The 57,671-nt window shown below is 34.7% G+C and carries 59 protein-coding genes, 1 pseudogene and 1 other annotated feature (1 of these 61 running past the window's edge); of the genes and pseudogenes, 48 read left to right on the top strand and 12 right to left on the bottom strand.

Translation table 11 applies throughout. The features are described 5' to 3' along the window. Both dnaN and dnaA read right to left on the bottom strand, forming a co-directional pair. A protein-coding gene (dnaN, locus tag DFR57_RS14425; RefSeq protein ID WP_114353922.1) for a DNA polymerase III subunit beta crosses the window boundary here: on the bottom strand, positions 1-863 show its 5' portion. The gene continues 280 nt to the left of window position 1, outside the view; only the first 863 of its 1,143 coding nucleotides appear in the window; its start codon is at positions 861-863; its stop codon lies beyond the left edge, outside the window. A gap of 298 nt (positions 864-1,161) precedes the next feature. Next, positions 1,162-2,511 (bottom strand): chromosomal replication initiator protein DnaA, encoded by a 1,350-nt coding sequence (gene dnaA / locus DFR57_RS14420; RefSeq protein ID WP_114353921.1) that lies wholly within the window; start codon positions 2,509-2,511, stop codon positions 1,162-1,164. A 532-nt stretch (positions 2,512-3,043) separates the two neighbouring features. Here dnaA and rpmH point away from each other — a divergent pair. From rpmH to DFR57_RS14325, 19 genes are all read left to right on the top strand, one after another. Then, positions 3,044-3,178, top strand: coding sequence for a 50S ribosomal protein L34 (gene rpmH, locus DFR57_RS14415; RefSeq protein WP_114353920.1), 135 nt, complete (start codon positions 3,044-3,046; stop codon positions 3,176-3,178). Positions 3,179-3,270: 92 nt separating this feature from the next. Further along, on the top strand, positions 3,271-3,609 hold the full coding sequence (rnpA, locus tag DFR57_RS14410) for a ribonuclease P protein component (RefSeq protein WP_114353919.1): 339 nt from the start codon (positions 3,271-3,273) through the stop codon (positions 3,607-3,609). 165 nt (positions 3,610-3,774) lie between these two features. Next, positions 3,775-4,563 (top strand): YidC family membrane integrase SpoIIIJ, encoded by a 789-nt coding sequence (gene spoIIIJ, locus DFR57_RS14405; RefSeq protein WP_114353918.1) that lies wholly within the window; start codon positions 3,775-3,777, stop codon positions 4,561-4,563. Beyond that, positions 4,563-5,180, top strand: a complete 618-nt coding sequence (gene jag / locus DFR57_RS14400; protein WP_114353917.1) for an RNA-binding cell elongation regulator Jag/EloR — start codon at positions 4,563-4,565, stop codon at positions 5,178-5,180. Before spoIIIJ ends, jag begins: the two co-directional genes overlap by 1 nt. A gap of 296 nt (positions 5,181-5,476) precedes the next feature. Beyond that, on the top strand, positions 5,477-6,853 hold the full coding sequence (mnmE, locus tag DFR57_RS14395) for a tRNA uridine-5-carboxymethylaminomethyl(34) synthesis GTPase MnmE (RefSeq protein ID WP_114353916.1): 1,377 nt from the start codon (positions 5,477-5,479) through the stop codon (positions 6,851-6,853). A gap of 45 nt (positions 6,854-6,898) precedes the next feature. Next, positions 6,899-8,791, top strand: coding sequence for a tRNA uridine-5-carboxymethylaminomethyl(34) synthesis enzyme MnmG (gene mnmG, locus DFR57_RS14390; protein WP_114353915.1), 1,893 nt, complete (start codon positions 6,899-6,901; stop codon positions 8,789-8,791). A gap of 23 nt (positions 8,792-8,814) precedes the next feature. Beyond that, on the top strand, positions 8,815-9,531 hold the full coding sequence (rsmG, locus tag DFR57_RS14385) for a 16S rRNA (guanine(527)-N(7))-methyltransferase RsmG (RefSeq protein WP_114353914.1): 717 nt from the start codon (positions 8,815-8,817) through the stop codon (positions 9,529-9,531). A gap of 290 nt (positions 9,532-9,821) precedes the next feature. After that, positions 9,822-10,688 carry a nucleoid occlusion protein gene (gene noc / locus DFR57_RS14380; protein ID WP_114353913.1) on the top strand — a complete coding sequence of 289 codons (867 nt, stop codon included), beginning with the start codon at positions 9,822-9,824 and terminating at the stop codon, positions 10,686-10,688. Positions 10,689-10,957: 269 nt separating this feature from the next. After that, complete coding sequence (locus DFR57_RS14375) at positions 10,958-11,740, top strand: ParA family protein (RefSeq protein WP_114353912.1); 783 nt, start codon at positions 10,958-10,960, stop codon at positions 11,738-11,740. After that, complete coding sequence (locus DFR57_RS14370) at positions 11,712-12,548, top strand: ParB/RepB/Spo0J family partition protein (RefSeq protein WP_114353911.1); 837 nt, start codon at positions 11,712-11,714, stop codon at positions 12,546-12,548. Before DFR57_RS14375 ends, DFR57_RS14370 begins: the two co-directional genes overlap by 29 nt. Positions 12,549-12,625: 77 nt before the next feature. Next, the gene (locus DFR57_RS14365; protein WP_114353910.1) at positions 12,626-13,330 is read left to right on the top strand and encodes a DUF554 domain-containing protein; all 705 of its coding nucleotides are present in this window, start codon (positions 12,626-12,628) and stop codon (positions 13,328-13,330) included. 150 nt (positions 13,331-13,480) lie between these two features. Continuing rightward, the gene (locus DFR57_RS14360; RefSeq protein WP_114353909.1) at positions 13,481-14,134 is read left to right on the top strand and encodes a hypothetical protein; all 654 of its coding nucleotides are present in this window, start codon (positions 13,481-13,483) and stop codon (positions 14,132-14,134) included. Positions 14,135-14,450: 316 nt separating this feature from the next. Next, positions 14,451-15,473, top strand: coding sequence for a YkvI family membrane protein (locus DFR57_RS14355; protein ID WP_114353908.1), 1,023 nt, complete (start codon positions 14,451-14,453; stop codon positions 15,471-15,473). Between the two features lie 96 nt (positions 15,474-15,569). Continuing rightward, positions 15,570-15,767 (top strand): DUF951 domain-containing protein, encoded by a 198-nt coding sequence (locus DFR57_RS14350; RefSeq protein ID WP_114353907.1) that lies wholly within the window; start codon positions 15,570-15,572, stop codon positions 15,765-15,767. Between the two features lie 239 nt (positions 15,768-16,006). After that, a complete protein-coding gene (ychF, locus tag DFR57_RS14345) occupies positions 16,007-17,107 on the top strand; it encodes a redox-regulated ATPase YchF (RefSeq protein ID WP_114353906.1) in 1,101 nt (366 codons plus the stop codon). 137 nt (positions 17,108-17,244) lie between these two features. Next, complete coding sequence (gene rpsF, locus DFR57_RS14340; protein ID WP_114353905.1) at positions 17,245-17,535, top strand: 30S ribosomal protein S6; 291 nt, start codon at positions 17,245-17,247, stop codon at positions 17,533-17,535. A 12-nt stretch (positions 17,536-17,547) separates the two neighbouring features. Then, entirely contained in the window at positions 17,548-18,048 is a 501-nt protein-coding gene (gene ssb / locus DFR57_RS14335; protein ID WP_114353904.1) for a single-stranded DNA-binding protein, read from the top strand. Positions 18,049-18,085: 37 nt separating this feature from the next. After that, positions 18,086-18,316, top strand: coding sequence for a 30S ribosomal protein S18 (rpsR, locus tag DFR57_RS14330; protein WP_114353903.1), 231 nt, complete (start codon positions 18,086-18,088; stop codon positions 18,314-18,316). 273 nt (positions 18,317-18,589) lie between these two features. Then, positions 18,590-18,769 (top strand): hypothetical protein, encoded by a 180-nt coding sequence (locus DFR57_RS14325; protein ID WP_114353902.1) that lies wholly within the window; start codon positions 18,590-18,592, stop codon positions 18,767-18,769. A gap of 160 nt (positions 18,770-18,929) precedes the next feature. Here DFR57_RS14325 and DFR57_RS14320 read toward each other — a convergent pair whose 3' ends face one another. After that, entirely contained in the window at positions 18,930-19,259 is a 330-nt protein-coding gene (locus DFR57_RS14320; protein WP_114353901.1) for a hypothetical protein, read from the bottom strand. A gap of 305 nt (positions 19,260-19,564) precedes the next feature. After that, positions 19,565-19,785 (top strand) — a binding site (T-box leader). A 132-nt stretch (positions 19,786-19,917) separates the two neighbouring features. Between DFR57_RS14320 and serA the strand changes: the two genes are divergently transcribed. After that, positions 19,918-21,504, top strand: coding sequence for a phosphoglycerate dehydrogenase (gene serA, locus DFR57_RS14315; protein WP_114353900.1), 1,587 nt, complete (start codon positions 19,918-19,920; stop codon positions 21,502-21,504). 48 nt (positions 21,505-21,552) lie between these two features. Here serA and DFR57_RS14310 read toward each other — a convergent pair whose 3' ends face one another. Next, positions 21,553-22,344, bottom strand: a complete 792-nt coding sequence (locus DFR57_RS14310) for an HAD family hydrolase (protein ID WP_114353899.1) — start codon at positions 22,342-22,344, stop codon at positions 21,553-21,555. A 376-nt stretch (positions 22,345-22,720) separates the two neighbouring features. Between DFR57_RS14310 and DFR57_RS14305 the strand changes: the two genes are divergently transcribed. From DFR57_RS14305 to dnaB, 4 genes are read left to right on the top strand one after another with little or no spacing between them, the layout of a single operon-like run. Beyond that, entirely contained in the window at positions 22,721-23,662 is a 942-nt protein-coding gene (locus tag DFR57_RS14305) for a YybS family protein (protein ID WP_114353898.1), read from the top strand. A 32-nt stretch (positions 23,663-23,694) separates the two neighbouring features. Continuing rightward, complete coding sequence (locus DFR57_RS14300) at positions 23,695-25,668, top strand: DHH family phosphoesterase (RefSeq protein ID WP_114353897.1); 1,974 nt, start codon at positions 23,695-23,697, stop codon at positions 25,666-25,668. Then, a complete protein-coding gene (gene rplI, locus DFR57_RS14295; RefSeq protein WP_114353896.1) occupies positions 25,665-26,111 on the top strand; it encodes a 50S ribosomal protein L9 in 447 nt (148 codons plus the stop codon). The genes DFR57_RS14300 and rplI overlap by 4 nt, the downstream gene beginning before the upstream one ends. A gap of 34 nt (positions 26,112-26,145) precedes the next feature. Then, positions 26,146-27,507 (top strand): replicative DNA helicase, encoded by a 1,362-nt coding sequence (dnaB, locus tag DFR57_RS14290; protein WP_114353895.1) that lies wholly within the window; start codon positions 26,146-26,148, stop codon positions 27,505-27,507. 181 nt (positions 27,508-27,688) lie between these two features. Here the strand turns inward: dnaB and DFR57_RS14285 are convergent, their stop codons facing one another. Next, positions 27,689-28,531 carry a LysR family transcriptional regulator gene (locus DFR57_RS14285; RefSeq protein ID WP_114353947.1) on the bottom strand — a complete coding sequence of 281 codons (843 nt, stop codon included), beginning with the start codon at positions 28,529-28,531 and terminating at the stop codon, positions 27,689-27,691. A 125-nt stretch (positions 28,532-28,656) separates the two neighbouring features. Between DFR57_RS14285 and DFR57_RS14280 the strand changes: the two genes are divergently transcribed. The 11 genes from DFR57_RS14280 to DFR57_RS14230 all read left to right on the top strand — a co-directional run bounded on the left by DFR57_RS14280 (position 28,657) and on the right by DFR57_RS14230 (position 36,860). Then, positions 28,657-29,397, top strand: coding sequence for an SDR family NAD(P)-dependent oxidoreductase (locus DFR57_RS14280; RefSeq protein ID WP_114353894.1), 741 nt, complete (start codon positions 28,657-28,659; stop codon positions 29,395-29,397). 541 nt (positions 29,398-29,938) lie between these two features. Then, entirely contained in the window at positions 29,939-31,225 is a 1,287-nt protein-coding gene (locus tag DFR57_RS14275; RefSeq protein WP_114353893.1) for an adenylosuccinate synthase, read from the top strand. A gap of 284 nt (positions 31,226-31,509) precedes the next feature. After that, on the top strand, positions 31,510-32,298 hold the full coding sequence (locus DFR57_RS14270; RefSeq protein ID WP_114353892.1) for a methyltransferase domain-containing protein: 789 nt from the start codon (positions 31,510-31,512) through the stop codon (positions 32,296-32,298). A gap of 356 nt (positions 32,299-32,654) precedes the next feature. Beyond that, complete coding sequence (locus tag DFR57_RS18305) at positions 32,655-32,828, top strand: hypothetical protein (RefSeq protein ID WP_170132994.1); 174 nt, start codon at positions 32,655-32,657, stop codon at positions 32,826-32,828. Between the two features lie 211 nt (positions 32,829-33,039). Beyond that, positions 33,040-33,498 carry a GNAT family N-acetyltransferase gene (locus DFR57_RS14260; protein ID WP_114353890.1) on the top strand — a complete coding sequence of 153 codons (459 nt, stop codon included), beginning with the start codon at positions 33,040-33,042 and terminating at the stop codon, positions 33,496-33,498. A 440-nt stretch (positions 33,499-33,938) separates the two neighbouring features. After that, positions 33,939-34,370 carry a GNAT family N-acetyltransferase gene (locus DFR57_RS14250; RefSeq protein ID WP_114353888.1) on the top strand — a complete coding sequence of 144 codons (432 nt, stop codon included), beginning with the start codon at positions 33,939-33,941 and terminating at the stop codon, positions 34,368-34,370. 72 nt (positions 34,371-34,442) lie between these two features. Continuing rightward, a complete protein-coding gene (locus tag DFR57_RS14245) occupies positions 34,443-34,955 on the top strand; it encodes a D-glycero-alpha-D-manno-heptose-1,7-bisphosphate 7-phosphatase (protein WP_114353887.1) in 513 nt (170 codons plus the stop codon). Positions 34,956-35,072: 117 nt separating this feature from the next. Next, on the top strand, positions 35,073-35,237 hold the full coding sequence (locus DFR57_RS18300; protein WP_170132993.1) for a hypothetical protein: 165 nt from the start codon (positions 35,073-35,075) through the stop codon (positions 35,235-35,237). Between the two features lie 229 nt (positions 35,238-35,466). After that, positions 35,467-35,739 (top strand): YesK family protein, encoded by a 273-nt coding sequence (locus DFR57_RS14240; RefSeq protein WP_170132992.1) that lies wholly within the window; start codon positions 35,467-35,469, stop codon positions 35,737-35,739. 96 nt (positions 35,740-35,835) lie between these two features. Continuing rightward, a complete protein-coding gene (locus DFR57_RS14235; protein WP_114353885.1) occupies positions 35,836-36,177 on the top strand; it encodes a hypothetical protein in 342 nt (113 codons plus the stop codon). Between the two features lie 74 nt (positions 36,178-36,251). Then, a complete protein-coding gene (locus DFR57_RS14230) occupies positions 36,252-36,860 on the top strand; it encodes a transglutaminase-like domain-containing protein (protein ID WP_114353884.1) in 609 nt (202 codons plus the stop codon). A 448-nt stretch (positions 36,861-37,308) separates the two neighbouring features. On the opposite strand, the gene DFR57_RS14225 is transcribed toward DFR57_RS14230, so the two are convergent. The 3 genes and pseudogenes from DFR57_RS14225 to DFR57_RS14215 form a co-directional block, all read right to left on the bottom strand. Beyond that, positions 37,309-37,764 (bottom strand): DUF3278 domain-containing protein, encoded by a 456-nt coding sequence (locus tag DFR57_RS14225; RefSeq protein ID WP_114353883.1) that lies wholly within the window; start codon positions 37,762-37,764, stop codon positions 37,309-37,311. Then, on the bottom strand, positions 37,764-37,961 hold the full coding sequence (locus DFR57_RS14220; RefSeq protein ID WP_114353882.1) for a helix-turn-helix transcriptional regulator: 198 nt from the start codon (positions 37,959-37,961) through the stop codon (positions 37,764-37,766). The genes DFR57_RS14225 and DFR57_RS14220 overlap by 1 nt, the downstream gene beginning before the upstream one ends. Before the next feature lie 407 nt (positions 37,962-38,368). Next, a pseudogene (locus DFR57_RS14215) lies at positions 38,369-38,556 on the bottom strand (IS5/IS1182 family transposase); the annotation flags it as partial. 165 nt (positions 38,557-38,721) lie between these two features. On the opposite strand from DFR57_RS14215, the gene DFR57_RS14210 reads away from it, so the two are divergent. From DFR57_RS14210 to DFR57_RS14200, 3 genes are all read left to right on the top strand, one after another. After that, on the top strand, positions 38,722-39,924 hold the full coding sequence (locus DFR57_RS14210) for an MFS transporter (protein ID WP_114353881.1): 1,203 nt from the start codon (positions 38,722-38,724) through the stop codon (positions 39,922-39,924). Between the two features lie 105 nt (positions 39,925-40,029). Further along, positions 40,030-40,599, top strand: a complete 570-nt coding sequence (locus DFR57_RS14205; RefSeq protein WP_114353880.1) for a GNAT family N-acetyltransferase — start codon at positions 40,030-40,032, stop codon at positions 40,597-40,599. Positions 40,600-40,893: 294 nt separating this feature from the next. Next, positions 40,894-42,585 (top strand): DUF2207 domain-containing protein, encoded by a 1,692-nt coding sequence (locus DFR57_RS14200; protein WP_114353879.1) that lies wholly within the window; start codon positions 40,894-40,896, stop codon positions 42,583-42,585. Positions 42,586-42,720: 135 nt separating this feature from the next. Here the strand turns inward: DFR57_RS14200 and DFR57_RS14195 are convergent, their stop codons facing one another. Next, positions 42,721-43,293 (bottom strand): LOG family protein, encoded by a 573-nt coding sequence (locus tag DFR57_RS14195; protein WP_114353878.1) that lies wholly within the window; start codon positions 43,291-43,293, stop codon positions 42,721-42,723. A 30-nt stretch (positions 43,294-43,323) separates the two neighbouring features. Continuing rightward, positions 43,324-43,638 carry a MazG nucleotide pyrophosphohydrolase domain-containing protein gene (locus tag DFR57_RS14190; RefSeq protein ID WP_114353877.1) on the bottom strand — a complete coding sequence of 105 codons (315 nt, stop codon included), beginning with the start codon at positions 43,636-43,638 and terminating at the stop codon, positions 43,324-43,326. A gap of 453 nt (positions 43,639-44,091) precedes the next feature. Here DFR57_RS14190 and DFR57_RS14185 point away from each other — a divergent pair, with 453 nt between their 5' ends. From DFR57_RS14185 to manA, 8 genes are all read left to right on the top strand, one after another. Continuing rightward, positions 44,092-45,519, top strand: a complete 1,428-nt coding sequence (locus DFR57_RS14185; protein WP_114353876.1) for a M23 family metallopeptidase — start codon at positions 44,092-44,094, stop codon at positions 45,517-45,519. A gap of 245 nt (positions 45,520-45,764) precedes the next feature. Continuing rightward, positions 45,765-46,466 (top strand): response regulator YycF, encoded by a 702-nt coding sequence (gene yycF / locus DFR57_RS14180; RefSeq protein ID WP_114353875.1) that lies wholly within the window; start codon positions 45,765-45,767, stop codon positions 46,464-46,466. A 6-nt stretch (positions 46,467-46,472) separates the two neighbouring features. Continuing rightward, positions 46,473-48,299 (top strand): cell wall metabolism sensor histidine kinase WalK, encoded by a 1,827-nt coding sequence (gene walK / locus DFR57_RS14175; protein WP_114353874.1) that lies wholly within the window; start codon positions 46,473-46,475, stop codon positions 48,297-48,299. Beyond that, positions 48,296-49,672, top strand: a complete 1,377-nt coding sequence (locus tag DFR57_RS14170) for a YycH family regulatory protein (protein WP_114353873.1) — start codon at positions 48,296-48,298, stop codon at positions 49,670-49,672. Before walK ends, DFR57_RS14170 begins: the two co-directional genes overlap by 4 nt. After that, complete coding sequence (locus tag DFR57_RS14165; protein ID WP_170132991.1) at positions 49,653-50,606, top strand: two-component system regulatory protein YycI; 954 nt, start codon at positions 49,653-49,655, stop codon at positions 50,604-50,606. Before DFR57_RS14170 ends, DFR57_RS14165 begins: the two co-directional genes overlap by 20 nt. Further along, positions 50,590-51,387 carry an MBL fold metallo-hydrolase gene (locus tag DFR57_RS14160; protein ID WP_114353871.1) on the top strand — a complete coding sequence of 266 codons (798 nt, stop codon included), beginning with the start codon at positions 50,590-50,592 and terminating at the stop codon, positions 51,385-51,387. The genes DFR57_RS14165 and DFR57_RS14160 overlap by 17 nt, the downstream gene beginning before the upstream one ends. Before the next feature lie 36 nt (positions 51,388-51,423). Continuing rightward, positions 51,424-52,659 (top strand): S1C family serine protease, encoded by a 1,236-nt coding sequence (locus tag DFR57_RS14155; protein WP_114353870.1) that lies wholly within the window; start codon positions 51,424-51,426, stop codon positions 52,657-52,659. 385 nt (positions 52,660-53,044) lie between these two features. Continuing rightward, the gene (gene manA / locus DFR57_RS14150; RefSeq protein ID WP_114353869.1) at positions 53,045-54,001 is read left to right on the top strand and encodes a mannose-6-phosphate isomerase, class I; all 957 of its coding nucleotides are present in this window, start codon (positions 53,045-53,047) and stop codon (positions 53,999-54,001) included. Positions 54,002-54,399: 398 nt separating this feature from the next. Here manA and DFR57_RS14145 read toward each other — a convergent pair whose 3' ends face one another. Then, entirely contained in the window at positions 54,400-56,088 is a 1,689-nt protein-coding gene (locus DFR57_RS14145; protein ID WP_114353868.1) for a methyl-accepting chemotaxis protein, read from the bottom strand. A gap of 316 nt (positions 56,089-56,404) precedes the next feature. Between DFR57_RS14145 and DFR57_RS18490 the strand changes: the two genes are divergently transcribed. Further along, on the top strand, positions 56,405-56,836 hold the full coding sequence (locus tag DFR57_RS18490; protein ID WP_245937482.1) for a YfhE family protein: 432 nt from the start codon (positions 56,405-56,407) through the stop codon (positions 56,834-56,836). Positions 56,837-56,866: 30 nt separating this feature from the next. On the opposite strand, the gene DFR57_RS18295 is transcribed toward DFR57_RS18490, so the two are convergent. Further along, positions 56,867-57,010, bottom strand: coding sequence for a hypothetical protein (locus DFR57_RS18295; RefSeq protein WP_170132990.1), 144 nt, complete (start codon positions 57,008-57,010; stop codon positions 56,867-56,869). 164 nt (positions 57,011-57,174) lie between these two features. On the opposite strand from DFR57_RS18295, the gene DFR57_RS14135 reads away from it, so the two are divergent. Continuing rightward, positions 57,175-57,671: YkvA family protein (locus DFR57_RS14135; protein ID WP_147269787.1), on the top strand; the 497-nt coding region annotated here is incomplete at its 3' end.

The raw sequence follows: 57,671 nt of genomic DNA, 5'->3' as shown, positions 1-57,671 counted from the left end.
TGACTTTCACGAGCTAATAGTGAAGCCCTGTCGACTGATTGTAATAATGTTTTAGTGTCTGCATGAATAATCGTTTTACTTTGATCTGGAATCAAACGGGATGTCTCAGGATACTTACCTTCTAGTAATCTCGTGACAAAATATAAATGCTCTGCTTGAAATGCAATTTGATTTTCTCCTACTTGGATCTCTATCTTTTCATCTGTATCTTCTAATATTTTGTTTAATTCATTCAAGCTTTTTCCTGGAATAACCACTTGACTAAAGCTCAAATTTGCTTGATCAACCTCTAAAGGGATCTTTCTTGCAGCTAAGCGGTGGCTATCTGTAGCAATAAAATGTAAGTGATCATCTTCTACTTTAATATTTACCCCAGTTAAAATTGGTCTTGTCTCTGAAGTAGACACCGCAAATACGGTTTGTCTAATCATATTTTTCAATAAATCATTCGGTAATGAAAAACTGGAATCAGATTGAAGTAATGGTAAATGTGGATACTCCTCTGCATCTTGACCATTTAAATGGAATTCAGCATGTCCTGAGCGAATACTTAGTTGTAATTTATCATCACTTTCTATTTCTACCATTTCATTTGGTAATTTTCGAATAATCTCTGGGAAATATTTTGCATGTAATACGATACTTCCAGGAACGATTTCATCAATTAGAATAATTCCTTCTTCTTCCTTAGGAATAACTGCTTCGATCGTAATATCAGAATCGCTTCCTGTTAATTTTACTTGCGTTTCTGTAGCTTCAATTTTTATCCCCGTTAAGATAGGGATGGTTGTTTTTTGAGAGATTGCTTTCATTACGTGTTGGACACTTTCAATTAAGCGATCACGATTCATAATAATTTTCATTCTTTAATTCCTCCTGAGGGAAGTATATTTATTATTATTATTAATAAAATATAGTAGTAATAGTAATAGGGCCTGTGAATATGTGGATAAGTGGATAATTATAATGGGAAATCAAGTTATCCACCTGTTAATAAGTTGTTGCTAAGTGTGAACAAGTTATCCACCGTATCCACAGAGCTTTTTTGTTAATAGAATTTAATTTTAAAAAAAGTGCATTAATAAAGAAAGAGTATACGATACAACATTAAAAAAACTAATCAACATTTATGAAAGGATAAATAAGTTTTGATCTTTAAAATTAGTGTTTTAATTGTTCTTTAATATCTTCTATTTCTCTATTTAATTGAGTATCAGTTGCGATTAACTTAGATATCTTCTCATGCGCATGAATGACGGTCGTATGGTCTCTTCCACCAAATTCCTCTCCAATTTTAGGCAAGGAATAATCGGTTAGTTCTCTGGATAGGTACATCGCAATTTGTCTAGGAAAAGCGATGGACTTCGTTCTTTTTTTTGCTACAAATTCTTCTAATTTAATTTGAAATTTATTCCCGACAACTTCTTGGATCGCATGGATCGTAATGGTTTTAGGTCTAGAAGTAGGAATAATATCCTTTAAAGCTTCTGCTGCTAGAGAAGCATCAATATCTTTATTTATAAGAGAGGAATAAGCGACTACTCGAATAAGTGCACCTTCTAATTCTCTAATATTCGTATCAATTTGGTTGGCAATGTATAGCATGACTTCATTGGTAATATCAAGTCCTTCTGCTTTTGCCTTTTTTCTTAAAATGGCAATTCTTGTTTCTAAATCAGGAGGAGTAATATCTGTAATTAAGCCCCATTCAAAACGTGATCGTAAACGGTCTTCGAGTGTTGGTATTTCTTTTGGAGGACGATCACTAGAAATAATAATTTGTTTATTTTCTTCATGTAATGTATTAAACGTATGAAAAAATTCTTCCTGTGTTTGTTCTTTTCCAGCTAGAAATTGAATATCATCTATTAATAACACATCTACATTTCGATATTTATTTCTGAAATTCACTGCTTTGTTATCTCTAATAGAATTAATAAATTCATTGGTGAATTTTTCAGATGATAAATAAACTACTTTTGCAGATGGATTATGATCTAATACATAATGGCCTATGGCGTGCATTAAGTGCGTTTTTCCTAATCCAACACCACCATATATAAATAAAGGATTATAAGCTTTTGCTGGTGCTTCTGCAACCGCAAGTGAAGCAGCATGCGCAAAACGGTTACCAGAACCAATAACAAATGTATCAAATGTATATTTATTATTTAGCATTGATTTTGGTGAATCCTGAGAATCATTCGATGGATGTACAGGTTTTTGTTTTTTTACAGGTATTTCTTCATCCAATTCTTTCGACGATTCAGGAATAACAAATTTTGTTTTAAGTGTTGCTCCGGTAAGATCATAAAGTGCTTCCGATATAAGGTCAGTGTAACGGGATTCTAACCAATCTCTCGTAAATTCATTTGGAGCAGATATGATTAAGGTATCATCTTGTAATTGATCCACCGATGTATTTTTCAACCAGGTGTCATAGCTTGGTTTACTTACTTTTTCTTTGATAGCCTCTAATGTATTACTCCAAAGTTCTTCTAAATTTTCCAAACACAATTCACCCCTTTCTGTTCGATTCTCTTTTTATCTCCTGTGGATAATTATAACCCGATAAAAAAGAGGAAAACTAGTTAATTAAGTTTTCCACATGATTGTGTATAAGTTTAAACACACCTTGTTGACGATTGTCCACACTTTATCCACAGGCTGTGGATAAGAAGAAGTGGATGATAAATTATTTACAAGTCAAAGCACAAATATGATACCAAAGAAATGCAGATATTGCAATGGGTTTTCGACAGTTATCCACAACTTCTACAGGTTGTGCTTAATTTCTATCCACACTACTATATTTTGTGATTAAATTGTCGATAACTGGGTGGGAAAGTCGAAATTAGTAGCATGAAATTATCCACAGGCTTTGTTAATCGAAATCTGTACTATTACAGGTTATTAAAAATTAATAGGTAAAATAATATTATTTCTGAGATGACATTGACAGATGACAATGTTGTTCCGTATAATAAATAAGACTGTCTAATTGATTTTTGAGACTCAAATTCCTCAGGGAGGTGTATATAGAATGAAACGCACATTTCAACCAAATAATCGTAAACGTAAAAAGGTTCATGGATTCCGTGCACGTATGAGTACGAAAAACGGCCGTAACGTATTAGCTCGTCGCCGTAAAAAAGGAAGAAAAGTATTATCAGCTTAGGCCACTGAAATGTCAGTGGTCTTTTTCCATTATTTTATTGATTAAATAGTGGATGAGGAAAGTGTCGATCGGTAATTGGAGGCGAATATGCGATGAAAAAAGCATATAGAATAAAGAAAGATAGAGAGTTTCAATATGTATTCAAGCAAGGATCTTCCTTTGCCAATCGTCAATTAGTTCTCTATTATATAAAAAAAAATGACCAAAAACATTTTCGTGTAGGCTTGTCTGTAAGTAAAAAGATTGGTAATGCTGTGATGCGGAACCAAATCAAACGTTACTTAAGACAGGCTTTTCACGAATTAGATAATGAAATGCATCAAGAATATGATTTAATTATCATAGCCAGGCAGCCAACGAAAGATATGGATTTTCATCAAATTAAAAAGAGCTTGAAGCACCTTTTATATAAAACTGGGCTTCTTTTATAACTATAGATTTTTATAACTAATTAGATAAAATATATCTATTAATATGTACAAAGATTGAATTTTAATAAAAATATAGAACATAGCTAGTAATCATAAGGCTATTAGTGATAAAATAAAAAATTATGAATAGCTTACATAATGGACGAAGTATGAAGGAGGATCACGATGCGAAAAAAGGTCTTATTATTGATGGCCTTGGTAGGAATATTGGCATTACTTTCTGGATGTACAGAGATTGATCAAGATATTACTCCTGATAGTGAAGGGATATGGAATCAATATTTTGTTTATCCACTATCTTGGTTAATTGTTAAAGTTGCTGAGTTTTTCCAAGCAGAATATGGATACGGTTTATCGATTGTAATTGTTACAATTTTAATTCGATTCTTGTTATTACCTTTAAACATTAAACAATTAAAAAGTTCAAAAGCGATGCAAGAAATTCAACCCGAATTACAAAAGGTTAGAGAAAAGTATAGCTCTAAAGATCAGGAAACACAGCAAAAATTGCAAAAAGAAACAATGGAGCTTTTCCAAAAGAACGGGGTAAATCCATTAGCAGGTTGCTTACCTATACTTGTGCAAATGCCAATTCTAATTGCGTTCTATCATGCAATTATGCGTACAGGTGCATTAGATAATCACGATTTCTTATGGTTCCAACTAGACTCACCAGATCCTTATTATATTTTACCGGTATTAACCGCCGGATTTACGTACTTACAACAAAAATTGATGATGGCTGGAACAACGATGCAACAAAATTCCATGTTGCCACAAATGACAATGATGTTGTACTTAATGCCAGTGATGATTGGTATTTTTGCAATTTTCTTCCCTTCCGCATTGGCGCTTTATTGGGTAGTAGGTAATATATTCATGGTTCTACAAACATTGCTTATAAAAAATCCAATGATGAAGAAAAATGAAGTGACTACAGGAGGAAATAAATAGTGAGACAAGTGACTGCTACCGGACTATCAGTTGAAGAAGCGGTTCAATCAGCATTAAAGCAGTTAAACATCACAGAGAACCAGGCGACTATTGATGTAATTGAAGAAGGTAAAAAAGGTTTCTTAGGATTATTTGGTTCAAAGAGAGCGATTGTAAAGGTTTCGATGAATGAAGATCCTGTCAAAAAAGCTGAAAAGTATTTAGCAGGAATTGTGAATCAATTTGATATTGATATTTCGATTGAATCTTCCATAAAAGATAATGTAGTTACTTATCATTTATCAGGGGAAAAAATAGCTATTCTTATTGGTAAAAGAGCGCAAACCTTAAATGCACTTCAATATTTGGTACAATTAGTGATTAATAGAGAATCTAACAAGTACTATACAGTTATTGTAGATGCTGAAGGTTATCGTAAACGCCGTGAGGATACCTTGGTGCAGCTCGCTAATCGAAAAGCAAGCCAAGTCGTCGAGAGAAAAAGAGATGTAAAGCTAGAACCCATGCCATCTTTTGAAAGAAAAATTATTCACACCGCATTACAGAATAATAGAGCAGTGAAAACTTTTTCAGATGGTGTCGAACCAAATCGTTACGTCGTAATACGATCTGTATAAATAGACAAGCATTACACTTCGGTGTAGTGCTTTTTTTATGGAAACTATTAAAAGGTAAAAAGATTTAATATCTTTTATTTATCCACAGGTCTTTATTCGGTTGATTTATAGGATGTAAAAGGAAAAATAATATAGATTATCCACATGTGGATAAAACTACTTGTAGTTTTTTTTGAAAAAGTCATGTGGATATCTTTCCAATTGACTGTAGTTTGTGGTAATCTAATAAGTTAGTGACACTAAAAATTACAGATTTAAAAATAGATATTAATTATAATGTAAGGAGGTGTAAGGATATGGACCAGGATACAATCGCAGCAATATCAACTCCAATCGGAGAAGGTGCCATTGCAATTGTTCGATTAAGTGGTGAGGAAGCAATAAAAATTGCAAATGAGTTATTTAAAGGACAAGATCTTAGGGAGGTAAAATCCCATACGATTCATTATGGTAAAATTGTCGATCCTTCAACAAAAGAACAAGTAGAAGAGGTTATGGTAAGTGTCATGCGTGCGCCAAAAACATTTACCACAGAGGATGTTGTGGAGATAAATTGTCATGGTGGATTAGCTTCTGTTAATCGATTATTGGAATTAGCACTTTTACAAGGAGCAAGACTTGCAGAGCCTGGTGAGTTTACAAAACGAGCTTTCTTGAATGGTCGTATTGATTTATCTCAAGCAGAAGCGGTAATGGACTTAATTCGTGCTAAGACAGACAAAGCAATGAATGTCGCATTAAAACAATTAGACGGGAAATTATCTCAACTTGTAGGGTCCTTACGTCAACAGCTTATCGAAACGGTGGCACATGTTGAGGTAAATATTGATTATCCAGAGTATGATGATGTGGAAGAAATGTCGAATCATATGTTAATTGAACGAACAGATGCTGTTTATGAAGAGGTTGAGAAACTTCTTAAAATGGCTAAGCAGGGGAAAATCTTGAGAGAAGGTTTAGCAACTGCTATCATTGGAAGGCCTAATGTAGGAAAATCCTCATTACTCAATGCCTTTGTTCAGGAAACAAAAGCAATCGTGACGGATATTCCAGGTACGACAAGAGATGTGATTGAAGAGTATGTAAATATCAGAGGAGTGCCACTTCGATTAGTGGATACTGCTGGTATACGCGAAACGGAAGATATCGTCGAACGTATTGGTGTAGAAAGATCCAGAAAGGCTTTAAAAGAAGCTGATTTAATTTTATTTGTTCTAAACTATGGAGAAGCATTATCAGAAGAGGATAAAAAGCTTTTTGAAGCAGTAGAAGGTTTAGAGTGTATTGTGATTATAAACAAAACAGATCTCAAGCAGAACTTAAATATAGATGAAGTAAAAAAGTATGCAGGTGACAAAAAAATTATCTCTACAAGCCTAATTAAGGATAAAGGAATGAATGAATTAGAAGAAGCAATTGCAGATACTTTTTTTGCTGGAGAATTAGATGCTGGAGACTTGTCCTATGTATCGAATGTTAGACACATTCAGCTGTTAAAGCAAACATTACAAGCATTGGAAGATGCGAAAGAAGCAATGGAAGCAAATATGCCGATTGATCTCGTTCAAATAGATGTTACAAGAGCTTGGGAATTACTTGGTGAAATCGTTGGTGATACAGTTCAAGATAGCTTAATCGATCAATTATTTTCACAATTTTGTTTAGGAAAATAGTGTATAAACATTGTTTATACAATAAAAAAAGGAAGGAGCTTTCATATGACAACTTATGAAGCGGGAAATTATGATGTAATTGTCATTGGTGCGGGTCATGCTGGAGTAGAGGCTGCGTATGCAGCTGCCAAGCGCGGAGCAAGCACATTGATGTTGACGATGAACTTAGATATGATCGCGTTTATGCCCTGTAATCCTTCCATAGGAGGACCAGCTAAAGGTATCGTGGTTCGTGAAATTGATGCTTTAGGTGGTTTAATGGGGAAAGTAATAGATAAAACGTATATTCAAATGAGAATGTTGAATACAGGAAAAGGTCCTGCGGTAAGAGCACTACGCGCACAAGCAGATAAGCCATTGTATATACAGGAAATGAAGCGGTTATTAGAGAATGAAGAAAATTTAACATTGCGTCAAGCAATGGTGGAAGAACTTATTGTAGAGAACGATGAAATTAAAGGGGTTATAACGGAAACCAATGCGATTTATCGAGCGTCATCCGTAATCATAACCACAGGTACCTTCATGAGAGGCCGTGTGATAATAGGAGATATATCTTATGAGAGTGGACCGAATAACCAACGTGCGAGTGTCAAATTAGCTGAAAACCTAGAAAAAATCGGCTTTGACCTTGTACGCTTTAAAACAGGTACACCTCCTCGTGTTAATAATCATACGATTGATTATTCAAAAACTGAAATACAGCCTGGTGATGATAATCCACAGCATTTTTCGTATGAAACGACAGAAGCTATTTTGGATCAAATTCCTTGCTGGTTAACGTATACGAATGAAGGAACGCATGAAATCATTAATGAAAACTTAGGTCTCTCAGCGATGTATTCTGGTATGATCAAGGGAACTGGACCAAGATATTGTCCATCTATTGAGGATAAGATTGTACGGTTCCATGATAAGCCACGTCACCAAATATTCTTGGAGCCAGAAGGACGTAATACAGAAGAGGTATATGTACAAGGCTTATCTACCTCATTACCTGAATACGTGCAGCACAAAATAATTAGAAGTATACCTGGTTTAGAAGAGGCAGAAATTATGCGTGCAGGATATGCCATTGAGTATGATGCAGTGGTACCAACGCAATTATGGCCAACACTAGAAGTGAAAAAGACAGCTGGTCTATTTACTGCAGGACAGATTAATGGTACTTCTGGATATGAAGAAGCAGCAGGACAAGGGATTATGGCAGGGATTAACGCTGCATCGAGGGCATTAAATAAGGAAAGTGTTATTTTAGACCGTTCTCAAGCCTATATTGGTGTCCTTATCGATGATTTAGTGACAAAGGGGACTAGTGAGCCATATCGCTTATTAACTTCTAGAGCTGAATATCGTTTACTATTAAGACATGATAATGCTGATCTAAGATTAACCGATATTGGCTATAACTTAGGTCTAATATCTGAAGAAAGATACCAACGATTCTTACAAAAGAAAGAGTGGATCGACCAAGAAAAAGACCGCTTGAAAAAATGTCAGTTAAAACCGAATGATAAATTACAAGCGATGGTTGAGGAAGTAGGGGGAACAAGATTAAAAGATGGTATTAAAGCATACGATCTTTTAAAGCGACCTGAAGTCAGTTATGCATTTATAGAAAAAGTGACACCTTCTGACCAAGAATTACCATTTGAGGTAAAAGAACAAGTGGAAATCCAAGTGAAATATGAGGGTTATATTTCCAAGTCAAATCAACAAGTAGAACGCTTGAAAAAAATGGAAAATAAAGTTATACCAGAAGGAATAGATTATGATGATATAGGTGGTATAGCTACAGAAGCAAAAGAAAAGTTTAAAAAAGTAAGGCCATTATCTGTAGCACAGGCATCTCGGATTTCTGGTGTGAATCCTGCTGATATTTCTATTCTTTTGGTGTATATTGAACAAGGCAAGGTTGCAAAAGCAGCTAATAGATAATGTTTTAAGAAAGGAAACAGTCAATGAATCTTGAAACCTTTAAGAAAAGCTTAGAAAAAGAAGGTATCGTTTTATCGGATAAGCAAGTACAACAATTTGAAACCTATTACGAGCTTTTAGTGGAATGGAATCAAAAAATGAATTTAACAGCAATCACTGACAAAGAAGAAGTATTTTTAAAGCATTTTTATGATTCTATTTCAGCAGCTTTTTATTTCGACTTTAATCAGCCTATTCATTTGTGTGATGTAGGGGCAGGCGCTGGCTTTCCTAGCATCCCTTTAAAGATTTGTTTTCCTGAAATACAGGTTACTATTGTAGATTCCTTGCAAAAAAGGATTACATTCCTCAATCATTTAGCAGCTTCACTAGAGCTTACAGGTGTTTCTTTTTATCATGATCGGGCAGAGCTGTTTGCTAAAAATGATAAATTCAGACACAAGTTTCAGGTTGTATTAGGTAGAGCGGTTGCTAAAATGGCCGTTCTAAGTGAATTGTGCTTACCTTTATGTGAAACGAAAGGAACTTTTATTGCAATGAAGGGTCCAAAAGTAGAAGAGGAATTAATGGAGGCAAAAAATGCAATAGAATTACTTGGTGGGGAAATTAACCATGTTACTTCTTTTGAACTTCCAAATAACAATGGAGAAAGAAATATTGTTTTCATTGATAAAAAAAGAAAAACACCAAAGCAATACCCGAGAAAACCAGGGACACCAAATAAAAATCCATTAACTTAAAGTTCACTTTAATAGAGGGTGTTTCATATAAAAAAGGGAGGTACCAAAATATTGGTGCTTCTCTTTTTTTATGTGCTCACCAAATTATTTAGACTTGAGTTGAGCAAGTCGCAATTTTAAAAAAGAGTGAAATTTAATGTTGATAATTATTATTTTTTTGTGTTTTATTCCATATAGTTACGATTTTTTAATTGATATGTGATAAAATAAAAGAGGTTATGATCATCGGATCAATGTTTCACGTGAAACATTTGAAATAGGTAAAGTTAATTTAAGGTGGTGTTTGAAGTATGTTACACCCATTTAGTCGATTATTTGGCTTAGGAGATAAGGAAGAGCACGAGGTAGAAGATGACCAGGAAGCTTATCATCCTGATGAGGTTATGGAGATTCCTCTTGAACTAATAGAAGCAAACCGGTTTCAACCTCGTACTATTTTTAGTCAGGAAAAGATAGAAGAATTGGCTCAAACCATACATACCCATGGATTGATTCAACCGATTGTACTTAGAAAAGTTGAAGATGCCGATACAGAAAAGTACGAGCTTATTGCTGGTGAAAGAAGATGGCGTGCTGCTAACCATTTAGAATGGAAGACTATCCCGGCAATTATTCGCAACATGAGTGACAAAGAAACAGCTTCGGTTGCTTTAATAGAGAATTTACAGCGAGAAGAATTAACCGTTATTGAAGAGGCAAAAGCGTACGAGAGTTTACTAGAATTACATCAGCTAACGCAAGAAGCACTAGCACAAAGGTTAGGTAAAAACCAATCAACAATTGCGAATAAAATGAGGTTATTAAAACTACCAGAAGAAGTTCAAGTAGCAATTTTAAATAAACAAATTACCGAACGTCATGCTAGAGCATTAATTGCATTAAAAGACTCGGAAAAGCAAGAGAAGCTATTAGTAGAGATAATTGAAAAAGAGTTAAATGTAAAACAAACGGAAGCTCGCATAGAAAGAATGCTGTCCGATAAAAAACCGCAGAAGAAACCAAGGCTAAAAGGTGTTAATAAAGATATGCGAATTGCTATGAATACAATTCGTCAATCTATTAATATGGTTTCAGATACAGGTATGAATCTAGTAACCGACGAAGAAGATCATGATGACTATTATCAAATAACCATTAAGATTCCAAAGAAAAAGTAGCATAGCTCCCATCTAAACAGAAATGGATGGGTATTTTTTCTTGCTTCACAACTTCAGTATAGGTTGGAGAACGCTTATACTTTTATAAAAGTATGAGCGTTTTATGATGAAATTCAATAATATTAATAGATATATAGAAGAAACAGTCAATATAGCATAGACATTATCGAACTATTTAATCATTTTAAGATCAATAGAAAAATATTTCGTTCTAATAGAAAATAACATGATAAAATGATAGACAAAGAGACTTAGAGGTAGGTGACATCATGGGAAAAATAATAGCCGTTGCAAACCAAAAGGGAGGCGTCGGCAAAACCACATCATCGGTTAACTTGAGTGCTTGTTTAGCATATTTAGATAAAAAAGTATTAATGATCGATATTGATCCTCAAGGAAATGCGACGAGTGGGTTAGGAATTAATAAAGCAGATATGGATCAGTGTATCTACAATGTATTAGTTGATGATGCTGACGCAACTGATGTTATCGTACATACGGATGTGAATAATCTGGACATTATACCTGCCACAATTCAATTAGCAGGTGCTGAAATTGAATTAGTTTCTACTATTTCAAGAGAAGTCAGATTAAGTAAAGCGATAAGCAGTGTAAAAAACAACTATGACTACATTCTAATTGATTGTCCTCCTTCACTTGGGTTACTAACGATAAATGCTCTAACAGCAGCTGATACGGTATTAATCCCTGTGCAGTGTGAATATTATGCATTAGAAGGTTTGAGTCAACTATTAAACACAATACGATTAGTACAAAAGCATTTAAACACAGAGCTTATGATTGAAGGAGTTCTTTTAACCATGCTTGATGCACGTACTAATTTAGGAATTCAAGTAATTGAAGAAGTGAAAAAATATTTTAGAGATAAAGTATATAAATCGGTTATACCAAGGAATGTGAGGCTTAGTGAAGCTCCGAGTCATGGACAACCTATTATCACGTATGATCCAAAATCAAGAGGTGCAGAAGTATATCTTGACTTAGCAAAGGAAGTGATTGCCAATGGCGAAAGGGTTGGGGAAAGGAATTAACGCCTTCTTTCCAGAATTAGATGAAAATGATGAGCAAAAAATCCAAGAAGTTGAAGTAAAAGAGTGTAGACCAAATCCCTATCAGCCTAGAAAAGTATTTGATGCGGATGCGATTGAAGAACTAAAGGACTCTATCCTTGAATATGGCATTCTTCAACCTTTAATTGTAAGGAAAAGTATTAAAGGCTATGAGATTGTTATAGGTGAGAGAAGATTTAGAGCAGCAAAAGAAGCAGGTCTTAAAAAAGTTCCAGCTATAATTAAAGACTTAACCGATGAAAAAATGATGGAAGTTGCTCTATTAGAAAACCTTCAACGTGAAGATTTAACTCCTATTGAAGAAGCCTATGCTTATGAAAGATTAATGAAGGAACTCTCCATCACACAAGAACAATTATCTGCAAGATTAGGTAAAAGTAGATCGCATATCGCCAATATTGTCCGATTACTAAGTTTACCTAAAGAAGTAATTGCCTATATAAATAATGGAGAATTATCTATGGGGCAGGGGAGAGCATTATTAGGCTTAAAAGATAAGACAAAGCTTACTGCAGTTATCAAGCGAATTAGAGATGAAAGTTTAAATGTTAGACAAGTAGAGCAGCTTATCCAGCAAATCAATGATAAAAAACAAGAAGAAAAGAAAAAAGCAGTAAAAAAAGATGTGTTCATCGTAGAAAAAGAAAATGAATTACGCGATTATTTTGGAACAAGCGTTAAGATTCATAAAGGAAAGCGTAAAGGAAAAATAGAGATCGAATTTCTCTCAGATGAAGATCTAAATCGCATCCTTGAAATCCTTGAATAAATGATAGGTCTGATCATACATACGTGTTTGTATATGATCAGACCTTTTCTATGGATGAAAGCTATTGGAGTGAGTATATGGCATTATTAGGAACGCTCGTTAATGGAGCGTTAATTATTGTAGGTGTAGCCATCGGATTATTGTTTAGAAATATCCCGGAGCGAATGAAAGAAACAGTTTTATTTGGAATAGGCTTAGTCGTATTGCTATTAGGTATACAGATGGCTCTAGAAGGATCCAATATTGTATTAATCCTCCTAAGTGTATTATCAGGAGCAGTGATTGGTGAAAGCATGCAACTAGAGGAAAAATTAAATGCTATAGGACATTGGATTGAAAGCAAGGTTAGTATTAAAAACCAAGGAAATATCGCACAAGGATTTATCACAGCTACATTGATCTTCGTAATTGGAGCTATGGCAGTGATTGGCGCTCTCGATAGTGGACTAAGAAATGACCATGAGGTTTTAATAACAAAAGCTTTTCTAGATGGTTTTATGGCTCTTATTTTAACGAGTACGTTAGGATTTGGGGTAATATTCTCCGTGATTCCAGTGGTGTTATATCAAGGCTCCATAGCATTAGGAGCAGCCTATATTAACCAATGGATTCCACAAAGCGCAATGGAACTTTTTATAACGGAATTAACAGCAACAGGTGGTTTACTTATTATCGCCATTGGGCTTAATATTTTGCAAATAACTAAAATTAGAATTGCAAACCTACTACCTAGTATTTTGACCTTATTTTTATTTTGGAGCATCTATACCTTTATATTTTAATCTCATCTTGGCTTTTAAAAAGTTTGTTATTAAGGATAATACTGTCATGTTTTAATTGTAACAATATAAAAATTGTTCCTATTAAGCTAATAGTGAGGTATTCAAAAAAATAATATAACCACTTTTAAAGGGGGATTTAAAGCAAGTTTTATGAATATTTTATTGGTTTTCTTAGCAATAGCTTTGATTGGAATTGTTCTATATGTAACTATTAAAAGAAGGAAGCCCTGGAAATTCCTTGTTGTAATTTTAATAATAATCATAGGAATTTTATTTCTAACCGGCTTTCGCTTTACTGCATCCAGTGCATTACCTATCGGTTCTAGTGTCATAGAAGATATAAATACAAATTACGGTAAAGCAATATTATACGAAAATGTAAACGATAATACATTTGGATTAGCAAAAGTAAAACGCAACCTTGGATTTTTATATCATTACTCGGGCGGTACTTCTAAGTATGCTGTTGAAAGAAACAAACCCTTTCAAGTTGCTGGTTATGGAAGTAATGAAGAAGATGGGTTTATGATTGGCGTAAGAATTACTAATTCAGATATAAAATACATTGTAGTTGGTAATCATCTAAGAAATTTAACGCCAACAGACAAATACCACTTTAATTTGGAAACAGTTAAAAAATACTCCGATAGTTATCATATTGAAGAGGTGACTATTAATCATGCCTTTTTTGTTCTCAATGAGTACTCTGAGGAAACATGGACAATAAGGGCTTTAGATAAGGATGGCAATCTAATTGCAGATAAACTGTTTGGAATGGATGAAGTTAGGTATATTGATTGGTAACTTTTAAATTAATTTAACAAAAGTATAATCTTAGTTGAAAGAGACAATAATGAGAAATTACTCTAATATAATTGAAAGTTATATTTATTCTACTAATACGATTATTAAATTTTCATAGAGCATAAACATTACAAGAGTTATTCAAGTTTATATTAATACTTGAATAGCTCTTTTATATAGATATAGCTAAAAGATAAGCAGCTTATTTTTCTCCTCAAAATCCCCAAATTAGCATACAAGTCCATCTAAAGTCATAAACATCTATTAATCAATAGGCTTGTATTACATGTTATCGATAGATATTGGGGGAGAAGCAATGTGGAGGAATGGACTGAAATGGATATTTTTGATCGTAGGTACCATGATAGGAGCAGGATATGCGTCGGGTAGAGAACTTTGGCAATTTTTCGGACCGGAAAGTGGACTAGCAATCTTTATATTCACGCTATTGTTAATGATCGCAATCTATGTAGCAATGTCGATAAGCAGAAACCTACATACAGAACATTACTTTCCATTATTAGAAACATTAGTTGGAAGAAAAATTGCAAAAATATATGATGCCATGATCATTTTTTATTTATTTTCAACAACTTCTATTATGTTTGCAGGCAGTGGAGCTACCTTTGAGGCATTTTACCTTCCATATTGGCTTGGGATTATGATTATCATTACTGCCTTAATTCTAGTATTTACTTATGATATTGAAGGTGTATTGGTAATAAATAGTTTTATCTTACCTTTATTGCTTACTGGATTACTCATTGTTCTAATTGATTTCACCTTAAGAAACGATTTATCTTTTGTAACGGATTTAGCCTATCAGAGTAATTGGAAGGCTGCATTCACATTTACTGCATTAAATATGTTATCAATAATTGCTGTAATAGGTGCGGTTGGTAATAATATTAAGACAAAACAAGAGATATGGATCGCTGCAGTAGGCAGTAGCGTTATACTAGGTGCGATTTCCTTTATTTATAACAATAGCTTAATTCAAATTAAAGAAGAGATCCTGGTATATGAGATTCCGCTATTTGCAATCTTAAAAGATTACCCATTCAGTCTTTATATCGTTATTTCGATATTGTTATGGTGTGCCATCTTTACTACGGCGATTGCAAGCACCTTAGGACTAGTTTCGAGATTGAAACAATTTATTCATTTACCCTTATGGAAAATAACTATCATTTTATCCTGCCTTATGCTTCCATTAGTATCTATAGGTTTTTCTACGCTTATTAAATACATCTATCCTCTTTATGGTATGCTTAATTTATATTTGCTATCAGCTCTAATATTAAATCCATTCATTACTAAAATTGAAAAAAAAGTATAGAGGAATTCATTGTGCTTTCTGTTAACTTTTCATATACTATTAATAGTAAAGCGAATCAATTTATTATTTATGAATAGAAGTGGTGGAGGTGATGACATGGCTGATAAAGAATTTGAATTAAACGATGTAGTTGAGATGAAAAAACAACATCCCTGTGGAGAAAACAGATGGAAGATCATCCGCATGGGAATGGATATACGAATTAAATGCGAGGGTTGTGGCCATAGTGTTATGTTACCGAGGAAACGATTTGAGCAAAAGATGAAACGTGTATTAGTTAAGGCTGGTGCATAATTGGAATGGATAGATAATAGTCATGTTAAAATGATTATAAATTTGTTTCACGTGGAACAAATTTATTTTTTTGCTTAAAAAAATGTGGGGTAACAAGGTTTCTTATAGAGGAAAATTCAATCATTACATCAAACCCCCTTCTATTATAGATTTATCTCGACTTGTAAAGTATGTTACGTATAACTATAATAATAACGAAACGTTCATATGGACGGTATCCTTAAGGAGTGAAAGTTTTTATGGCATTAACAGCAGGAATTGTTGGGTTACCTAACGTGGGTAAGTCAACCTTATTTAACGCAATTACACAAGCAGGTGCAGAATCTGCTAATTATCCATTTTGTACAATTGATCCCAACGTGGGAATTGTAGAAGTACCAGATGCTAGGTTAGATAAATTAACAGAATTGGTGAAACCGAAGAAAACAATACCGACAGCCTTTGAATTTACAGATATAGCAGGTATTGTAAAAGGGGCAAGTAAGGGAGAAGGACTAGGAAATCAGTTTTTATCTCATATTCGTCAAGTAGATGCTATTTGTCATGTGGTTCGTTGCTTTGTTGATGAAAACATCACACATGTTTCTGGACAAGTAGATCCCATATCTGATATTGAAACAATTAACTTAGAATTAATTTTAGCTGACTTAGAAACGGTAACAAAACGATTGGCACGAGTAGAGAAGCTGGCGAGACAAAGAGATAAGGACGCAGTAGCTGAATATGATGTATTAGTGAAATTGCAGGAATCCTTTGAAGAAGAAATACCAGCTAGAGCAATAGAATTTACTGATGATCAACAAAAGCTAGTGAAAGGCCTTCACTTGCTAACGAATAAGGCAGTTTTATATGTAGCAAATGTAGGGGAAGATGAATTATTAGATGCGGAAGAAAACCCTAATGTTCAGAAAGTAAGAGAATTTGCAGCGACAGATGAAGCAGAAGTAATTGTTATAAGTGCTAAAGTGGAATCTGAGATTGCAGAGTTAGATGGGGAAGAGAAGGAAATGTTCCTAGAAGAGTTGGGTATTCCTGAATCAGGATTAGACCAATTAATAAAAGCTACGTATCACTTACTTGGACTTGCTACTTACTTTACAGCAGGAGAACAAGAAGTAAGAGCTTGGACCTTTAAAAAAGGAATCAAAGCACCACAAGCAGCAGGAATTATTCATACAGATTTTGAAAAAGGCTTCATCCGTGCAGAGACGGTATCTTATGATGACTTAGCTGAAGCTGGTACTATGGTAGCGGCTAAGGAAAAAGGAAGAGTAAGGCTAGAAGGTAAAGAATACTTGGTGAAAGACGGCGATGTAATGCATTTCCGCTTTAATGTGTAAAAGGATCATTCGAAGTAAAAGTATATTTGCATTATAATTTTAAATTTGATATAATAACACATTGTGAGTAATAAAACTATTACTCCTTGCTCTATTAAAAAAATAGAGCCGTTAAGTCCAAAAGGAGGTGTAACCGGATGAGAAACTACGAAATTATGTACATCATCCGCCCAGACATTGAAGAGGATGCACAAACTGCTTTAGTAGAGCGTTTTAATGCTTACCTATCTGATAATGGTGCGGAAATCGTGAAAGTTGATGAAAAAGGTAAGAAACGTCTTGCTTATGAAATCAATGACTACCGTGATGGATACTATGTATTAATCAATTTCAAAGGTGACGAAAAAGCTATTAATGAATTTGATCGTCAAGCAAAGTTCTCTGACGATATTATTCGTCACATTGCTATACGTGAAGATGACCAATAAGGAGTGGTTCTGATGTTGAATCGTGTCGTGTTAGTCGGCAGGTTAACGAAAGATCCAGATTTACGCTATACACCAAGTGGCGTAGCAGTTGCTAATTTTACTCTAGCTGTAAACCGACCTTTTTCTAATCAACAAGGAGAAAGAGAAGCAGATTTCATCAATTGTGTTGTTTGGCGTCGCCCTGCTGAAAACCTGGCTAACTACATGAAAAAAGGTAGTATGGTTGGTGTGGATGGCCGTGTACAAACAAGAAGCTTTGATAACCAAGAAGGAAATCGAGTTTTTATAACAGAAATCGTGGCTGACTCTGTGCAGTTCTTAGAGACAAAAGGTGCGACTTCTGGAGGTCAATCAGGTGGACAAGGATCTCAAGGATATAATAATCCTAATCAGAACCAACAAAATCCATCACAGAATCAAAATCAAAACAATTCAAATAACAACAATAACCAAGATCCATTTAAAGATAGCGGCGAACCAATTGACATCTCGGATGATGACTTGCCGTTTTAATGATAATTTAAAATATATAGTAAAGGAGGGTATTTAAATGGCAGCTCGTCGTGGACGCGCAAAGCGTCGTAAGGTGTGTTATTTTACTGCGAATGGTATCACACACATCGATTATAAAGATGTAGATTTGCTTAGACGTTTCGTTTCAGAACGTGGGAAGATTCTTCCTCGTCGTGTAACAGGAACTTCTGCAAAATACCAACGTAAATTAACTAGAGCAATCAAACGTGCACGTCAAATGGCTTTATTGCCGTACGTGTCTGAATAAGCATTATAAATAAGAAGGGCATGATAGGATAACACCTATCATGCCTTTTTTCATTGTATAAATAATTATGAATACTTGGATACATTATGAAAAACTTTCGATTTAAATAAAAGTAATAGAAAAGCAGATATAATAAGGTTTTAATAGGCAAAAAAGAAATTCACCTCTGCTTAACTAGTAGGAATGATGTTTCAAATTATTTCATAGGATAAATGTGTGGAATATTTTGTAAATTAATTATTGCTATGAAGATGCGTTAAGAGAGGTGTTTATTTGCATATTAAATATTATTATTGGACAGTAGGCGTTTTATTAACAGCTCTAGCTATTATATTATTCATTTTTGGATTTACTGTTTATAATGATTTTCAAAAAGTAATTGCAGAGAAAGAAGAGGAGAGGCTAGAAGAAGAGGAAGAAGAAAAAAAGATTGGCAACAAGAAAAGGTATTAGATGAAAACTCTAAAACAGATAAGTAAAAGCATCACCAACGATTATCCGAATATAAAGAAACATATTATAACCAACAACACATGCTAGATTAGGTTGCTATCTACCCGTATTAAAAAGACTAACTCGCCTATAGATATTCTCAGCAAAAATTCAATTCTAGTTAATTTATTTCATTTTTAAAACGAAACATTTTTAGTATTGCCACAATATTTAAACCACAGAGCACAAGGATAAAAACAATAGAGACTACTGCTTCTTTGGAGTATATCATCCACGTCATTACACTTAAGGCATATAGCGTATAAATGCCAAAGAAGAGTATGCCAATTTGTAAGAATAATGTTTTTCTCTTTAAAATACCCCACAACGAAAGTAATATCATACCTGCACCAATTAGACCTAATATAGAAGTAACTGGGTTAGCCATGGTAAACTGTTGATATGAAATAATAATAAATCCCAAAAACAATACAACTAAATATATGCGCATTAGAATCACTCCTCAGCTACCAGAAGGTATATCTTTATATACTATAACTTTCGGCACAAAAAGCTTCATTCCTTCTTTTTTCATGTGATCATTCTATAATAAGCTAGTAGGATTTCTAAAATAACCGACTATTATGTATAAAAATAAGAATAATGTTCGTGTTTCGAGCTAAAAAATCACAAAAATATCATATTTTCTCTTCAATTTTAAATAAAAAACGCTTACAAAAGAAAATCTTTTGTAATATATATTGACAATATCTCTAATTCTGCTATGATAAATGAAAATTCAAAATTCTTAAAAAAATAAATACGAGGATGAAGACAGATTCTAGCGTTAGCGCATTGTAGAGAGCTGGTGGTTGGTGTAAACCAGTATGCATAAGTTAGAGTAGCCCTTCGGAGTAGGCAGATTGAAAAAAGAGTAGGTCTGTTCGGCGAAAAGTCGTTATAAAAGATGCCAATGAAGGTTGCGTCCTGCAACAAAAAAGGGTGGTACCGCGTAAGTTCAACTTTTCGCCCCTTACCAATTCTACAAGTAGGGGGTGGGAAGTTTTTTTATTTTGGTAAATTATCTCAAGCTTTCGTTTACCATGAAGAAATGAAAAAGGCTTCACCGTATTATGCATACAAAATATATTCCATTAGGAGGTACAAAAATGACTTATAAAGTACTAATTAGTGATCCACTTAGTGAAGACGGTATTCAACCATTACGTGCAGCAGAGGGTATTGAAGTTGATGTACAAACAGATCTTTCAGCAGATGAGTTAGCTGAAAAAATTGGTAGCTACGACGCTTTACTTGTGAGAAGTCAAACAAAGGTGACACGTGATATTATTAGCCAAGCTAAAAATTTAAAAATTATCGGACGTGCGGGTGTAGGTGTAGATAATATAGATTTAAGCGCCGCTACCGAGTATGGGGTAATAGTAGTAAACGCACCTGACGGTAATACGAATTCTGCAGCTGAGCATACTGTTGCAATGCTAATGTCTTTAGCAAGAAACATCCCACAAGCATTCCTATCCCTTAAGAATAAGAAATGGGATCGTAAAACGCACGTAGGGGTAGAGTTAAAAGGAAAGACACTTGGTGTTATTGGAATGGGACGTATTGGTGTAGAAGTGGCTATGCGTGCTAAAGGACAACGAATGAAAGTAATCGGTTATGATCCATTCCTAACGAAGGATCGTGCTGAAAAGCTAGGTATTGATTATGGTACGGTTGAAGATGTAATCAAAGTAGCAGACTTTATTACAGTTCATACGCCATTATTAAAAGAAACGAAGCATATGATTAATAAAGCGGCATTCGATAAAATGAAGGATGGCGTACAAATCATAAACTGTGCTCGTGGTGGAATTATCGATGAGGATGCATTATATGATGCAATTAAAGATGGTAAGGTAGCAGGGGCAGCTTTAGATGTGTTTGAAGAAGAACCAGCTACAGACCATTGCTTGTTAGATCTTCCTGAAGTGATTGCAACTCCGCACTTAGGTGCTAGCACGGTAGAAGCACAGGAAAATGTAGCAATTGATGTAAGTCATGATGTGGTTCGTTACTTAACAGAGGGTGTAGCAAGAAACCCTGTAAACTTACCTTCTGTACCAAAAGAAATATTAAATAAAATTGAACCATATTTTAATCTTTCTGAAAAACTTGGTACCTTCTTAACGCATGTGTGTGAAGGAGTTATTGAAGAAATCAATGTATCTTATTCTGGTGAGTTAACAGAATTTGAAGTTGGACCATTAACAAGAAATACAGTTAAAGGTTTATTAAAACGTCACTTAGGTGATCACGTAAATGACGTCAACGCATCTTACTTAGCTGAAAAACGTGGAATTGAAGTAAATGAACATAAGTCTTCTCAAACAAAAGGCTTCACTAATTTACTAAAAGTTGAAGTTAAAACGAAATCTTCTACTAGAACAGTAGCAGGTACTTTATTAAATGGACTTGGACCGCGTATTGTACAAGTTGATAATTATAGCGTGGATGTTATTCCTGATGGACACATGATTTTTGTTAATCATACGGACCAACCAGGAGTTATTGGTAAAGTAGGTAGCTCTTTAGCTGAAAAGAATATCAATATTGCAGCAATGCAGGTAGGACGTTCTGACGTAGGTGGAGAAGCTATCATGATACTTACAGTTGATAAACATGTAGAAGATGAAGATTTAAACCTATTACGTGACCTAGAAGAAATTCACGGGGTAACAGTAATCGAATTATAAGAGAAAAAGGGTGCAACTCACTAAAATGAGTTGCACCCTTTCTTTCTTTTAAGCTTTATTCAATTTTTCTAATAAAGGAAATAATTCATCTAAGTGTGTTATTTCATAGGTAGGTTGTACATCTGTTGCTGTATTGTCCTCGCGATTGATCCATACATTTTTAATTCCAGTTCGATTTGCTCCAAGAATATCTGTCATCAAATTATCGCCAATCATCAGAACCTCATCCTTATTTACACCAGCTGTCTCTAGGGCATGCTCAAAAATTTCAGGGGCAGGCTTTCCTTTTCCAAAAGCGCCGGAAATGATAACATGATCAAAATAGTCTGTGATTTCAGGTGTGATGGTTAATTTGGTTTGCTGCAAATCAGGTGAACCGTTTGTTAACAATAAAAGCTTATAGTGCTTTTGTAATTTTTCAAGAATAGGAAAGGTTCCTTCATAAACAAAAGGACTTTCTTTACGTAACCGGGGAAATTCTTCGGCTAAATATGCTCCAAATGCTTCATCCTGGATTTTTAAAGCCCTTAAACCAGCGACCCACGAATCCTTTCGGTAGGTAGGAACAATGCTCGCCATTTTTCTAAAATCATCCTGATCGTCTAAAAAGTTCCCCCATAATCCTTCAAAAGGGTTAATACCGATCATTTTCGTGAATGCATAGGTTTCATAGCTTGCATATAATTCTTGAGCCGCCTTACGTACTTCCGTTTCTAAAATTTCAGGATCAACGTCATATTTTTCTTGTGCTAAGGCACAGGTTTTCCTAAATGCCTCTTTTACACTTTTTTTATCCCATAGTATTGTGTCGTCTAAATCAAAAAACAGCGTATGTATCATTGATTTGCCCCCTAAATATATTTTTCTTTCCTTATTATAAATTAAAAAGGATGGGATGAACACCTCAGGCAATAAAGCAATCAAGTGAAGACATTAGCTACCGGCTAAAAGCAGAACTATTTGTCAATGCTTGGGGCAATCGTTTATAATAAGAGAATAATTGAGGAGCAGACTGAGCGGATGAAAAAAAGTTAGACGAAAATGAAGCATTTTTCTATTGAAAAGTAGCGGTGAATCATGATTTTCGAATACACGAGCGTGGATCAGCTTAAAAAAATACATGTTTTGCGTAAAAAGCACAGCAGACTATAGAGCTGTGCTTTTTCATACAGATGTAAGTGATAGAGAAAAGATGTACTAATGGGGGTTAACAACTTTGAAGAAACAAAGCGTTGTAAAAGATTCATTTCTTTATACTGGTAGCTATATTTTCCTTTTACTGCTTACCATTTTCATTCCGGGGGCAGAAATAGTCACCTTTTTTATTATGCCGATTCCATTTATTTTATATGTGGTAAAGCATGATTGGAAGGTAGTGAGTGTTGCCAGCATGATTTTAATATTTATTACCTTGTGGTTGGCAACAGCTGTAACAATGCCACTTACTATATTTGCGGTAGTAACAGGATTGATGCTAGGCTTAGCTATTCGTAATGATTACCGCGCATATGAGACATGGGCGCAGGGAACAGTAGGCGCGGTAGTTGGTATTGTAGCAATTTATTTATTTGTCGAAGGTGTATTAGGTGTTTCGATTCGTGATGCCTACGAACGCACCGTTAATGAGTCATTAACCATGACACGAGATATGTTTGAATCATTTGGTCTTAATCAGTTAGGTGCAGAGGATTTTGAATTATTACAAGATCAAATGATGGGTATATTGAATATACTACCAGTAATCATCGTTGTCTTTGCAATGACAATTGCATTCCTTAGCCAATGGATAACGTATAAAATTTTGAACAAACAGCGTGAGGAAAAATTAACTTTTCCGCCGTTTCGCACATACAATTTACCGAAAATAATTTTGTGGATCTATTTTTTCACCATTATTATTTCTTGGATAAACGCAGAGGACACCTCCTCTTATTTATATTTAGCAACGATAAACATTTCACATTTAGCGGGCGTATTACTGATCCTTCAGGGACTTTCTTTTATTTTCCACTACGTGCATGTAAAGGAAAAGTCGCTTGCCTTACCAATTATTAGTATTGTATTTCTTGTTCTTTTTCCTATAGGGGGTATATATTTCATGCGAATCTTAGGTATAATTGATTTAGGATTTGCACTGAAAAAGATTGTACAGAAGTAACTCGTGCGGATTTAAATTAGGAGCTGAGAGCAATGCCGCAATTTATAACAAAGCCGAAAATGGGCAGTCATTTAATAGGAATCTATCTGTTGAGTTTTTTATTACTTATTTTTATTTTCTATTATCATTGGATAACAGGAATAATCATGAGTGTACTTTTTGCGATTTCTTTATATTATAGTATCCATAAGGAAAAGCAATTAGTCGACAGAACAGAAGAATATATTTCTACGTTGTCCTATCGCGTCAAAAAGGTAGGATCAGAAGCATTACTAGAAATGCCTATTGGGATTGTTCTATACAGCGAGGATTTCACCATTGAATGGGCAAATCCATATATGAGTCAATTTACAGAGGATGAAACAATTGTAGGGGAACAGCTAGCTTTTTTATCTCCTAATCTGATTTCAAATATGAAGGATAAGCAGGACTCTTTTACCCTTAAAATCGAACAGTACGATTTCCAGGTATTAAACAAAAAGGATGAAAGACTGCTCTATCTCTTTGACCGAACGAAACAAGTGCAAATTCAAAATCGTTATAAAAATGAGCAAACGGTTCTTGGTACGATTTTTCTTGATAATTATGATGAAATCACTCAAAACATGGATGATACTGCAAAAAGTCAAATCAACTCAAGAGTGACCTCCATTTTAAATGAATGGTCTACTTTGCTAGGTATTTACTTAAAGCGAACGTCACAGGAACGATTTTTAGCTGTGATGAATAAACAAATTCTCGAGGAATTAGAAAAATCAAAATTTGAAATTTTAGATGAAGTAAGGGAATTAATATCTGACAAAAATGTACCATTAACCTTAAGTATCGGGATTGGTGTTGGAAGTGAATCTTTACCTGAACTAGGTGAATTAACGCAATCGAGTTTAGATTTAGCGCTAGGTCGAGGTGGGGACCAGGTTGTTATCAAAGACCAAGAAGGAAAGGTTCGCTTTTATGGCGGAAAAACGAACCCAATGGAGAAACGAACACGAGTAAGAGCGCGTGTTATTTCCCACGCATTAAAAGAACTAGTGAAAGCAAGTGACCAAGTTATCATTATGGGACATAAAGCACCAGACATGGATTCGATCGGTTCTGCTATCGGTGTCCTGAAAATCGCGCAGGCAAATGATGTAGAGAGCTATCTTGTTATTGATGAGAATGATATTGATACGGGTGTACAACGACTAGTAGAAGAAATTAAGGATATCGATCAGTTATGGTCTCACTTTATAGACCCTGAAGGTGCGCTTGATATTGCGACAAAGAATACCTTATTAGTGATTGTTGATACGCATAAGCCTGCACTGGTCCAAGAAGAGAAGCTTATTCAAAAAACGGATCATGTCGTAGTCATTGACCATCACCGCCGTGGGGAAGAATTTATTGAGCACGCTACCTTGGTTTATATGGAGCCGTATGCTTCGTCTACTGCTGAACTAGTAACAGAGTTATTGGAGTATCAGCCATCGAATTTATCACTAAGCATGCTAGAGTCGACCGCACTCTTAGCGGGTATTATTGTTGATACCAAAAGCTTTACCCTGCGAACGGGATCACGAACCTTTGACGCAGCCTCTTATCTAAGGTCAAAGGGTGCCGATACTGTCATGGTTCAAAAGTTTTTAAAAGAGGATTTAGACATCTATGTAAAACGCAGTCGTCTAATTGAAAATACGAATATTTATAGAGGTCATGTGGCCATTTCGCTTGGTGAAAACGGTCAAACCTATGGCCCAGTGGTTATTGCACAGGCTGCTGATACCTTATTAACAATGAGTGGAATAGAAGCTTCGTTTGTTATTTCCAATCGAGCTGATGGAAGAATTGGGATAAGTGCTAGATCCTTAGGAGAAGTAAATGTACAGATCATTATGGAAAAAATGAGTGGAGGCGGACACTTAACCAATGCCGCTACGCAACTAGAAGATGTATCTGTAGAAGAAGCACATGATTGGTTAAAAGAGATATTAGAAGAATATTTTGAAGGAGGAGATCCAGAATGAAGGTAATTCTAACGGAAGATGTAAAAGGAAAAGGTAAAAAAGGTGAAGTGAAAAATGTACCAGACGGGTATGCAAGAAACTTCTTATTCAAACACAATAAAGGTATTGAAGCTACTCCAGGTAACTTAAAAGCATTAAAAGCAAAGCAAAATAAAGAGCAAAAATTAGAAGAAGAAGAAGTAAATGAAGCCAAAAAATTAAAAGAAACGTTAGATAAAATAGAAGTGAAATTAACTGCAAAATCTGGGGATAATGGACGTTTATTTGGTTCTATTACCAGTAAGCAAATTGCGGAAGAATTGAAAAAAAGCCATGATATTAAAATGGACAAACGTAAGATAGAGCTAGATCAGCCAATTCGCAGTCTTGGGTATACCAATGTCCCTGTTAAGATCCATCCGGAAGTTACAGGAACAATAAAAGTACACGTCGTAGAAGTATAAGCAGGTTGCTGTAAGCGTGAGAGGAGAAGATTCGATGAGTGAGGCATTTAATGATCGTACCCCACCACATAATATAGAAGCAGAACAAGCGGTGCTTGGGGCTATCTTTTTAGAGCCTGACGCATTATCGAGTGCTTCTGAGGTACTTATACCAGAAGATTTTTATCGTGGTAGTCATCAACGTATTTTTCGTGTGATGATGCAGCTCGCTGATAAAGGCGAACCAATTGATTTAATTACGGTGACAACTAATCTATCGAATGCTAAAATTTTGGATGAAATCGGTGGCGTTAGCTATCTTAGTGATCTAGCAAATGCGGTTCCAACCGCAGCTAACATCGTTTATTATTGCAAAATAGTAGAAGAGAAAGCCTTGTTACGCCGTTTAATCCGATCAGCGACAGAAATTGTAACGGATAGTTTTTCAAAGGAAGATGAAGTAGAAGAAGTATTAAATGAAGCGGAGAAGCGGATTTTAGAGGTTTCGAATCGTAAAAACGCATCTGCTTTTAAAAATATTAAAGATGTTTTAATGGAAGTTTATGATAGCATTGAAACACTACATACGAGTAATGCTGATATTACTGGTATTGCTTCAGGATTTCGCGATTTAGACCGAATTACTTCTGGCTTCCAACGAAATGATCTAATCATTGTTGCCGCAAGACCGTCTGTTGGTAAGACAGCTTTTGCCTTGAATATTGCGCAAAATGTTGCGATTAAAACAACGGAAAATGTCGCTATCTTCAGCTTAGAGATGGGTGCAGAGCAATTGGTTTCACGTATGCTTTGTGCGGAAGGAAATATCGATGCACAAAGACTAAGAACCGGTTCTTTAGAAGAAGATGATTGGAATAAATTATCGCTAGCGATGGGTAGCTTATCAAATGCGGGAATATATATTGATGATACTCCAGGAATTAGAGTTAGTGAGATTCGTTCCAAATGTAGAAGGTTAAAGCAAGAGCACGGGCTAGGTATGATTTTGATTGATTACTTACAGCTTATCCAAGGTAGTGTCAATTCGAAAGAGAATAGACAACAGGAAGTATCTGAAATTTCCCGTTCATTAAAAGGGTTGGCAAGAGAGCTTAATGTACCTCTGATTGCGTTATCTCAGCTATCGCGTGGGGTAGAATCGAGACAGGATAAACGCCCGATGATGTCTGACTTACGTGAATCAGGAAGTATTGAGCAAGATGCGGATATAGTTGGGTTCTTATACCGTGATGATTACTATGATCAGGAGTCAGAGAAACAAAATATTATTGAAATTATTCTAGCTAAGCAACGTAACGGTCCAGTCGGGACGGTCGAATTAGCCTTTGTAAAAGAATATAATAAATTCGTGGATTTGGATCATCGCTATCAAGATTCAGACATTCCACCAGGTTAAGGTTATTGGAAAATAAAAAGTATAGTATCCTTTGAAAAGGACGTTTTAAAAAAACTACACTACATCTAAAAAATGATTCCTGTTTTGTACAGGAGTCATTTTTTGTTGGAGTGTTTTTAACAACCAACTTCTTTAACTGTTGTTTAAGTGCCAATAGTGAACCTTTAAATCTCTTCAAGTACTACTGAAGGGCTAAAAAACGAATAAATTTTGTTAGACTTTTCGGATGCTGTTTTTTTCGTTTGATTATAAAATCTATCTTGATTGTTTCTGATAGTTCTTTATATTGTATTGATTGTGTTTCTTTTCTACTTTTTGCAACGTCTGCTGGAATTATACTGATACCAAGTCCATCATGAACTGCTTGCAAGATAGATTCTAGTGAATCAAACTCCATGATAGTCGAATCAAGAAATTTATTCTCTTTGGACAAACCTAATGTTTTATTTCTATATATACAATTTGGATTACTATTAACAATCAACGTTTGTTCATATTGCTTTTCAAATTTAATTTTTTTAGGTGAGATGAGTACTATTTTTTCGAAATAACTATAAACAGATTCGAATTGTGAAGAATTAAATGTGCCATATGCAAATATACCATCAAGTTCTCCATAGGAAAGCATTTCTTGTAACTTTTGCGTATCATGTGTTCTAACTTTTACATCAATATTTTTGTGCTCCTTAAAAAAAGAAGAAAATAGTTGAGGAATTCTAACAGCAGAAATTGTTTGGGATGCACCAAGTGTCAAAGATTCTCTCCATTTTTTTGGCTTAACTACTGACTTGGCTTCATCCATTAATTGAATAATTTGATTTGTATATTCTAATAGAACGAGCCCTTCATCAGTCAATGTTACTCCTCTATTATTACGTATAAATAATCTGACTCCTAGTTCATCTTCCAAACTCTTAATTCGCTGACTTACATTAGGTTGTACATAGCCCAATTTTTCAGCGGCTTTAGATACTGATTTCAGTTCTGCAACATGTTTAAAAATCCACAAATCATGACTTTCCAAGAATAACAATCCTCTCTTTGGTATCATTTTAAATGATACCACCTTCATTATTCAGTATTATACTGGCTTTATTTATAAAAGTATAATAGAACATATTAAATCAAACAGAGTGAGGATGATTTAGAGTGGAATTAAGAGATAAAGTAGTTATAATAACTGGCGGTGGTACGGGCGTTGGAAGGGAAACAGCATTGAAATTAGCCGATACAGGTGCAAAAGTTGTTATTAATTATAGCCGATCGGAAAAAGAAGCTATCGATGTTGTCGAAAAAATTAGTCAGCAAGGAGGAACGGCATTTATTTATAAAGCAGATGTAGCGAAGGAAAACGATGTTATTAATATGGTATCCAAGACTGTTACAACATTTGGGAAGATCGATGGTTTAGTAAATAATGCGAGTATTACAGCTCAAATAGCTATGGATGACTTAGATGCAGTAACAGAGGATGTGTGGGATTCCCTTTTTAGTGTAAATGTGAAAGGGATGTTTCATTGCGTAAAAGCTGTTGTTCCTTATATGAAAAAGCAACAAGCGGGTGTAATTGTTAATATAGGTAGCGTAGCAGGCATGACTGGACTAGGCTCTTCTATCCCATATGCAGCAACTAAATCAGCAATTCACACAATGACAAAGTCGTTAGCTCTCGCATTAGCACCCTATGTTAGAGTGAATTGTATATCTCCCGGCGCAGTTGATACTAGGTGGTGGTCTGATAATAAACAAAAGATGTATCAACTTGCAGGCAATTTACCACTTAAGAGAATATCAACACCTAATGATATTGCAGAAGCTATTCTTTTTCAACTGACTCAAGAATCTGTCACTGGCCAAGTTTTTACCATCGATAATGGTCAAACTCTCTAAACATCATGTTAAATGCTCTCTTATTTGACATGCCATATTACCGTTATATATTCTAAGTTAAATTCCTAAAATAAAAAGATCCTAACCTTGAACACTTAGCGGAGTTTAGGTGAGGATACTCTGTTTAACCTTCATCGGGTGGTTTGCCACCGATCTTAGCAACAGATAAGAACAATGGTGGAAAGGTACATTCATTCTGATTTCTAGAGGGCAAGCATATGAAGTAAAACTAGAGATGACTTATGCAGCAGTATGGATAATGATTTCTGGATGTTAATTTCAGTAAATAAGAGGGAAAATTAAGTTATTTACACTGTACGAAATAATGATCTACAAATCTATTCAGTCCCAAAAATTTGTCTCTGCTACTGGAGGCTTTATTAAAGGAACAGATTATTGTCACCTTTCCAACTGATAAGAATAAACACGAACGATTAAACATTAAGCTATTTTATCGTTCGTAATTTAGTTTGACAATCGCTCTTTGACTTGGTAAAATTAGTTTGTTGTGATTAAAATTCAATTGGCGGAGGTGCCGTGAATGTCTTCAGTAGTAGTAGTAGGAACCCAGTGGGGAGACGAAGGTAAAGGTAAAATTACAGATTTCTTGTCCCAGAACGCAGAAGTAGTTGCACGTTATCAAGGTGGTAACAATGCAGGACACACGATAAAATTTGATGGTATTACATATAAATTACACTTGATTCCATCAGGGATCTTTTTTGATGATAAAGTATGTGTGTTAGGAAATGGAATGGTAATTGATCCTAAAGCATTGATGGAAGAAATTAAATACTTACATGATAAAGGAGTAAGCACAGATAATTTACGCATTAGTAATCGTGCGCATGTTATCCTTCCTTATCACTTAAAACTAGATATTTTACAAGAAGAAGAAAAAGGCATTAACAAAATCGGTACAACGAAAAAAGGAATCGGCCCTGCTTATATGGATAAAGCAGCTCGTGTTGGTATCCGTATTGCAGATTTACTAGATAAAGAAGCATTTCAAGAAAAATTAGAAAGTAATTTGAAAGAAAAAAATCGTCTATTTAAAAAAGTTTATGAAACAGAGCTTGTTCAAGTAGAAGATATTTTAGAAGAGTATTATGAGTATGGTCAGCAATTAAAGAAATATGTTGCAGATACATCTGTGGTATTAAATGACGCATTAGATGATGGTAGACGTATTCTTTTTGAAGGTGCACAAGGGGTTATGCTTGATATCGATCAAGGGACTTATCCATTTGTTACATCTTCGAATCCAATTGCTGGTGGAGTTACAATTGGTTCTGGTGTTGGACCTTCTAAAATTGACCATGTTGTCGGGGTTTCTAAAGCCTATACAACACGTGTTGGTGACGGGCCGTTCCCTACTGAACTTCATGACGAGGTAGGCGATAAAATTCGTGAAGTAGGAAATGAATATGGTACAACAACAGGAAGACCACGCCGTGTAGGTTGGTTTGACAGTGTAGTTGTGCGCCATGCACGTAGAGTAAGTGGTATTACGGATCTATCCCTTAATTCCATCGATGTTCTAACGGGAATAGAAAACTTAAGAATTTGTACAGCATACAGGTACAAAGGTGAAATCATGGAAGAATTCCCAGCAAGCCTAAAAGTACTTGCAGACTGTGAGCCGATTTATGAAGAGCTACCAGGCTGGAAGGAAGACATTACAGGTGTAGAAAGTCTACATGAACTTCCTGAGAATGCAAGACATTATTTAGAGCGTATTTCACAATTAACGGGTATCCCACTTTCTATTTTTTCTGTAGGACCTGATCGTACGCAAACAAATGTTGTAAGAAGTGTATACAGCTAAAAGACATTAGACTACAATAATAAGTAGTTCAATGTTGGAGTAAAGAAATTATTCTTTGCATCCTTCATTGGACTACTTTTTTTATTTTGAGTATGAAATGAAAAAAATAGTAGAAATATTATGGTAGGAAGCGGCGTAAATATTTTTGAATTAAATTATCAATAAATATGGCAAAAAATCAAATATTAATAATAATAACCATTAACTTTCCCGAAACCAATTGACAATGATTATCATTATCGATATCTTCTTTATAAGGGACATAAATTGAGGAGGAATCTCAAATGTTGCAATTAAAGGATAACGATTATGAGAAGATGCCAGGTCATTGGGTATTAGCAAGAATGGGAAAAACTGTACTTAGACCAGGTGGGATTGAACTTTCAAAAAAAATGATAACAAATCTTCATATTACAGATAGAGATAAAGTTGCTGAATTTGCACCTGGATTAGGCATAACAGCACGATTAGCCTTAGAAAATAATCCTTTTGCCTATACTGGAATTGAACAAGATCCAGAAGCTGCTAGAAGGGTCGGTTTGTATTTAAATGGAGTTAATCAAAAGTGTTCCGTTGCAAATTCTGAAGAAACCGGGTTGGAAAATCAATCAACTACGATTGTTTATGGTGAAGCAATGTTAACCATGCAATCAAATAAACTTAAGAATAAAATAATTGGTGAGTCCCATAGAATACTAGAACCTGGTGGGAAATATGGCATTCATGAAATGTGTTTAATTCCTGATAATATATCAGAGGATATGAAAAAGGAAATTCAGAAAGATTTATCTTCAGTTATTCGTGTAAACGCACGGCCTTTAACTATTAGTGAATGGAAAGAAATTCTTGAACAGAATGATTTCAGTATCCTAAAAGTAGAAACTGCACCAATGCATTTATTGAATATTCAAAGATTAATAGAAGATGAAGGTGTAAAGGGCACACTAAAACTAGGATACAATATTCTATCTACGCCAAAGGCAAGAGCCAGAGTATTAGATATGAAAAGTATATTTAGAAAATACAGCAAATATCTAGGAGCTGTCAGTATTGTTGCTCAAAAAAATGTATGATAAGAAGCAATATAATAATGGATTCTAATGATCCATTTGTTTGAATGGGTGCCTTGATAATGAGGCACTTTTTTATTTGACTATGAAATGAAAAAAGTTAGTAGTAAAATTATGGTAGGAAGCGGTATGCTTATTTTGTTGAAGTTCTCAGATTTATTTTCTATAGGTAAAAGTTTTTGCTATGGATTTGTAATGATGGAGTTATTTATTGTACGTTGGGGTGCTTTGATATATGGCGTTTTTTTCTTGAAAATCTCCTATTCTAATCAGAGGTTGTTAATTTTAATACGTGAAAGTGCATTTATTTGTTTAGAGTTGTTTTAAAATTTACTAACTATAAGAAAGGAGATGCTAATATGTATATCGGAATTATTGCTTTAATAACTTCTGCAATATGGTTTGTTGCAATTCAAGAGTTTTTTAAACCTGAAAAAAATCAGAGTAACCGAAAAATAATTACTTTAACATCTGCAGGTTCCTTGTTAACATTAGCTCTAATCGTATATCTTTTTCAAAAATTCAATTATTAAATAGGACAATATTATAAAACGGAACATTCTTATTATGGGGGTCCGTTTTATTACTAATAGCAACATTAAACTTTAACAAGCTAAATAAAAAAAATTGAACGCTAACGGAAGCAAATATTAAATATGGAGTTTAAGATGCTCCAGCTCCTATTGTGTTAACGAGCAGGTTAGTGTAACAAAAAATAGAAATTAATGGGGGAGAGATAGAAAAATGACTGTGAGGTTAGAGGAAATGAGTGCGAATGAATTTCAACAATATCTAAGTTTTGCAATTAAGAACTTTGCAGACGAGCAAATTAAGTCTGGAAATTGGGAGCCGCATGAGGCAATAAGTAATGCAAAAAAAGAATATGAAAAATTGTTGCCTGAAGGACAAAATACAGAAAATCATAACCTGTTTACGATTCGTTATGGAGATAAAGAAGTTGGTGTTATTTGGATAGCAGAAAGAACAGATGCAAAAGGATTTATTTATGATATTAATATTTGGGAAGAAAGCCAATGCAAAGGATACGGTAAAAAGGCTATGCAGGAAATTGAAATCTTTGCCAAAGAAAATGGAATGAATAGTATAGGTCTTCATGTATTTGGTCACAACAAAGTAGCACGATACTTATATGAAAAGTTAGGATATAGAGAAACTAATATAAAAATGGAAAAAACACTATAAGTCACATTTTTGAAGGTATGGAATGTTAGGGGATGCGGGTAAAGAAAACAGTAAAAAGTAGATTTTACTATTGAACAACATGATAGTGAAAGATGAAAGGGGGAGCTTTTTCTTGGGGAAAGTTAAAACCCATCCGTTAATAATATTGGCTTTAATAATAAGTTCTATTTCGATGGCACTATATGCTTACCGAAACTATACTAATCAGAAAATAGGCTATGGAATAGTATTTACATTCCTATTTATCTTTCTAATAGGACTGGTCATTCATAGTATTATAAGGAATATAAAAATAAATAATGAAAATACCAAGTAATTTTAATCTATTTTAACAAATGGGTGCTTATCTTAAATAAGTTCTAGCGCAGCAGATTTCTTGAAAGAAGCAATTTTAATTCACATAGAGGAATAATGAGTCATTATGACATTGGAGGATAATGATGGATATTAGAGAAGCTACAATAAATGATGTCCCTGACTTGGTTTCATTAATGGAACAACTTGGTTATCCAACTTCAATCGATAAGTTTAAAATGAGGTTTAATACTATTACTGCAAATCCAAGCTATCATACACTAGTGACGGAGATGGATGGAAAAATTGTTGGCATGGCAGGTTTATGTACGGGTTTGTTTTATGAATATGATGGTTCATATGTTCAAATTGTTGCTTTTGTTGTAAACACAAACTATCGAAGAAAAGGGATAGGTGAAAAACTAATACAAGAAGTGGAAAGTTGGGCAAAAAAACAAGGTGCTATTGCAATAGCTTTAAACAGTGGAAATCGTAAAGAGAGAGAGGTTGCACATCATTTCTATACAAGTATGGGATATACAGCTAAAAGTACCGGATTCGGTAAGAGTCTTATTTAAAGGATAGCGTTTGTTAAATAAGTTTGTCTAATAGGTAATTAGAAAAAATCAGACCTAAATGGGGCGGGTATTATGAAGGTTGCATTTTTTGATAGAGATGGCACCATTATAGAGGATTATCCAGACCATGAGTGGACTTCAATAATGCATCCAGTGTTTATAGATGGAGCCATTAACACTTTAAAAGAAGTAATAAGCAAAGGGTATAAAGTAATTATTGTTACTAATCAATATATTATTAATGAGGGATACATCACATTAGAGCAATACCATAATATTAGTGATCAAATAATTAGAGAACTGAAAATTCATGACATTGATGTGCTTGATGTCTTTTATTGCCCTCATGCAAAAAATGAGGGTTGTCAATGTATGAAACCTCGAAATGGAATGATACAACAAGCAATAGAGAAATATCCAAATATAAAATTAAAAGAATCGTTTATGATTGGGGATTCAGCGGTTGATATTGAATTAGCCATAAGAATGAAAATAAAAGGATTTGGTATTGGAGTTGGAGCAGGTTACGAAGATGATAATATAGTCCAATTAAAAAATATAAGTGAATTGGTACAATACATCTGACTTTGCGAACTATTGTAGTTAAAGTAATGAGAGCAAATATTAGATAAGAAGTTGTCGATGCAAGAGCTCCTATTCTGTTAAAGGAAAGATTTCTTGAAAAAGAAATGGGGAAAGAAAATGCGTTCTACAAAAATTATGTTGCTTGGTATTGCGATAATGATAGTAGCCTTATATATAACTGAAGTCGAAGGAATATTAAATGGAGATAAAGAGGTCTTTATCTTAGTAATTGGTTTTTTTATTACTATTATAGGGTTATTAAAAAAAGATAAGACTGAATAAATATAGGAAATGGGTTATTCCACCAACGGAAGCAAGACTTAAACAAGGGATCGTCGATAACGCCGATCTTATTTTTGTGCCTAAAAAATCATTGGAATTTTATGTTAAAATAAATGTGTGAAACGTACTACTTAAATTAACAAAGCAGGTGTGCAAAAGAAGACTTTTCCATTATGTTCAAAGAAAAGTTGAGATATTGTAATTTTAAGTTGAAAGGAGAATGAAAAATTTGGAGGGTTTTGAATTTTTCGTTTATATTTCCTTGGGGGTTATCGTATTATACGCTATTACCTCGATGCTATTGAAAAGAAATAAATATGACAAGTATGTTGGTATAGTGTTTGTTGGTCTGCTTTCATTAAGTATAGTAACCATTGTCATCAGTTTTATTGTTGGTGGATGGGCTGGAATGGGAGTGGGGTTTATTGGCCTTTCTATTCTTATAGGTGCAATTATCGGTGGCTTGATTTCCAGTTTGATTAGCTTTTCTCGGCCAAATTGAATTTAAAAGTAAGATGTGTTTCTTCTAATAAAGGTTTGCCATTTCTTATTGAAAGGATGCAATAGTTGAAGAGTGAGTTAGGTAGGAGGGCTTAATTTGAATATAGATACTGATTCATTGGTTTCTTTTCTTATTATGTGGGGAATACCAACTTTTATGGTTGTTAGAGGTTATTTAAAAATGGATATAGATGATAGGAACTCTGCAAAGAAAGATTTTAAATCGGCACAATTTATTTTCACTATCGGCTTACTTGTAATAGGTCATTTTTTCGCTTCTTTTGGAAATCTACTGACCCTAAATATCATTAAGTTCCTTGGAATTTTCTTAATTACTATAGCTGGGATTACAATAACGGTGGTTATGTGGAGAAAAAATAAAATTAAAAGTACGTTAGCACCAGTGCTTATTGCAGTTGCAATTTATTTCTTGATTTAATAATAGAAACAAAGTATTAATTAGATCAACCTAAAATTTTCATGCAAATAAAAGGAAAAGGGGCCCTGTATTATATGAACCTTATACCTGAATCTTCAAACCTAAAAGACTATTTAGTAGAAACAGATATAATAGATTTTTCACATCCGTTCATTAAGGAGCTAAGCAAAGAATTATTTAATGAGGGTCAGACGGAGATTGAACAGATTAAAACAGCATTCTTATTTGTGCGAGACGAAATTTCTCACTCGTGGGATATTCAAGGAACACGAATTACCTGTAAAGCATCTGATGTCCTTAAAGTAAAAGAAGGAATATGTTATGCTAAATCGAATTTATTAGCTGCGATATTAAGGTTACAAGGGATACCCGTGGGCTTTTGTTATCAACGACTAATGATTTTTGATACACCTGAAAAGGGATATTCGCTTCACGCGCTTAACGGAGTGTTTATTAGTCAGTTAAATCAATGGATACGGTTAGATGCTCGAGGAAATAAACCAGGAGTTCAAGCAGAATTTTCTACAGAAATAGAAAAATTAGCATTCACCGTTCAACCAGAATTTGATGAAAAGGACTATCCATTTATTTATACAACACCAAATAATAAAACGATAGAGACCTTACAGGTAAATTCTGATGCGATAGAAATGTATAAACATCATTTACCAGACTACATATAAATACGGTAACGCTCTTTTGGGTTGAGCTGGTACCCTAGTTTTTAAAGCTTATGACGTTCTATCATAAGAGTAAATATATTATGTCAGTGGCGGGGTGGAGAAGAACCTTATGAATGGATTCAAAAATATATTGATTGCATTCTTTTTAGCTGAATTTGGTAGGGCTATATAGATTATCAAAGTTACTTATGAGCAATATTAATTAACTAATGCCCGACTTTATACAGGATTAGTAATTGGTCTAGTTTTTTCCTGGGCTAGTATTAAATTAATTTTTTTTGTTGTTGTAGATAGATTTAATCGAAAATATTCTTTAGATAAAGTTTCGAAATGGGCATCGCAAGTAGAGTTAAAAACTTTACTCCAATTCTTTATTTAAGATAAAAGAAAGTCTCATCGATCTTTCCTAATGGCCCTAACCATGTTAATAAAGAATGGAGCAAGGAGTTCATATCAGATCTTTATTTCTTTTATAGGAACGCTTTAAAGATATAAAGTTAATGATAAACCAAACTAGCCCAACACTTAACAGAAATCCTATAATTTCAATCCACTCATTTTGACTGCTAGGTGTATTTCCAAATATTAAATAGCACACCATAAAAATTACTACAAAACTACCTGTTCTTATAAAAATAGTTTTCAACTCTCTATTATAGGATTTTTCAGTTGCAATATCTGTATATTCAATACCAGAAAGGATATATCTCCCTAGTACATAAAAAAGAAATACAGCAATAGATAACAACAGTGCAGTTTCTGTGCTTATATTAAAGTAATAATTACAAATAACCATTGCAATAAGGGAAAGGAAAAGTATTATCGATCCCTCAGAGAAAAAATATAACATCTTTCTTTCTTTATATTCGTCATTTGGTAAAAAAAATGATATCCAAGATTTCATTACAATTCAACCTCCCAATATAATTCGTCTAACGTTTTATTAAGTTCTTTTGCTATTGCAATACAAAGTTGAAGAGTCGGATTATACTCCCCTTTCTCTATTAGTCCGATAGTCTGCCTAGTTACACCTACTTTTCTTGCTAATTGTTCTTGAGTCATTGAAGCTTTTATTCGAGTAATTTTCACATTATTTTTCATCTTTTCCCCTACTTAACACGATGTAATATATAACTTCCATATGCAATTTATATATTACATTGAGTGTAAATAAAAGTCAAATTATATTTCAAATATGTATTTAAATCATAAGCACTAGCGGAAAAAATAAAACCCCCATTATTTAATAATTTAATTAAGTTTCAAATGGATACATAAATAAATATTAACTTTTTTGATTTTTTTGAAATTGCTTGCTGGGTTATTACAATTTATAGTGGTTGCGGTTTTATGCAAGAAGCGGTGAAGGTTGTTTTTTGGAAGAATTTAATAAAGAATTAAAACTGAAATTTTAGTATTGAAAAAATAAAAATAATGATATAAAAGTGTGGGAAGTTCACATAGATATTGTCGTAAATCTAGATAAAAAATTCAGCAGCACTAATGTCTTATAAAAATGAAGATAATGGGGAAAGCGTCTGTTGTTTAGGGGTGTGCTTTCTAAAGTTCATCGCCATAAAAGCACATCCTAATTCATTTTCTCCTTTCTCTTTGCCCCTGAAAGCCTTTTGAGTGAATAACAAATAAGCTTTTAAAAACCGAAGACTGATTCCAAATCTATTTTTCGTTTGCCATAGAAATGTATAAATATTGTTTACCCAACTACTTATAAATGTAAGAAAATGATAAAATAACCATAGTGTACTAACTGGAGTAATATCTCAATAAGTTAACAACGTTGTTCCCAAGACGACCAGTTACATTATATGGAAAAATTATTCCATTGGTGGTGAAGAACCTTATGAGTGGATTCAAAAATATATTGATTGCGTTCTTTTTAGCTGAATTTGGTAGGGCTATGTATTTTGTTACGGTTACGTGGGTTCTATATGAATTAACTAATGATCCACTTTATACAGGGTTATTAATTGGACTTGGCTTTTTTCCAGGACTGGTTTTAAATTTGTTTTTTGGTGTTATTGTCGATCGATTTAATCGAAAAAAAATATCCATATTAGCCAATATAATATCTACATTTTCAATGGCAATCTTATTGTTCTTTTTTATAATTGATAAGATTGAACCTTGGTTAATTGTCCTTGTACATATGATCTTACAAGTATCGGGATCACTGTTTCGCCCGGCTATACAAGCTTTCATTGCAGAGAATTTCGATAAAAACCATCTGCCGAAAATTTTTTCTCAATCATCGTCTTCAGCCATTGTAGGTGGATTATTAGGTGCATCAATAGGTGGGATTATTATTAGCATCCTCTCTGTATCGGGCTCTATGTCTATTGTGACAGGGAGCTTTGCAATTGCTTCGATTTCATTATTTCTTATAAAAAGTGAAATAAGAGAAAAACAAAAAGTTTCAAATAAAAATTCTATAATTAAAGACATAACAGATGGATTTACATACATACGAAGTCATAAGTTTTTACTCGGTTTATTTATCATTATGTTTAATGGACAGCTTGTCTTCCACACAAGCCTGGGATTTTTATCTGTATATACAGTAGAGTATTTACTTCAATCAGCTACAGTTTACGGGCTATTAGACGCATCAATCTCGATTGGAGGGATTTTGGCGGGGTTAATAGGAACATGGTGGTGGAGAATCGGTAAAAATAAAATTGCTCTCTATTCACTGCTCGTTGTTTTGGTTGGATTACTATTTGTCGGCATTGCACCTATATTACCAGTTTCATTTGTCGGGGTGATCTTAATAGGACTCGGCACAACCTGGATTCGAGTACTTCTCCAAGCCGTGCAACAGATAGCTACTAATTCAGAGTATCACGGAAGAATGGCAAGCTATCGAATGATAGGAAATCAAGGTTCCGTGGTTATAAGTGCACCAATCCTTGGTTTTGTTGCCACTAATTATGGCGCCAATTATATATATCTAAGCTTAATGATCCCTATTAGCTTATGTATTATATTTGCTCTATTCCAAGCTAACGAAGAGCAATTTATGAAAATAACGAAAAAAATTGCTTAGGTTAACTGGGGGTATTTTGGAAAAAGGACTTAACGTGAAGTCCATAGAATTTTACAGGACTACAGTTTAGTAAATAAGAAAAATTAAATAATGGGTGGGAAACTGATGGATTTTAAGCTGTTAGAAGGAGAAAGAGTAATTTTAATTCCTCTTGAGATGCAACATATGGAACAATTATTTCAATATGCTAAACAACCAGAAATATGGGAGTTTTTACCTGCAAAAATTAATACAAAAGCAAATATGGAGGAATTTGTTTGTGCAGCTATTCAAGGTAGAGAACGTGGAGAAGAGTTTCCATACGTGGTCTTTGATAAGACTTTGGATAAAATCGTTGGTATGACAAGATATTTAAGAATTTCAAAACAAAATAAGAACTTAAATATTGGTTGGACTTGGTATAGCCCGGAGGTTTGGAGAACAAGAGTAAATACGGAGTGTAAATACTTATTGTTACAGTATGCTTTTGAGGACTGGAAAGCTGTTCGTGTTGAGATAATAACAACTATTGACAATAATAGATCTCAAAAAGCTATTGAACGTATTGGTGCAAAAAGAGAAGGAATTCTAAAGAAGAAATATCATGGAGAAGATTATGTTTTTCATAGCATTATAGACGATGATTGGAAAAATGTAAAAAATCGTTTGGAATCTTTCATGGAAGATATATCATGAATTTTTTTGAAAAAGCTAATGAGTGGTTAGCAGAATAAGCGGAAAATTTATAACGTAGCAGAAGCAAAATTATTACTTTACAGTGTGTTTAATAAAAAGATATGAGGGATGAAAAGTGGGAATTGATACAAATGAAGCTAATAGAAAATCGGTGAGGTAATAAGCGGATTTTTCTTTTGCTAATTTAAAACTATTATTGAGATTTGATGGGCTTAAATACGGGCAAAGAGAAAATGCTAAGATGAAACCTTTTCACTTAAGAATCGTAAATAGAGTGAAAGGAGCTTATACAAGATGAAAAAACTAGTAATATTACTTGCCTTTGTTTTTACGATTATTTTACTACCTCAGCATGTCTTTGCTGTGGACTTTTCAATTGAAAATACAGAAATCAATGCTTACTTACAGGAGAACGGTGATGTGCAAGTGATAGAGCAACACACCTATGAATTTGATGGCGATTTTAACGGAATCACTCGCACCCTTATTCCAAAGGAAAATACACAAATAATAGACTTTCAAGCATCTGAAAATAACACTTCTTTAGATATTGAACAGGAAGAGAATCTTTACAAAGCCTATCGAAGCGGTTCAGACGAGGAGGTCAAGGTTGATCTTTCTTACACCATCAAGAATGGTGTAGAGGTCTACACAGACTTGGCACAATTTTACTGGCCTTTTTTCGACACTAGTAATGAATCGACGTATCAAAATATGGATATTTACGTGTATCCGCCTCAATCACCACAAGAGGTGCTAGCCTTGGGTTATGATGAAGCATACGATACATCGAATATAGAGTCTGATGGTGTTGTTCATTTTGCCATGGGAGAAGTAAAAAGCGGAACAAACGGAGATATCCGGGTAGCTTATGAAGCTTCTCTATTTCCTTCAGCAAGTGTGTTAGAGAACAAAACAATTCGTGAGAATATACTAGCAGATCAAGCTAAATTGGAAGAGGAAGTAATAGCTTATGAGAATAGACAGGAGCTATTAAGTCAGATTTCACCTTATATTGTAAGTGGCTTTACACTATTTTTACTCGTACTTTTTTATATAGCTTGGAGAAAAAAGAAAAGTAGATTATGGGAAGTAGACCGTAGCTCTTCGCAAGCACAATTATTACCAGATCAAGAAATGAGTTTACCAGCTACCATGCTGTATATGAACCATATGTATCCCAAAAGCAACCTTCTGGCTGCATCTTTATTGGATCTAGTTAGGAAAGGGAAGGTCAATCGAGATGGCGAGACGACCTTTGTTGTCGTAGATGCCAATACAGACTACCCACATGAACGCCTACTGATTAATTGGCTGTTTTATAAAATAGGAGATAACGGTGTCTTCTCTTTAGAAAACCTTGAGGACTATACAAAGAAAAAAGAAAATTATTCCACCTACAACAGTGACTTTCAACATTGGGTGCAAGCGGTAAAAGCTGAGATAAAAGAAAACGATTTGGTTGATAAACAAATAGGCTTACGTTGGACAATAGCAGTAGCAGGTTCTCTGCTCATTCCATTTAGTATTCTTTTAGGAGTTCATTCCCTTTTTATGTGGATGTTTTTCACAATATTTCTAAGCATAACCTTGATATTATTTGCGATCATCTTTCAACCGAAAACCGTTCTAGGACTTAGAATTAAACAGCAGTGGCAGACCCTTAGCTCCAATTATGATAATATCAGTGAATCTGAGTGGAATGACTGGATGAAAGATAAACAAATGCAAGCATTTATTTACGCCATCGGTACAGGCAATAAGTCGATGCAGAAAAGAAGCGAAGATATGGGTCACAACTTCGCACCAACTCATAATAATCCGCAGACAAATGATTTTGTCATGTTTATGGTCATAGCAGGCACGCTGAACAACCATTTTGATAATGCAAGCTCATCAGTGTCAGCTGCTTCTGGCAGTAGTGGTGGTGTTCCCGGCGGCGGAGCTGGAGTTGGTGGTGGCGGAGGAGGATCAGGTGGTTTCTAAGAGGAAGGAAAGCAATAGTTATAGCACTGTTATAAAATTAGAGAGCCTAAAATATACAAGCTTACATGTGGAGCGTGTATATTTAGGCTCTTTTTTATAACTTTTTTTTATAAGTAAAGTATAAATGGTTGTTGACTAAGCCCATTTTGATATGTAACTCGGACTATAAGAATCCATTTTTTGCAATAACTCTGTAGGGTCAGAGGCAATAAGTATCATTTCTCGGTAACTTTTATTCATAAAACCCTGCTCAATTGTGTGGTCTATCAATGTGATTAAAGGGTTGAAAAAGCCATTCACATTTAATAATCCACATGGTTTTGCATGATAACCCAGCTGTGACCAAGTAAATACTTCAAACCACTCTTCTAATGTTCCCGCACCTCCAGGGAGAGCAACAAACCCATCAGCTAATTCTGCCATTTTCGCTTTGCGTTCGTGCATCGTTTCAACTATATGAAGTTCCGTTAATTGCTCATGGGCAATTTCCACATCCTTCAGCTTTTGAGGAATTACACCGACTACATTTCCTCCATAGTAGAGAGATGTATCAGCCAAAGCACCCATACATCCAACTTGAGCTCCACCATAAATCAGTGTTCTATTTCTATTCGCTAATTCTTCACCAAGCTTTTCTGCACTTTGCATATAAATACTATCAGTACCTGTACTCGATCCACAAAATACAGCAAGATTTTTTATTTCCATCGCAATCACCTTCAATCCTTTTTCAAATAGTTAACGATATCTATTTGATAGTTTATTTTTATGTTCTAGGAAAATATCTTCTAATTCGATATTATATTTGTTAGCAATGACAGCTACATTTCCCAATACATCTCCAAGTTCCTCTGTTAGATGTTTCTTACCCTCATTGAATGAAGTGACATATTCATCTGGACGATCTCGTCCAATTTCAAGGGCTCTTATAGCTCTAGCCACTTCTCCAGTCTCTTCTGATAAAAAGCCGATACGTATAAATATATCTAAATCAGCCCAACCTCTTGATTTGTAGTATTCAGCAATCCATTTTTGAAATTCTTTTGCTTCCATCTAATAGCTCACTCCCCCATAATCCTTTTCGTTGTTTTAATAGCCTGTTCTTCCTCCTTTTAGTGAAAGAAATCATCAACTTTAAAATTTCGATTAACGCATTAACATTAATTTACCATCTATTATAAAAGAAAGCACTAGTTAAAACTTCGTAATAATTTTTTAATAATCACTGCAGAAATACCTAGTTATATAGTTATTTTCCTTTAATTTCTTTATAAAAAGACTAGAATAACAGAGTATCTGATATGTAACAGTTCTGGGAAATAATGTTACGAATGATACAATTATATTACATCTTGATTAAAAGCCTTTAATTCGAGACGCTACCTATGGTAAATTAGTAAAGGATTAAAAATTGTAAAAATTAATTTACAAACAACATAGATAAAAAGACAGGGAAAAAACATATAAATTAGAAATTATTAGGGATTATGCAGGAGGACTTACGTAATGAAGCAAAGCAATCGTAGGAAAAATAACTTAGTTGGCTATCTGAAGAGAGTTACACTCGCTTCTATTCTTGGACTAGCATTAACCACGCAAGTAGCATATGCAGACGATCTTAACTTATCTACTATTTTTCATGTTTATGTCGATGGAGAGCACATCGGAGTTGTTGATGATCAGCAATTAGTGGAGAGTCACGTGGAAAATTTAATTAATCAAAAAGAAGCGGAAAAAGAAGGATATAATTACGTAGTAAATGAGAACGTTAAATATGTATCCGAGAAAGTTTTCCAACCAAATGCGAAAAACACAGAAACAATGGAATACTTAGAAGATGAGCTTACGCTTTCTGTTGATGCACAAGCAGTTATGATTGGTGATGCGAAATTAGGTTATTTTGCTAATGAAGAAGCAGCACAACAGGTGCTACAAGCATACAAGGAAAAGTTCGTTAATAAGGATATTTTAACCAAGCTTGAAAATGAAGAGGAAACAGGTCAAAAACTTCAAGTTGGCGATTCTGTGATTATAGATGTTTCTTTAACTGAAGAAGTTACATATGAAGCTGAAAAAGTTAAAGAGGATGAAATTTTATCATTAGAACAAGGCTTAAAGCTTTTGGAAGATGGTACGTTAGAGGATAAGAAATATAAAGTAAAAGAAGGCGATGTGTTAGGTTCGATTGCATCGGCATATGACTTATCAAAAGAAGAGCTGTTAAATTTGAACGAAGATTTAACAGAAGATAGTTACCTGCAAATTGGACAAGAACTTAACGTAGTACAGAAAAAACCATTTGTAGAAGTAGTTGTATTAGAAGAAAAGCTAGAAGAAGAAACAATCGAATTTGAAACAGAAACAGTAGAAGATAAAGATATGTATAAAGGTGATAAAGAAGTTACGCAAGAAGGTAAAGACGGAAAAGCAGAAGTACAGTTTAGCGTGAAGAAAGTAAATGGAAAAGTAGTTTCAGAAGGGAAAGTAGAAGAAACTATTACAGCTGAGCCTGTAAAAGAAATCGTTAAAAAAGGTACGAAGGTTGTACCATCTCAAGGTTCAGGTCAATTCCAGTGGCCAGCGGTTGGCGGATATATTTCTAGTCATGTTGGACCTCGTTGGGGATCTCAACATAACGGAATCGACATTGCAGGTGTAAGCAATCGTTCTATTTTAGCTGCAGATCATGGTGTTGTTCGTTCTGCTGGATGGCATAACGGTGGTTATGGCAATCAAATCGTTATTGATCATAACAATGGTTACCGTTCATCTTATTCACACCTAGCATCTATTTCTGTAAGTGCTGGCCAGTCCGTTGAAAGAGGACAAAAAATTGGTGTGATGGGAACAACAGGAAGATCTACAGGCATTCACTTACATTTTGAAATCTATAAAAATGGTGCCCTTCAAAACCCAGCTAATTTAGTAAGATAAGTCAACTATTGTATAAATACCCGCATAAATTATAAGTTAAACCCTTGTTACCGAAAAGTAACAGGGGTTTTTATATCTATAGGAATTGATAATAAAAGGAAATAATGCGATCGAGATAAAAGACAGAAAAAGACTTTTTAGTAAAAGTACGTTAAAATAAGTAATTAGAATGGTGTAATTTATACGCTCATTTAAAATGAACCAATACCATAGATTCCATTATTTTTAGAAAAGGACGTGACCATATGAGTCTCAAAATATTAGTCGTAGATGATGAAAAGCCAATTGCAGATATATTAAAATTTAATTTAGAAAAAGAAGGGTATGCAGTTGTTTGTGCATACGACGGGGATGAGGCAATTGATCTCGCTCAAAAGGAAGACCCAGATCTTATCCTACTTGATATTATGCTGCCAAATAAGGATGGAAATGAAGTATGCAGGGAAATTAGAAAAACGCATAGCATGCCAATTATAATGCTAACAGCAAAAGATTCCGAAATTGATAAAGTACTAGGCTTAGAGCTTGGTGCAGATGATTATGTCACCAAACCCTTTAGTAATCGCGAATTAATTGCTAGGGTGAAGGCGAACCTTCGTCGTCAGCAACAACCGGCAGATACAAAGAGAGAGACAAAGGACATTTCAATCGGATCTTTAGTGATTCATCCAGATGCTTATACGGTAACACGTGACGGCAAGCAAGTAGAGCTTACTCACCGAGAGTTTGAACTACTACATTACTTAGCACGCCACATTGGGCAAGTTATGACAAGAGAGCATTTACTTGAGACGGTATGGGGCTATGATTATTATGGTGACGTTCGTACAGTGGATGTAACGGTACGTCGTTTAAGAGAAAAAATTGAAGATAACCCAAGTAATCCACTTTGGATCGTAACAAGAAGAGGTGTCGGATATTATTTGCGAAATCCTGAACAGGAGTAATGCTGCATGAAACGAGTTAGTTTTATACAATCGATACGACTAAAAATTATAGTGATTTTAACTTTGTTCTTATTGCTTGCCATTCAAGTGATTGGTGCTTATTTTGCGCAGAAATTAGAAGAAAATTTAGAAGAGAACTTTTATAATAATGTGTCGGATCGATTGGAGGTATTAACAACCAATCTCGAGGAAGCATTTAGTGAAGAACGAGTAGAAGATGGTGAAGGTCCGACCCTGCAACAAGATGTGCAAAATATCTTAAGTCTTTACTCTAGTGATCTATTTTCTGATCTTCGGGTTATTGATACACAGTTTCGTGTAGTTGGTGCCAAAGGGCAATTAGAACGGATCGGCAAACGCGTCAGTGGGGAAAACGGGATCACCGTCGCACTAATGTACGGAGAGCCGGAAGATGAAATTATGTTAAATGAAAGTACCCGTGATCGAATGCTTGTAAGAACCGTACCTCTCATGAGCGGTGAAACCCCAATTGGTGCTGTTTCAATTCAGGCATCAATGGAAGGCGTCTATGAACAAGTTCAAAAAATTAACCGAATCTTTTTAAATGGAACAATTCTCGCTATTATTATTTCGATTATATTGGGAATGTTTATTGCTCGGACAATCACCAAGCCGATTACTGAAATGCGAAAACAAGCAATCGTGATGGCTGAAGGTGATTTCTCACAGAAGGTTAATGTATATGGCAGTGATGAAATTGGTCAATTAGCGACAACTTTTAATGATATGAATGATAAATTAAGACAAGCAAATCTCACCACAGAAGAAGAAAGAAGAAAGCTGAGCTCTGTTCTTTCGAATATGTCTGATGGCGTTATTGCTACTGATGAACATGGTCACATTGTCTTGATGAATGAGCCAGCAGTGAATCTGATCGGATTGACCTTTGAACAAGCAAAGGGAAGAACCTTAATTGAGGTCTTGCAATTAGAGGATAAAGTAGTTGATGTTAGAGAACTAGAGGAAACAGGCTCTGTCACGATTGATTTTAGTGATGATGAAGCATTCTTCTTAATAAAAGCTAACTTTTCAGTCGTACAGGATGAATTTGAACACTTTAATGGACTTATCACCGTTATCAGTGATGTAACGGAACAGGAAAAAGTGGAGCAGGAGAGACGAGAGTTTGTTTCGAACGTTTCGCATGAGCTTAGGACACCACTTACAACCATGCGCAGTTATTTAGAGGCTTTAACAGAAGGTGCATGGAAAGATGAATCGATTGCACCTCAATTCCTTGAGGTAACACAAAATGAAACAGAGCGAATGATTCGACTGGTAAATGATTTATTACAATTATCTAAAATGGATCATAAGGAAAAAGCGATGTATAAAGAACGCGTCAATATTGTACCGTTTTTCCATCATATTATTGATCGCTTTGAGATGAATAAGCTAGAAACGATTGGGATTGATCGTAAAATACCGAGAGAGAGTATTTTTATCTGGCTAGATAAAGATAAAATTACCCAGGTAGTTGATAATATTATTTCTAATGCCATCAAATACTCGCCAGAAGGCGGGAATATAACGTTTCAGGTAATCAAAGAAAAGCAACGGGTTAGAATAAGTATTTCTGACCAAGGGCTAGGAATTGAAAGAGAGAAGCTCGATAAAATATTTGATCGTTTTTACCGTGTAGATAAAGCAAGGTCAAGAGAGCTAGGTGGAACTGGTTTGGGATTAGCCATTTCTAAAGAAATTATTGATGCCCATCATGGTCATATTTGGGCTTCTAGTAAAGAAGGACAGGGAACGACGATTTTCTTTACTTTACCGTTAACCACACGGAAAAGAGGTGGAGAGAAATGAGGAAAAAGCTAGAAGTCTTCCAATCCATCCTGTTAGTTTTTCTCATCGCGTTAAGCTTACTTTTAACGCTAGCCATTTGGAACTATCAGCCCAATTACGAGATCGCTGAGGATGGAACGACAACAGAATCGAAGCTCTCAGGAGAAGAAGAAACAAAACGTGACCTTATTAAGCCTGCGCATATTATTTTTAAAGAAGAGGATCAGTATTTAGGTTTGTCAAAAAAGGAAGAAGAAGCAGAATTATATAAAAATATCCTAGATGTATCGTTGTATAATTTTGAGATTGTTGAGGAAACGGAACCGAGTTATTTTGAAGGCACACGTTCGGTTGAGCTCGTTTTTCCAACATCCATCCCAACAAACGCCCTTTATGAGATGTTTAAAATTGATGATCGCACTATTTTTGAAAGTTATTTTAATCGAATTTATATTTCGTTAGATCGTGAGAAAGCCAGACAACAGGTTGTTTTCAAAAATCAAGATGCAGATGGCACCGATCTAACTGCCACTGTCCAAAATTTTGCACAGCTGATTGACTTGATGGATGAACAACAAATATTTGAGGACTTAATTACGTATCGAAAAGTTAATTTATATAATGAAAGAGAAGTGTATATACCAGAAGAACCAAATCTAATCGGAAGAATATTTAGATATACAACAGTGAATCCTGAATCGGTAACCTTACAGACGATTCTCTTTCAAAATCCATCTGCAATCATTAGTGAGCCAAACCCTGACGGTGGACGAATTTATACAGATGGAAATCGTGAAGTAGTCGTGCAGGGTTATCAAATGGACTTCACAAATTTCACGGTGGCAAGTTCTAGTGACCAACAAACCCAAAGAAATTCTCCACAAGGACAAGGAGAGCTTGGAAATCAATTACTGAATCAAACGATCAATTATGTGAACTCCCATAATGGATGGCCGGTTGACCAGGATGTTACCTTCAGACTAGAGGAATTAAACGTCTCGACCAAACAGACAGATTATCGAATGACTTATGAAAATTATCCGGTATTTTCTGATGTTGGGTTAGATCAGATTTCTGTGAATATGCTAGAGCAAAGCGTTTATCAGTACAGTAGACCATTAATGAAACTAACGTTTTCCTATGACCGCAGACCGACTAATCTTATGAGTGCCGAGGATCTGTTAGGCTATTTAGAGGAAAGTGATAAGTATGAGCTTGATCAAATCTTAGATATTTCAGTTGGCTATCGACTCGAAGAATTGGTTGGTGAGCAATATTTTGATTTAATTCCGACCTGGAATGTAGAAACATTTACCGGGTGGGAGCAGATTGATCCAAATGCAAAACCTGAAAATCAAGGAGGGAACGCATCCAATGCAATGGAGCCAAATTAAAACATTATTCATTTTGTGTTTCCTTATCCTTGATATCTTCTTATTAAATCAATTCATTAATAATTTAGAAACCGATGTAACGTATCTTCCTGAGTTCTCCAGTGAAGAGAGCTTACGGAACAATATTAATGGACTGGAAAATATTCCAGAAGAAACGATGAGTGTCGGCATGCTTTATGCTACTAGAAAAGAAATAACAGAATCAGATGTAAATGAATTATCCGGATTTTCCAATCAGAATATTGTAGTTCTAGAAAACCATTTAATTTTATCGCAACTTCAAAATCCAGTCGAAATAGATGAAGAAGCAATGGATGATTTAGACCTAAATATCTGGAATTTTGATGAGTACGTATATTGGGGAAAAGATGAGAACACGAACTCACTGGTTTTTTTCCAAGAGATCGGTGAAACTATTCTTTATAACCAAAGTGGCGTGTTAATTATTTCCTTGAATGATCAAGGAGAGATGGTTGGTTATGTGCAAACGGTATTAGAAGAAGAAGAGGACCAGCCAGAAGAAGAAGATGTCATCAAACCAATGGAGGCAGTTTCTACGCTTTATTTAAACGGACAAATTGTTTCTGGTGATACGATCACAAACGTAGATATCGGTTACCATAACCTTGCACCACTGCCAAATGGTGGACAAGTGTTAACACCGACGTGGGATATTGAAGTAAATGATTCGGACCATTTCTTTGTGAATGCCATGGAAGGCCATTTCTCTTCACGGGATTTAAATACTTTTGTGACGGAAATGGGTACCTTTATCGAAGAATTAACCGAAACAGTTACAAGTATGAATTATGTGCAAGAAACTGAGGAAGAGACAGAAGAAATTGAGGACGAGCAGCTCCTTGAATTTATCCAGAATTGGTTAGAAATTATGCAGACAACAGATGGAGTGAAAGAAAATGACATTACGCTTTAGTGTATTAGCATCAGGCAGTACGGGGAATGCTTTTTATATAGGAACAGACAAGGAAAATATTTTAGTCGATGCAGGACTAAGTGGAAAAGAGTTAAACCGTTTGTTAGAAGAAGCGGAGATCGATCCCAAAAAACTTTCTAAAATCCTTGTCACACATGAGCACAGTGATCATATTAAAGGCTTAGGCATATTCGCTAGGAAACATAACCTGCCGATCTATGCCAATGCCAACACGTGGAAGGCCATGGAGCATTCGATTGGCAAGATTAGCTTGGATCAAAAATTCGAATTTAAAATGGAAGAAACAAAAACCTTTGAAGATATTGATGTATCTTCTTTTGGTGTATCCCATGATGCCATTGAACCGATGTTTTATACCTTTCATCATGAAGGAAAAAAAGTAGCAATTCTGACAGATACAGGATATGTCTCAGATAGAATTAAGAAGACAGTAGAAGACGCAGACGCACTTATTATGGAGTCGAACCATGATGTGGAGATGCTTAGAATGGGAAGATACCCATGGAGTGTCAAGCGTCGTATATTGGGCGATTCCGGTCACGTATCCAATGATGATTGTGCAATTGCCTTAAAAGATATTATTGGAAATAAAACAAAACGTATTTATTTAGCTCATTTAAGCAAAGATAATAATATGAAAGAACTGGCACGCATGTCTGTAGAGAATGGGTTAAAGGATTATGGTTTTGATATCGGACGAGACCTATCGATTCATGATACAGATCCAAAAAATCCAACACCGCTATATGAAGTCGTGTAACAGGCTTTTCAACTGAGTCTAAAAGGAGCGGAAGCGATGGGGTATTACGACGCAAATTATCCAAAGAAGCGGTCTAATAAAAAAGGGAAGATATTCCTTCCTGTCTTGATTGGAGTTTTGTTAGGAGCATTCTTATTTGCTTTTTTATTACCGACTTTCGTTAAGTACGACCTTCTGCCGTATGAGGTTATTGTGGGAGAGAAAGAAGGCTCACAGGACCGTATATCTAGTGATTCCGCAATAATTGAAAAAAGCGGAGAAAACCTGCAAAATATCGAGGTTGATATTTCTACTACCATCACTGATATTGTTGCGGATGTCTCACCTGCAGTTGTGGGTGTAGTGAATTTACAATCCCAGAGCAGTCTTTTTGAGCAAACAGAATCTGGTGAACAGGGAACTGGTTCAGGTGTCATCTATAAGGTGGATGGAGATCGGGCCTTTGTTGTCACGAATCATCACGTTATTCAAAGTGCAGATGAAGTAGAAATAACATTTGCAGATGAATCTAGGGTAAATGCAGAGATAAGAGGAAGCGACTTATTCACAGATCTTGCTGTACTTGAACTCGACGCAAGCTATGTTGATAAGGTAATTGAGCTTGGGAGCTCGGAAAATGTAAATGTTGGAGAGCCAGCGCTTGCGATTGGGAATCCTTTAGGTTTACATTTATCTGGTTCTGTTACGCAAGGTATTATTAGTGGAAAGCGACGAGCGATACCGCAGGACTTTGATTTAGATGGAAGAGCAGATTGGCAAGCAGAGGTCATTCAGACAGACGCGGCAATTAATCCAGGTAATAGTGGTGGTGCGTTAATTAACATGAATGGTCTGTTAATTGGAATAAACTCCATGAAGATTGCTCAATCCTCTGTAGAAGGAATCGGATTTGCTATTCCAATTGATGATGCGATTCCGATTATTGAACAACTAGAGCAAGAAGGCCAGGTAGAGCGTCCGTATCTCGGTGTAGAAGCCTATTCGCTAAATGATATTGCCCAAGCAGAATGGGAACGAAGTCTTAACCTTCCAGCGGAAGTAGAGGCAGGCATCTATATTAGAAGTATTGAACCGAGGTCGCCAGCAGACAGCGCTGGTTTAGAAGCATATGACGTAATAACTGCATTAGATGGGCAAGCGATTCAAGATATTATCGATTTAAGAAAGCATTTATACCAAAATAAAGAAGTAGGAAGCAACATGGATATAACGTTTTACCGTGATGGTGAAAAGAAAAGTGTATCCATCGAATTATCCTCTTTAGAATACTAAAAAAGAAGAGAAACTCCATTTAATCAACAGTTGTGATTAAATGGAGTTTTTTGTGGATAATAGGGTAGATAAAAGAGAAAGGAACTAACTTTATTATCCACACCCTGTGTACAACATTGAGGATAAGTCACTGTATATAGTAGGGAACATAAATTCTTATACGAAATAAGCCAATCGTTTTGTGAGTATGTGGATAACTTTGGGGATAACTAGTACGGATAGTGGAAAACTTGTGTATAAGCGTTAAGTTTAGCGGGCTGTGTATAAAGCTGTGGATAAGATTGTGGAGCAATGCAAATCATGCATAGATTTATTGCTTTATTTTTAAAAAAATAGTATCTTAAGTTATGGATAAACATGTGATGAATAAAGGAGAGAGAAGCATATGTACACGGAACCAATTTTTCTATTACCTTACTTTCAGGAAAGAATTTGGGGTGGACAAAAGCTACACGATGAGTTTCAATATACAATCCCTTATGAAAAGACCGGAGAAGCATGGGTGATTTCAGCACATCCGAATGGTCCAAGTAAAATTTCAAATGGTCCATTAGAAGGCAAAACTTTGAAGGATGCTTGGGAAAATAATGGAGAACTTTTTAATAAAGAAGCGGATAATACCGAGGCATTTCCGTTATTAGTGAAAATATTAGATGCGAATGATGATTTATCTGTCCAGGTGCATCCAGATGATACATATGCACGTGAAGTGGAAGATGAACCATACGGAAAAACAGAATGCTGGTATGTTTTAAGTGCAGAGCCAGGTGCTGAGATTATTTTCGGGCATCATGCAACAACGCGAGAAGAGCTGACAAAGATGATTGATGAAGGAAATTGGGATCAATTTCTGCGCCGCGTTCCAGTGAGTGCAGGAGATTTTGTCTATGTGCCAAGCGGTACGATTCATGCCATTGGAAAAGGTATTGTAATCCTAGAAACACAGCAAAGCTCAGATATCACCTATCGCGTCTACGATTATGATCGCAAGGATAAAGACGGAAATGGCCGTCAGCTTCACTTAGAACCATCTAAAGAAGTAACGAGTGTTCCACATGAAACACCAACTCTTTCACAGGAGACAACGGTAGAAGAAGGGCTAACAAGTAGAAGATTAGTCCAAGAAAAATACTTTACCGTGTATCACTGGGAGTTAGAAGGATCTGTTACAAAGAGATTAGATGTAGACTTTTTACAAGTAAGTGTGATTGAAGGGGAAGCGGAGATTAACGTGGGTAACAAAGCCTTTTCCATCAAAAAAGGGGATCACTTTATCCTACCAGCTACCATCACCGGCTATAAAGTAGAAGGTAACGCATCCTTTATTGTGTCGCATACGTAAATAATAGAAGCCTTAGCAGAAGGAATTTTGCTAGGGCTTTTTTAGATTTTATTTGTAGGTTTGTGGAAAGTATTTAATATAATTACATTTTCTGGTAAAATTTACTTATAATATAACTCGAAACTTTTCACTGAACTTTAAATTTTAAAGTTGGAGGTGTTTTCATTGGTTGCATTATTATCAGTGATTGCGGATATATGTGGTTCCATTGCACTTGCGATGATGGGCAAAAATAAAAAAGAGAAAGATGAAAGTAATTCGCCTAAATAAAGTAACTAAAGCTGCAAGAATATGTATTTTTTTGATCTTTCTAATTTTAGCATATAAATCAAACGCTCAGATGTTAAAAAAAGGCGATCCCAAAAAATTTTCTATTCGGGATCGCTTTTTTGATTTATTTAGGAAACTTTAAATTTTGAGATAACGCCTTGTAAATCTTCAGCTAATTGTGAAAGCGATTCTGCTGAGGAAGATATTTCCTCCATTGTAGCTAGTTGCTCTTGCGTTGCAGCAGAACTTTCTTGGTTAGCTTCTACACTACTTACTGCAATTTCTTTAACGTTTTCTAATTCATTTGTAATAGATACAGAAATTTCTTCGATATCTTGTAATGATCCTGTTACATCTATTACTTTGTCGGAAACATTACTCATTGCTTTTTGGATATTGGTAAAAGCACCACTTGCGGCATTCGTTGACGCTATGCCTTCAGTAACTTGAACATTACCCTCATCAATAGAGATAACAACTTTTTGAGTTTCTGATTGCATATCTCTAACCATATTTCCAATTTGATCTGCAGATTTTTTAGATTCTTCGGCTAATATTCTAACTTCATTTGCCACTACGGCAAAGCCTTTTCCATGGTCGCCTGCTCTCGCAGCTTCTATTGCAGCATTTAAAGCAAGTAAGTTAGTCTGTTCAGAAATGTCAGTAATTAAGTTTAAAATATTACCAATTTCGTTAGAATGATCATTTAAAGAACGAATAGTAATATTCATCTTATCAAAAGAAGATTTAATATCGTGGATCTTCCCTACAACTTCTTCAATTGACTTTATCCCATTATCTACTTGATCATTTGTGCTAATAGTGGCGCTTTCCATCTCTTTACTATTATCAGAAATTTTATTCATACTCTCTACCATTTCTTGTAATGAAGAAGATACGCTATTAATTTTCTTTAATTGATCTTCTGCCCCTTCATAATTACTTTGAACAAGAGAAGCTAATTGTTCATTGGCTTCCGTACTTTGTTCTGCACTGGCAGTTAGTTGTTCTGATGAGGCAGCAACTTGCATGGTAGATTCATGCGTTTTAGAAATAGTTCCTGATAAATCTTCTATCATTTTATTTAAGGAAGATGCTAATATTCCCACTTCATCTTTTGATTTAATCCTTAACTTATCTAGTGTTAGGTCACCATTTGCTATTTTATTTAATGCAGTAGAAACGGATCTTATAGGTTTTGAAATTGTTCTAATTAAAATAATAGTAATAGCAACAGTAATTAAAATGATTACTGTAGTAATGGATAGCATAGTTATAAGGCTTTGTGTTGTTACATTATTTACTCGTACCCATGCATCGTTCGTTAACTTCTGAGTATCTTCTGCGATAAGTGCATGCGTTTCCCGATAAGAATCAAAGTATTCTTTCCCATCACCAATGTTTTCTCTCGCTTGCTCTATATTTCCTGATTGTACTAAAGCAACTTCAGAATCAAAAAATGATTGAATATCTTCAATTTTAGGTACAGCTTCATCTATTAATGATGCCATAATAGGGTGTCCATCGAGATGCGTATTTATTATTTCTAAGTTTTGACTCACTTCTTCCTTACCTTCATAAAAGGGTTCAAGGAAGCTTTCGTCTCCAGTAACTAAATAACCTCTTACCCCAGTTTCTTGATTAACTAAAGCTGTTAGAATATTATTAGCAGCATTAGATAAAGGTATAGCATCATCAACAATGTTGGCAGTTTCTCCTTTTGCATTTTCTAAACTATACCAGCTTACCGTGATAATTCCTAGGATGAATAGGATTATAATACTAAAACTTACAACTATTTTTTTACCAATTGTCATTTTTTTCTCCTCTTTCTAATTATGTGCAATATAATAATAGTATAATATAACTATTAATAATATAATTCTTTTACACTACAAAAGCAAGAATTTTTTACAAAAAGGCATATTTAAAATATAAACCTTGTGTATTTATGTGACTTTAGGTAATCACTTTTTATGGAAAAAATACCAAAGAAGCGTTGTGAAGGAGTTTTTTGGATGAAATATAATTTTTATCTCCTTTTTACTTTATGGGTATAAAGACTCGATGTTAAATATGGAAAATTTGAGGATGGATGTAGTTTCGTTGTACTTGCGATGAAGGAAAAAAAGAATGATTAAACTATATCAGGTACATAATGGAGTTTTATATTTGGTACACAGTTTTCGAAATGAGATTAGCTCTAAAATGATGAGCGCGAAAAAATGTTCCCCATCATATAGAATAGATGCTATGAAGACTCAACTGAATGTATCTCCGCTAACAATAAATAAGTTATTTCCTGCTCGCAAGTATCTCTTAGAAACCTATGTTTATCAAAAGAATGTAAAGGGTAAAAACAAATATAACCCAATTCCAAGAGAAAGGATGAGCACTATGTCTAGAAAAACACAGTATCAACCTATAGGAGGAAAAGGGAATGAACCATCAGCGGCTCAGGAAGTCATTTATGCAAAAGAATTTAAACGAGCAGATATTGCTGGTGGATATAGAAAACCTAACGTAAATGAAGCTAAAAGGGAAAATCCTAACTTACAACGATAGGTCAGAGTAAATTAGTTTTTAAATTGACCTTTAAAAGTTAGAAGTATTATATCCAGTAGATAATTGGCTGGCGTGAATCCGATATTGAAGCGGAGTCATGCCAGTCAATTTTTTCTTTCTCTGTTTGTTCTCAAATTTACTATTTTCGATCTTAAAAGGAGTATAATTGCTCACCAGGATATATCTCCTGTTCCATTAGATAAGAATGTCTTGCTTAGGTAATTATTTAAATACTATTAACTTAATTATATGAAATACTAGCGTTATATTAATTAATGATAAATAAATAATCGTGATGTAAAATGTATGTATAAGTTACTAATACTTGGAGTGATTACATGTTTAAAAATCTATTTAAGAAGAAAAAAGATCTAGACGAATTATCCACTTCTAATATTGATGAAGTGAACGAAATTGAAATTGAAGAAGATCTAGTTGCGGATTTAAAAGGTGAAGCAGAGAATTTGAGTGCTGAAGATATAAACCAACACGAAAAGCATTTCTCAGATGAAAAGCTTTGGACTAAGGTTCAAAAATATTCTAAAAAAGCTGGAACATCTGTAGTTTACGCCGTTTTATTACTCTATTACACGCTCCAAAAGCCAGATGTACCCTTAAAAATTAAAGCAACCATTGCTGGGGCTTTAGGTTACTTTATTTTGCCATTAGACGTTATACCCGACTTTGCAGTTGGTGTAGGATATGTTGATGACTTAAGTGTTTTAATATTCGCTTTAATTTGTATTTCGCAAGTGAAAAGTGAGCCATTTCGCAATTTAATTTTGAGCCACTTCTTCAGCACTTGTTTTTATCCATTCTTCAGTTTCTTTCATTC

This window comes from Saliterribacillus persicus, assembly GCF_003337485.1.
Taxonomy (GTDB): domain Bacteria; phylum Bacillota; class Bacilli; order Bacillales; family Amphibacillaceae; genus Saliterribacillus; species Saliterribacillus persicus.
This window is presented reverse-complemented; position numbering and strand designations above follow the sequence as displayed.

Coding starts and splice junctions, on each gene's coding strand:
- rpmH (WP_114353920.1), top strand. CDS start 3,044: ATGAAACGCACATTTCAACCAAATAATCGTAAACGTAAAAAGGTTCAT.
- rnpA (WP_114353919.1), top strand. CDS start 3,271: ATGAAAAAAGCATATAGAATAAAGAAAGATAGAGAGTTTCAATATGTA.
- spoIIIJ (WP_114353918.1), top strand. CDS start 3,775: ATGCGAAAAAAGGTCTTATTATTGATGGCCTTGGTAGGAATATTGGCA.
- mnmE (WP_114353916.1), top strand. CDS start 5,477: ATGGACCAGGATACAATCGCAGCAATATCAACTCCAATCGGAGAAGGT.
- mnmG (WP_114353915.1), top strand. CDS start 6,899: ATGACAACTTATGAAGCGGGAAATTATGATGTAATTGTCATTGGTGCG.
- rsmG (WP_114353914.1), top strand. CDS start 8,815: ATGAATCTTGAAACCTTTAAGAAAAGCTTAGAAAAAGAAGGTATCGTT.
- noc (WP_114353913.1), top strand. CDS start 9,822: ATGTTACACCCATTTAGTCGATTATTTGGCTTAGGAGATAAGGAAGAG.
- DFR57_RS14375 (WP_114353912.1), top strand. CDS start 10,958: ATGGGAAAAATAATAGCCGTTGCAAACCAAAAGGGAGGCGTCGGCAAA.
- DFR57_RS14370 (WP_114353911.1), top strand. CDS start 11,712: ATGGCGAAAGGGTTGGGGAAAGGAATTAACGCCTTCTTTCCAGAATTA.
- DFR57_RS14365 (WP_114353910.1), top strand. CDS start 12,626: ATGGCATTATTAGGAACGCTCGTTAATGGAGCGTTAATTATTGTAGGT.
- DFR57_RS14360 (WP_114353909.1), top strand. CDS start 13,481: ATGAATATTTTATTGGTTTTCTTAGCAATAGCTTTGATTGGAATTGTT.
- DFR57_RS14355 (WP_114353908.1), top strand. CDS start 14,451: ATGTGGAGGAATGGACTGAAATGGATATTTTTGATCGTAGGTACCATG.
- DFR57_RS14350 (WP_114353907.1), top strand. CDS start 15,570: ATGGCTGATAAAGAATTTGAATTAAACGATGTAGTTGAGATGAAAAAA.
- ychF (WP_114353906.1), top strand. CDS start 16,007: ATGGCATTAACAGCAGGAATTGTTGGGTTACCTAACGTGGGTAAGTCA.
- rpsF (WP_114353905.1), top strand. CDS start 17,245: ATGAGAAACTACGAAATTATGTACATCATCCGCCCAGACATTGAAGAG.
- ssb (WP_114353904.1), top strand. CDS start 17,548: ATGTTGAATCGTGTCGTGTTAGTCGGCAGGTTAACGAAAGATCCAGAT.
- rpsR (WP_114353903.1), top strand. CDS start 18,086: ATGGCAGCTCGTCGTGGACGCGCAAAGCGTCGTAAGGTGTGTTATTTT.
- DFR57_RS14320 (WP_114353901.1), bottom strand. CDS start 19,259: ATGCGCATATATTTAGTTGTATTGTTTTTGGGATTTATTATTATTTCA.
- serA (WP_114353900.1), top strand. CDS start 19,918: ATGACTTATAAAGTACTAATTAGTGATCCACTTAGTGAAGACGGTATT.
- DFR57_RS14310 (WP_114353899.1), bottom strand. CDS start 22,344: ATGATACATACGCTGTTTTTTGATTTAGACGACACAATACTATGGGAT.
- DFR57_RS14300 (WP_114353897.1), top strand. CDS start 23,695: ATGCCGCAATTTATAACAAAGCCGAAAATGGGCAGTCATTTAATAGGA.
- rplI (WP_114353896.1), top strand. CDS start 25,665: ATGAAGGTAATTCTAACGGAAGATGTAAAAGGAAAAGGTAAAAAAGGT.
- dnaB (WP_114353895.1), top strand. CDS start 26,146: ATGAGTGAGGCATTTAATGATCGTACCCCACCACATAATATAGAAGCA.
- DFR57_RS14275 (WP_114353893.1), top strand. CDS start 29,939: ATGTCTTCAGTAGTAGTAGTAGGAACCCAGTGGGGAGACGAAGGTAAA.
- DFR57_RS14270 (WP_114353892.1), top strand. CDS start 31,510: ATGTTGCAATTAAAGGATAACGATTATGAGAAGATGCCAGGTCATTGG.
- DFR57_RS18305 (WP_170132994.1), top strand. CDS start 32,655: ATGTATATCGGAATTATTGCTTTAATAACTTCTGCAATATGGTTTGTT.
- DFR57_RS14260 (WP_114353890.1), top strand. CDS start 33,040: ATGACTGTGAGGTTAGAGGAAATGAGTGCGAATGAATTTCAACAATAT.
- DFR57_RS14250 (WP_114353888.1), top strand. CDS start 33,939: ATGGATATTAGAGAAGCTACAATAAATGATGTCCCTGACTTGGTTTCA.
- DFR57_RS14245 (WP_114353887.1), top strand. CDS start 34,443: ATGAAGGTTGCATTTTTTGATAGAGATGGCACCATTATAGAGGATTAT.
- DFR57_RS18300 (WP_170132993.1), top strand. CDS start 35,073: ATGCGTTCTACAAAAATTATGTTGCTTGGTATTGCGATAATGATAGTA.
- DFR57_RS14230 (WP_114353884.1), top strand. CDS start 36,252: ATGAACCTTATACCTGAATCTTCAAACCTAAAAGACTATTTAGTAGAA.
- DFR57_RS14225 (WP_114353883.1), bottom strand. CDS start 37,764: ATGAAATCTTGGATATCATTTTTTTTACCAAATGACGAATATAAAGAA.
- DFR57_RS14220 (WP_114353882.1), bottom strand. CDS start 37,961: ATGAAAAATAATGTGAAAATTACTCGAATAAAAGCTTCAATGACTCAA.
- DFR57_RS14210 (WP_114353881.1), top strand. CDS start 38,722: ATGAGTGGATTCAAAAATATATTGATTGCGTTCTTTTTAGCTGAATTT.
- DFR57_RS14205 (WP_114353880.1), top strand. CDS start 40,030: ATGGATTTTAAGCTGTTAGAAGGAGAAAGAGTAATTTTAATTCCTCTT.
- DFR57_RS14200 (WP_114353879.1), top strand. CDS start 40,894: ATGAAAAAACTAGTAATATTACTTGCCTTTGTTTTTACGATTATTTTA.
- DFR57_RS14195 (WP_114353878.1), bottom strand. CDS start 43,293: ATGGAAATAAAAAATCTTGCTGTATTTTGTGGATCGAGTACAGGTACT.
- DFR57_RS14190 (WP_114353877.1), bottom strand. CDS start 43,638: ATGGAAGCAAAAGAATTTCAAAAATGGATTGCTGAATACTACAAATCA.
- DFR57_RS14185 (WP_114353876.1), top strand. CDS start 44,092: ATGAAGCAAAGCAATCGTAGGAAAAATAACTTAGTTGGCTATCTGAAG.
- yycF (WP_114353875.1), top strand. CDS start 45,765: ATGAGTCTCAAAATATTAGTCGTAGATGATGAAAAGCCAATTGCAGAT.
- walK (WP_114353874.1), top strand. CDS start 46,473: ATGAAACGAGTTAGTTTTATACAATCGATACGACTAAAAATTATAGTG.
- DFR57_RS14170 (WP_114353873.1), top strand. CDS start 48,296: ATGAGGAAAAAGCTAGAAGTCTTCCAATCCATCCTGTTAGTTTTTCTC.
- DFR57_RS14165 (WP_170132991.1), top strand. CDS start 49,653: ATGCAATGGAGCCAAATTAAAACATTATTCATTTTGTGTTTCCTTATC.
- DFR57_RS14160 (WP_114353871.1), top strand. CDS start 50,590: ATGACATTACGCTTTAGTGTATTAGCATCAGGCAGTACGGGGAATGCT.
- DFR57_RS14155 (WP_114353870.1), top strand. CDS start 51,424: ATGGGGTATTACGACGCAAATTATCCAAAGAAGCGGTCTAATAAAAAA.
- manA (WP_114353869.1), top strand. CDS start 53,045: ATGTACACGGAACCAATTTTTCTATTACCTTACTTTCAGGAAAGAATT.
- DFR57_RS14145 (WP_114353868.1), bottom strand. CDS start 56,088: ATGACAATTGGTAAAAAAATAGTTGTAAGTTTTAGTATTATAATCCTA.
- DFR57_RS18490 (WP_245937482.1), top strand. CDS start 56,405: ATGATTAAACTATATCAGGTACATAATGGAGTTTTATATTTGGTACAC.